General features: G+C 61.4%; 56 protein-coding genes (1 of these 56 only partly in view). 27 read left to right on the top strand and 29 right to left on the bottom strand.

The features are described 5' to 3' along the window. Both pepT and IEX53_RS19235 read right to left on the bottom strand, forming a co-directional pair. On the bottom strand, window positions 1–56 hold the 5' end (the start) of the coding sequence (gene pepT, locus IEX53_RS19240; protein WP_188825802.1) for a peptidase T. It extends 1,177 nt beyond the left edge of the window; 56 of the gene's 1,233 nt are visible here — the first part of the coding sequence; it begins with the start codon at window positions 54–56; the stop codon falls past the left edge of the window. Window positions 57–140: 84 nt separating this feature from the next. Next, entirely contained in the window at window positions 141–1,739 is a 1,599-nt protein-coding gene (locus tag IEX53_RS19235; protein ID WP_188825801.1) for an ABC transporter substrate-binding protein, read from the bottom strand. 388 nt (window positions 1,740–2,127) lie between these two features. Between IEX53_RS19235 and IEX53_RS24010 the strand changes: the two genes are divergently transcribed. Together IEX53_RS24010 and IEX53_RS24005 are read left to right on the top strand one after the other, a co-directional pair. Continuing rightward, window positions 2,128–2,781: an MFS transporter gene (locus IEX53_RS24010; protein WP_236016276.1), complete on the top strand. Its 654-nt coding sequence runs from the start codon at window positions 2,128–2,130 to the stop codon at window positions 2,779–2,781. Next, the gene (locus tag IEX53_RS24005; protein WP_236016275.1) at window positions 2,745–3,113 is read left to right on the top strand and encodes an MFS transporter; all 369 of its coding nucleotides are present in this window, start codon (window positions 2,745–2,747) and stop codon (window positions 3,111–3,113) included. The genes IEX53_RS24010 and IEX53_RS24005 overlap by 37 nt, the downstream gene beginning before the upstream one ends. Before the next feature lie 110 nt (window positions 3,114–3,223). On the opposite strand, the gene IEX53_RS19225 is transcribed toward IEX53_RS24005, so the two are convergent. Further along, entirely contained in the window at window positions 3,224–4,111 is an 888-nt protein-coding gene (locus tag IEX53_RS19225; protein WP_236016274.1) for a LysR family transcriptional regulator, read from the bottom strand. A 124-nt stretch (window positions 4,112–4,235) separates the two neighbouring features. On the opposite strand from IEX53_RS19225, the gene IEX53_RS19220 reads away from it, so the two are divergent. Further along, window positions 4,236–4,589, top strand: coding sequence for an antibiotic biosynthesis monooxygenase (locus IEX53_RS19220; RefSeq protein WP_188825800.1), 354 nt, complete (start codon window positions 4,236–4,238; stop codon window positions 4,587–4,589). Between the two features lie 113 nt (window positions 4,590–4,702). Here the strand turns inward: IEX53_RS19220 and IEX53_RS19215 are convergent, their stop codons facing one another. Together IEX53_RS19215 and IEX53_RS19210 are read right to left on the bottom strand one after the other, a co-directional pair. After that, entirely contained in the window at window positions 4,703–5,302 is a 600-nt protein-coding gene (locus IEX53_RS19215) for a gamma carbonic anhydrase family protein (RefSeq protein WP_188825799.1), read from the bottom strand. 29 nt (window positions 5,303–5,331) lie between these two features. Beyond that, window positions 5,332–5,712: a nuclear transport factor 2 family protein gene (locus IEX53_RS19210; protein ID WP_188825798.1), complete on the bottom strand. Its 381-nt coding sequence runs from the start codon at window positions 5,710–5,712 to the stop codon at window positions 5,332–5,334. A 70-nt stretch (window positions 5,713–5,782) separates the two neighbouring features. Between IEX53_RS19210 and ftrA the strand changes: the two genes are divergently transcribed. After that, on the top strand, window positions 5,783–6,823 hold the full coding sequence (ftrA, locus tag IEX53_RS19205) for a transcriptional regulator FtrA (RefSeq protein WP_373288692.1): 1,041 nt from the start codon (window positions 5,783–5,785) through the stop codon (window positions 6,821–6,823). Between the two features lie 37 nt (window positions 6,824–6,860). Here ftrA and IEX53_RS19200 read toward each other — a convergent pair whose 3' ends face one another. The 17 genes from IEX53_RS19200 to phnG all read right to left on the bottom strand — a co-directional run bounded on the left by IEX53_RS19200 (window position 6,861) and on the right by phnG (window position 23,711). Further along, window positions 6,861–8,123, bottom strand: coding sequence for an MFS transporter (locus IEX53_RS19200; protein ID WP_188825796.1), 1,263 nt, complete (start codon window positions 8,121–8,123; stop codon window positions 6,861–6,863). 389 nt (window positions 8,124–8,512) lie between these two features. Beyond that, complete coding sequence (locus IEX53_RS19195) at window positions 8,513–8,659, bottom strand: DUF3563 family protein (RefSeq protein ID WP_188825795.1); 147 nt, start codon at window positions 8,657–8,659, stop codon at window positions 8,513–8,515. Window positions 8,660–8,889: 230 nt separating this feature from the next. Further along, window positions 8,890–10,854 (bottom strand): MacB family efflux pump subunit, encoded by a 1,965-nt coding sequence (locus IEX53_RS19190; protein WP_188825794.1) that lies wholly within the window; start codon window positions 10,852–10,854, stop codon window positions 8,890–8,892. Between the two features lies 1 nt (window position 10,855). Then, window positions 10,856–12,058 (bottom strand): efflux RND transporter periplasmic adaptor subunit, encoded by a 1,203-nt coding sequence (locus tag IEX53_RS19185; protein WP_188825793.1) that lies wholly within the window; start codon window positions 12,056–12,058, stop codon window positions 10,856–10,858. Next, a complete protein-coding gene (locus IEX53_RS19180) occupies window positions 12,055–13,494 on the bottom strand; it encodes an efflux transporter outer membrane subunit (protein ID WP_236016273.1) in 1,440 nt (479 codons plus the stop codon). Before IEX53_RS19180 ends, IEX53_RS19185 begins: the two co-directional genes overlap by 4 nt. A 279-nt stretch (window positions 13,495–13,773) precedes the next feature. Further along, window positions 13,774–14,340 (bottom strand): phosphonate metabolism protein/1,5-bisphosphokinase (PRPP-forming) PhnN, encoded by a 567-nt coding sequence (gene phnN / locus IEX53_RS19175; RefSeq protein WP_236016272.1) that lies wholly within the window; start codon window positions 14,338–14,340, stop codon window positions 13,774–13,776. Continuing rightward, window positions 14,330–15,466 carry an alpha-D-ribose 1-methylphosphonate 5-triphosphate diphosphatase gene (locus IEX53_RS19170; RefSeq protein WP_188825790.1) on the bottom strand — a complete coding sequence of 379 codons (1,137 nt, stop codon included), beginning with the start codon at window positions 15,464–15,466 and terminating at the stop codon, window positions 14,330–14,332. Before IEX53_RS19170 ends, phnN begins: the two co-directional genes overlap by 11 nt. Window positions 15,467–15,504: 38 nt before the next feature. Beyond that, entirely contained in the window at window positions 15,505–16,314 is an 810-nt protein-coding gene (phnE, locus tag IEX53_RS19165; protein WP_188825789.1) for a phosphonate ABC transporter, permease protein PhnE, read from the bottom strand. A 223-nt stretch (window positions 16,315–16,537) separates the two neighbouring features. Beyond that, entirely contained in the window at window positions 16,538–17,530 is a 993-nt protein-coding gene (phnD, locus tag IEX53_RS19160; RefSeq protein WP_188825788.1) for a phosphonate ABC transporter substrate-binding protein, read from the bottom strand. A 79-nt stretch (window positions 17,531–17,609) separates the two neighbouring features. Further along, a complete protein-coding gene (gene phnC / locus IEX53_RS19155) occupies window positions 17,610–18,449 on the bottom strand; it encodes a phosphonate ABC transporter ATP-binding protein (RefSeq protein WP_188825787.1) in 840 nt (279 codons plus the stop codon). Next, window positions 18,446–19,150, bottom strand: coding sequence for a DapH/DapD/GlmU-related protein (locus IEX53_RS19150; RefSeq protein ID WP_188825819.1), 705 nt, complete (start codon window positions 19,148–19,150; stop codon window positions 18,446–18,448). The genes phnC and IEX53_RS19150 overlap by 4 nt, the downstream gene beginning before the upstream one ends. After that, window positions 19,150–19,893 carry a phosphonate C-P lyase system protein PhnL gene (phnL, locus tag IEX53_RS19145; RefSeq protein WP_373288691.1) on the bottom strand — a complete coding sequence of 248 codons (744 nt, stop codon included), beginning with the start codon at window positions 19,891–19,893 and terminating at the stop codon, window positions 19,150–19,152. The genes IEX53_RS19150 and phnL overlap by 1 nt, the downstream gene beginning before the upstream one ends. A gap of 3 nt (window positions 19,894–19,896) precedes the next feature. Then, window positions 19,897–20,670: a phosphonate C-P lyase system protein PhnK gene (gene phnK / locus IEX53_RS19140; protein WP_188825786.1), complete on the bottom strand. Its 774-nt coding sequence runs from the start codon at window positions 20,668–20,670 to the stop codon at window positions 19,897–19,899. After that, the gene (locus IEX53_RS19135; protein ID WP_188825785.1) at window positions 20,667–21,548 is read right to left on the bottom strand and encodes an alpha-D-ribose 1-methylphosphonate 5-phosphate C-P-lyase PhnJ; all 882 of its coding nucleotides are present in this window, start codon (window positions 21,546–21,548) and stop codon (window positions 20,667–20,669) included. The genes phnK and IEX53_RS19135 overlap by 4 nt, the downstream gene beginning before the upstream one ends. Next, entirely contained in the window at window positions 21,545–22,651 is a 1,107-nt protein-coding gene (locus tag IEX53_RS19130) for a carbon-phosphorus lyase complex subunit (protein WP_188825784.1), read from the bottom strand. Before IEX53_RS19130 ends, IEX53_RS19135 begins: the two co-directional genes overlap by 4 nt. A gap of 2 nt (window positions 22,652–22,653) precedes the next feature. Beyond that, complete coding sequence (phnH, locus tag IEX53_RS19125) at window positions 22,654–23,244, bottom strand: phosphonate C-P lyase system protein PhnH (protein WP_188825783.1); 591 nt, start codon at window positions 23,242–23,244, stop codon at window positions 22,654–22,656. After that, window positions 23,244–23,711: a phosphonate C-P lyase system protein PhnG gene (gene phnG / locus IEX53_RS19120; RefSeq protein ID WP_373288690.1), complete on the bottom strand. Its 468-nt coding sequence runs from the start codon at window positions 23,709–23,711 to the stop codon at window positions 23,244–23,246. Before phnG ends, phnH begins: the two co-directional genes overlap by 1 nt. Before the next feature lie 109 nt (window positions 23,712–23,820). On the opposite strand from phnG, the gene phnF reads away from it, so the two are divergent. From phnF to IEX53_RS19105, 3 genes are all read left to right on the top strand, one after another. After that, a complete protein-coding gene (gene phnF, locus IEX53_RS19115) occupies window positions 23,821–24,540 on the top strand; it encodes a phosphonate metabolism transcriptional regulator PhnF (RefSeq protein WP_188825782.1) in 720 nt (239 codons plus the stop codon). Window positions 24,541–25,173: 633 nt separating this feature from the next. Continuing rightward, complete coding sequence (locus IEX53_RS19110) at window positions 25,174–25,662, top strand: thiol-disulfide oxidoreductase DCC family protein (protein ID WP_188825816.1); 489 nt, start codon at window positions 25,174–25,176, stop codon at window positions 25,660–25,662. Beyond that, window positions 25,659–27,311: a saccharopine dehydrogenase family protein gene (locus IEX53_RS19105; RefSeq protein ID WP_188825781.1), complete on the top strand. Its 1,653-nt coding sequence runs from the start codon at window positions 25,659–25,661 to the stop codon at window positions 27,309–27,311. Before IEX53_RS19110 ends, IEX53_RS19105 begins: the two co-directional genes overlap by 4 nt. A gap of 17 nt (window positions 27,312–27,328) precedes the next feature. Here IEX53_RS19105 and IEX53_RS24300 read toward each other — a convergent pair whose 3' ends face one another. Together IEX53_RS24300 and IEX53_RS19100 are read right to left on the bottom strand one after the other, a co-directional pair. Next, complete coding sequence (locus tag IEX53_RS24300) at window positions 27,329–27,709, bottom strand: hypothetical protein (protein ID WP_308429160.1); 381 nt, start codon at window positions 27,707–27,709, stop codon at window positions 27,329–27,331. Then, window positions 27,595–28,197 carry a diacylglycerol kinase family protein gene (locus IEX53_RS19100; RefSeq protein ID WP_308429159.1) on the bottom strand — a complete coding sequence of 201 codons (603 nt, stop codon included), beginning with the start codon at window positions 28,195–28,197 and terminating at the stop codon, window positions 27,595–27,597. Before IEX53_RS19100 ends, IEX53_RS24300 begins: the two co-directional genes overlap by 115 nt. Before the next feature lie 452 nt (window positions 28,198–28,649). Between IEX53_RS19100 and IEX53_RS19095 the strand changes: the two genes are divergently transcribed. From IEX53_RS19095 to IEX53_RS19060, 8 genes are all read left to right on the top strand, one after another. Beyond that, entirely contained in the window at window positions 28,650–29,333 is a 684-nt protein-coding gene (locus tag IEX53_RS19095; protein WP_188825780.1) for a FadR/GntR family transcriptional regulator, read from the top strand. A 46-nt stretch (window positions 29,334–29,379) separates the two neighbouring features. Beyond that, window positions 29,380–30,906, top strand: a complete 1,527-nt coding sequence (locus IEX53_RS19090; RefSeq protein ID WP_188825779.1) for an ABC transporter substrate-binding protein — start codon at window positions 29,380–29,382, stop codon at window positions 30,904–30,906. A gap of 69 nt (window positions 30,907–30,975) precedes the next feature. Beyond that, entirely contained in the window at window positions 30,976–31,923 is a 948-nt protein-coding gene (locus tag IEX53_RS19085) for an ABC transporter permease (RefSeq protein ID WP_188825778.1), read from the top strand. Continuing rightward, window positions 31,920–32,789 (top strand): ABC transporter permease, encoded by an 870-nt coding sequence (locus IEX53_RS19080; RefSeq protein ID WP_188825777.1) that lies wholly within the window; start codon window positions 31,920–31,922, stop codon window positions 32,787–32,789. Before IEX53_RS19085 ends, IEX53_RS19080 begins: the two co-directional genes overlap by 4 nt. An 18-nt stretch (window positions 32,790–32,807) precedes the next feature. Beyond that, window positions 32,808–34,610, top strand: a complete 1,803-nt coding sequence (locus IEX53_RS19075) for a gamma-glutamyltransferase family protein (protein ID WP_188825776.1) — start codon at window positions 32,808–32,810, stop codon at window positions 34,608–34,610. A gap of 1 nt (window position 34,611) precedes the next feature. After that, window positions 34,612–35,460, top strand: a complete 849-nt coding sequence (locus IEX53_RS19070; RefSeq protein ID WP_188825775.1) for a sulfite exporter TauE/SafE family protein — start codon at window positions 34,612–34,614, stop codon at window positions 35,458–35,460. A 21-nt stretch (window positions 35,461–35,481) separates the two neighbouring features. Then, entirely contained in the window at window positions 35,482–37,317 is a 1,836-nt protein-coding gene (locus tag IEX53_RS19065) for an ABC transporter ATP-binding protein (protein WP_188825774.1), read from the top strand. A gap of 158 nt (window positions 37,318–37,475) precedes the next feature. Further along, window positions 37,476–38,297 (top strand): DeoR/GlpR family DNA-binding transcription regulator, encoded by an 822-nt coding sequence (locus IEX53_RS19060; RefSeq protein WP_188825773.1) that lies wholly within the window; start codon window positions 37,476–37,478, stop codon window positions 38,295–38,297. A gap of 89 nt (window positions 38,298–38,386) precedes the next feature. On the opposite strand, the gene repC is transcribed toward IEX53_RS19060, so the two are convergent. The 4 genes from repC to IEX53_RS19040 all read right to left on the bottom strand — a co-directional run bounded on the left by repC (window position 38,387) and on the right by IEX53_RS19040 (window position 42,865). Continuing rightward, on the bottom strand, window positions 38,387–39,592 hold the full coding sequence (gene repC / locus IEX53_RS19055) for a plasmid replication protein RepC (protein ID WP_188825772.1): 1,206 nt from the start codon (window positions 39,590–39,592) through the stop codon (window positions 38,387–38,389). Between the two features lie 240 nt (window positions 39,593–39,832). After that, window positions 39,833–40,822 carry a plasmid partitioning protein RepB gene (gene repB, locus IEX53_RS19050; protein ID WP_188825771.1) on the bottom strand — a complete coding sequence of 330 codons (990 nt, stop codon included), beginning with the start codon at window positions 40,820–40,822 and terminating at the stop codon, window positions 39,833–39,835. Window positions 40,823–40,892: 70 nt separating this feature from the next. After that, the gene (gene repA, locus IEX53_RS19045; protein WP_188825770.1) at window positions 40,893–42,095 is read right to left on the bottom strand and encodes a plasmid partitioning protein RepA; all 1,203 of its coding nucleotides are present in this window, start codon (window positions 42,093–42,095) and stop codon (window positions 40,893–40,895) included. 302 nt (window positions 42,096–42,397) lie between these two features. Then, window positions 42,398–42,865: an EF-hand domain-containing protein gene (locus IEX53_RS19040; protein ID WP_188825769.1), complete on the bottom strand. Its 468-nt coding sequence runs from the start codon at window positions 42,863–42,865 to the stop codon at window positions 42,398–42,400. Window positions 42,866–43,199: 334 nt separating this feature from the next. Between IEX53_RS19040 and IEX53_RS19035 the strand changes: the two genes are divergently transcribed. The 6 genes from IEX53_RS19035 (at window position 43,200) to IEX53_RS19010 (ending at window position 49,625) form a co-directional block, all read left to right on the top strand. Beyond that, complete coding sequence (locus IEX53_RS19035) at window positions 43,200–43,952, top strand: gluconate 2-dehydrogenase subunit 3 family protein (protein ID WP_188825768.1); 753 nt, start codon at window positions 43,200–43,202, stop codon at window positions 43,950–43,952. A 5-nt stretch (window positions 43,953–43,957) separates the two neighbouring features. After that, window positions 43,958–45,724 (top strand): GMC family oxidoreductase, encoded by a 1,767-nt coding sequence (locus tag IEX53_RS19030; RefSeq protein ID WP_188825767.1) that lies wholly within the window; start codon window positions 43,958–43,960, stop codon window positions 45,722–45,724. Continuing rightward, window positions 45,721–46,971 (top strand): c-type cytochrome, encoded by a 1,251-nt coding sequence (locus IEX53_RS19025; RefSeq protein WP_188825766.1) that lies wholly within the window; start codon window positions 45,721–45,723, stop codon window positions 46,969–46,971. Before IEX53_RS19030 ends, IEX53_RS19025 begins: the two co-directional genes overlap by 4 nt. Before the next feature lie 394 nt (window positions 46,972–47,365). After that, window positions 47,366–48,514 carry a DUF2778 domain-containing protein gene (locus IEX53_RS19020; protein ID WP_188825765.1) on the top strand — a complete coding sequence of 383 codons (1,149 nt, stop codon included), beginning with the start codon at window positions 47,366–47,368 and terminating at the stop codon, window positions 48,512–48,514. Window positions 48,515–48,605: 91 nt separating this feature from the next. Further along, window positions 48,606–48,986, top strand: a complete 381-nt coding sequence (locus tag IEX53_RS19015) for a lysozyme inhibitor LprI family protein (RefSeq protein ID WP_188825764.1) — start codon at window positions 48,606–48,608, stop codon at window positions 48,984–48,986. A gap of 3 nt (window positions 48,987–48,989) precedes the next feature. Beyond that, window positions 48,990–49,625 (top strand): Urease operon accessory protein, encoded by a 636-nt coding sequence (locus tag IEX53_RS19010; protein WP_188825763.1) that lies wholly within the window; start codon window positions 48,990–48,992, stop codon window positions 49,623–49,625. Here the strand turns inward: IEX53_RS19010 and IEX53_RS19005 are convergent. Beyond that, entirely contained in the window at window positions 49,605–50,438 is an 834-nt protein-coding gene (locus IEX53_RS19005; protein WP_188825762.1) for an IclR family transcriptional regulator, read from the bottom strand. The genes IEX53_RS19010 and IEX53_RS19005 overlap by 21 nt on opposite strands. 151 nt (window positions 50,439–50,589) lie before the next feature. Here IEX53_RS19005 and IEX53_RS19000 point away from each other — a divergent pair, with 151 nt between their 5' ends. The 6 genes from IEX53_RS19000 to IEX53_RS18975 form a co-directional block, all read left to right on the top strand. Continuing rightward, window positions 50,590–51,654 (top strand): ABC transporter ATP-binding protein, encoded by a 1,065-nt coding sequence (locus IEX53_RS19000; RefSeq protein WP_188825761.1) that lies wholly within the window; start codon window positions 50,590–50,592, stop codon window positions 51,652–51,654. Beyond that, window positions 51,651–52,502: an ABC transporter permease gene (locus IEX53_RS18995; RefSeq protein ID WP_188825760.1), complete on the top strand. Its 852-nt coding sequence runs from the start codon at window positions 51,651–51,653 to the stop codon at window positions 52,500–52,502. Before IEX53_RS19000 ends, IEX53_RS18995 begins: the two co-directional genes overlap by 4 nt. Window positions 52,503–52,507: 5 nt before the next feature. Continuing rightward, complete coding sequence (locus IEX53_RS18990) at window positions 52,508–53,302, top strand: ABC transporter permease (protein WP_188825759.1); 795 nt, start codon at window positions 52,508–52,510, stop codon at window positions 53,300–53,302. A gap of 1 nt (window position 53,303) precedes the next feature. Continuing rightward, the gene (locus tag IEX53_RS18985; protein WP_188825758.1) at window positions 53,304–53,585 is read left to right on the top strand and encodes a (2Fe-2S)-binding protein; all 282 of its coding nucleotides are present in this window, start codon (window positions 53,304–53,306) and stop codon (window positions 53,583–53,585) included. After that, the gene (locus IEX53_RS18980) at window positions 53,582–54,964 is read left to right on the top strand and encodes an FAD/NAD(P)-dependent oxidoreductase (protein WP_188825757.1); all 1,383 of its coding nucleotides are present in this window, start codon (window positions 53,582–53,584) and stop codon (window positions 54,962–54,964) included. The genes IEX53_RS18985 and IEX53_RS18980 overlap by 4 nt, the downstream gene beginning before the upstream one ends. Next, window positions 54,961–56,211: NAD(P)/FAD-dependent oxidoreductase (locus IEX53_RS18975; RefSeq protein WP_188825756.1), on the top strand; the 1,251-nt coding region annotated here is incomplete at its 3' end. The genes IEX53_RS18980 and IEX53_RS18975, both read left to right, overlap by 4 nt.

Below are 56,211 nucleotides of genomic sequence, written 5' to 3'. Positions count from 1 at the left end.
GGTACGGCGGTGCTGTTGATGCTGACATAGGCGAGGAAGCGTTCTACGATGTCCATGGGTCTTGTTCTTGGCCTCAATCAAAAATGAAGAATAGCGGGCAACGCCGCCCGCTATCCGATGGTGTGGCTTAAGCGAAGGATTTACTCCTCGATATCGACGCCTTCGAAGAGATAGCCGCCGAAGGGATCGATGCGGAAATCCTTGACCTTTTTGCTGACGGGCTGCTCCACGATCTGGTGGGCGATGGTCAGCCACGGGGCCTGCTCCTTGAAGATGACCTGCGCCTGCTCGTAAAGCTTCGTACGCTCTTCCCTGTCGGGCGTCAGCTTGGCCGCCTGGATCAGCTTCTCGAAATCGGGATTGCACCAGTTCGCGCGGTTGGCGCTGCCGATGGCCTGGCAGCCCAGAAGCGCGGCAAGAAAATTGTCCGGGTCGGCGATGCCGCCCGTCCAGCCGAGCATGACTGCGCCGTCACGGTCCTTTTCCAGCGAGCGCTTGAGATATTCGCCCCAATCATAGCTGACGACCTCCACCTTGACGCCGACTTTCGCGAAGTCCGCCTGTATAAGCTCCGCCGCGCGGCGGGCGTTCGGCATATAGGGGCGCTGGACCGGCATGGCCCAGATCTTCATCGTTAAATCCTTGACGCCGGCTTCATCGAGAAGCTTGCGCGCCTTTTCGGGATCGTAAGGATCGTCCTTGACGTCCTTGTTATAACCCCAGACGCTTGGCGGCAGCGGATTGACCGAGGGAATCGCCGCGCCGAGATAAACCGCATCGATGATGGCGGATTTGTTGACCGCCATGTTCAACGCCTTGCGCACGCGCACGTCGTTGAAGGGCTTCTGCAGGGTGTTGTAGGCGAGGTAGGAAAGGTTGAGCCCCTCCTTCTGCAGCATCGTGAGCGCCGGGTCCTTCTTCATCTCGGCGATGTCAGCGGGGTTCGGCGACGCAATAACGTGGCACTCGCCCGACCGCAGCTTCTGCTCGCGCACCGCTGCATCCGGCGTGATGGCGAAGAGGAGATTGTCGATCTTCTGCTTGCCGCCCCAATAATCCGGGTTTGCCTGATAGCGGATGACGCTATCCTTCTGATAGGCGATGAACTGGTATGGCCCGGTTCCGATCGGCTGCTGGCTCAGATTCGAAATCCGGCCTTCGGCAACAAGCTTGTCGGCATATTCCTTCGACTGGATGACGGCGAAGGTCAGCGACAGCGTGGAAATGAAGGTCGCTTCGGGATGGGCCAGAACGAACTTGACCGTGTGGTCGTCGATCTTCTCGATACGGTCGATCAGCGAAGGGAAGGAATAGGCGCCGAATTGCGGCCAGGTGCCTTCACTGTAAAACGGGTTGTTCTTGTCCTTCTGGCGCTCGAACGAGAAAATCACGTCATCGGCGTTGAACTCACGCGTCGGGGTGAAAAAGCTCGTCGTGTGGAACTTGACGCCCTTGCGCAAGTGGAACGTATATTCCTTGCCGTCGGGCGAGACTTCCCAGCTCTCGGCAAGGCCCGGCTCCAGTTCCGTCGAGCCGCGTTTGATCTTGATCAAACCGTTCGATATGTTGCGCGCCGATGCGTCATAGACCGCGCCGGATGTCGTCTGCGCGGCATCGAAGTTTTCAGGCGATGCCTCCGAGCAATAGACGAGGGTCTTGGCGAAGACCTGTTCCGCGGCAGTGCTGTTGAGCGCGGTCGCCACGAGTGCGGCCGACAATATTTTCCCATAGATTTTCACGAAGCTGCATTCCCTTGCATTCGGCATAGTCATTTATTGGGCCAGGCGGATGGACCGGACGCGGACGCGGCGGCTGGCAAGCGGATATCATGTCACCCATAGCCATGGCTCGCAATGTGACAACTCGTCGACTGTGGCAGAATGACGAAGCCTGTTCACTGCCGCTTCCATAGGCTTCAAGCCACATCTGTTCTCTCACCTGCTGGTTTCCATCAAAACCCGCATAAACAGCAGGCCGAGCCATTCGGTGGAGAAATGGCAGGCTGGTCGATATTCGACGCCGGCCATTGACGCTGAAAGGGTGAAGCATCCATACCACGGGTGATTACCGGATTGACTTCGACTTCATTTTAGCGCCGCCCAGTCGGCACTTGCGTGCAGAAGGCCTATGACCCTTTCCATCAGTTTTCGCGAGTGCATCGCTCTCTATGCCCTTCTGACGTCGATCACCTCGATCAGCTTCGACGCGCTTTTGCCTGGGTTACGGCAGATCGGAGCGGATGTCGGCGTGACGCCTCCTCTCTCCACGCGGCATGTCATCTCGCTCTTCATCTTCGGCATGGCGTTTGGCGAATTGTTTCTTGGGCCTCTCTCGGACGCCATCGGACGGAAGAAAGCGCTTGTCCTCGGCCTCGGCGTTTATGCCCTCGGCACAATCATAGCCATGCTGGCCGGGTCGCTCGAGATGGTGATCCTCGGGCGGCTTCTCCAGGGGGCGGGCGTTGCCGGTCCGAAGATCGCGACGCGGGCCATGATCCGGGACCCGTTCGAAGGCGATGCCATGGCGCGTGTCATGTCCTTCATGTTCACGCTTTTCATCCTGGTGCCGACGCTGGCACCCGCCTTGGGGCAAGGCATTATCGCGATTGGCGGGTGGCGCGGTGTTTTTGTGCTCTATCTCGTGATGGCCGGCCTGCTCGGCCTTTGGCTGGTGCTGCGGCAACCCGAGACATTGCCCGTCGACAAACGAATAGCCTTCCGTCCGAAACTGCTTCTGTCGAACGGATGCGCATCCTGTCGAACCGCCGCGTGGCGATGCTGATCGCGACCACCGGTTTGGTATTCGGCGCACAGCTTCTCTATCTCGGCACGGCGGCCGATCTCTTCCTCGATGCCTATGGGATCGCCGAAACCTTCCCCCTCTACTTCGCGGCGCTTGCGGCGGGAATAGGGCTTGCCTCGTTTCTCAATGCGAAACTCGTCCAGCGCTTCGGAATGGACGCCATGGCGCGCGTCGCCTTTCTGGGCCTGACCGTCGCAGGTCTTTTAATACTGCTTGCCGCGACCCTATGGGGCGGACGGCCACCCCTCCCGGTTCTCATGCTGCTCGGCTTCGCCGCCTTTTTCGCCATCGGGATCCTCTTCGCAATCTGAACGCGATGGCCATGCGCTCGCTTGGTGAAGTGGCTGGTTTGGGCGCATCGTTGATCGCCTCGGGGTCGAGCCTCATCGCTACCTTGTTCGCCGTCGCAATGGGCGCGTTCTCATTTGGAGAAAAGATTGGCCGCCATATAGTCCACGAACGCCCTGACTTTTGGAGAAAGATATCGATTGGTCGGCCAGAGAACACAGAAAGTGCCCGTATCGGCGAGATAATCGTCCAGTAACGGCACCAGTTTGCCGTCGGCGATTTCGGAAGCCACGGCAAATGGAGGAAGGCAAGTGATCCCGAATGATCGCTCCGCAAGGAAGATCAAGGGCTCAAGCGTGCTCGCGACCGTCGTAACCGGCAGGTCGATCCTGAGTTCACGACCATCGCGAACGAGCGGCCAAGGCTCGAGCTTTCCGGAATTGGCGAAACGGTGGTGAAGACAGCGGTGCCGGGCCAAATCTTCGGGTACCTCCGGACACCCATGAGCCTCGATATAGCCGGGCGCCGCCACGATCCTGTGCCTGAAAGTGCCGAGTTTGCGGCTCATCAGCCGTGTGTCCTTGACCTCTCCCGTTCGGATGACTGCGTCGAACCCCTCCTCAATGACGTCCACCAGGCGATCGGTAAAATCGAGATCGAGATTGATTTCCGGATAGGCATCCATGAAGCCCGCTATCGTCGGCATCAGGAGCATGCCCGCCAGCGGAAGGCTGACACGAAGTTGCCCGCGCGGAACCATTTGCGATCGGGAAAGCTGCGCCTGGACAGTCTCATATTCAGAGTGGATGCGCCGGCATGCATCGAGGAAGAAACTCCCCTCTTCCGTCATTGCCATGCTGCGGGTCGAGCGATTGAACAATCGCACGCCCAACTCATCCTCCAGGCGCGCAATGGCTTTGCCGACGGCGGATCCGGAGATGCCGAGACGGTGACCGGCCGCTACGAAGCTTCCCGCTTCCGCAACCTGGATGAATATGCCGAGCGTTCCGAGCTTGTCCATGGTTTCCCCATTAAGGAATTTTCTTCCTTTATGTAGGGAATAGCGGCCCATTTATCCCCTATTTTTCCTTCGCTATCCAGATGCTGCCGCGGCTGAAACAGCCCGGCTTCAAATGGAGACACGCATGGAAACGAAACCTCTTGCAGCTTTTGCTGCCTCTCCCGCTCCCACGACCTTCGTGGTCAACGTCATTCACGCCCACCCGGGAAAGCAGGAACAAGCTTTTGCCATCATCCAGGATGTCGTGCATTACGTCGCCGAACGAAAGGAAGGGTTCCTCTGGAGCAGCCTTGCAAAAAGCACGGATGGGCAGACGGTCGTCAACATCGAGGCAATCCAGGGAGCCGGCAATGTCGACGAATTCTTTTCCGATCCTGTATTTGCCGAGAAGTTCCGGAAGCTGGACGAGGTCTCGAAAAGTGAATTCCACATCTACACGGTCGGGGACCTGATTCTCCCCAAGCCTATGACGCGATAACCGCGGCGCGGCAAGTTCTGAAAGAGTGTGGAAAGCTTCGTGCCTTTCCACACTTCAGCCGCGGTTCCGACGGAGCCGGGCACCGCTTCCAATGCCCGCGATACCACCGGCATCTACCGGCTGTTCTCGTCTCGATGAATCCCAAGAGCTTTGGACAGGCCCGATGTTATGGACTTCATCACATCGGGAGAGTTCCTGTCGACGCCATAGACAAAGCCGGGAAAATCCAGTGGCTTCTGGAGGGCCCAGATGGCTTCGTGCTGGTCCGGCGGCAGAATTTGCGCGGGGTCGCCGACAGCGACCCAACCGATCGGCACGGTCGAGCCCGGCTCCAACCGCGTCCGCAGATGCACGGTCCCGTTGATGCGGACCTCCGCCCCGCGCCCGATCTGCGCCCCGTGAAACACGGCTGCCCCGGTGGCGACGAAAACCTCATCGTCGATTTGTGCGCCGGCCACATGGCTGTTAGGACCGAGCAGGCAATGATCACCGATGGAACAGTCATGGCGGCTCGTGGCGCGGATCACGGCATTCTCGAGCACGATGCAATTCCGTCCGATGCGGATGGAGCCGCCGGCTTCCGCCACCAGGCGGGCACCATGCATGATCCTGCTGCCCGCGCCGATGATAACATCGCCACAGACCGTCGCATCCTGCGCGACCCAGGCATCGGGATCGATCGATGGCGACCGTTCTTCATACGACAAAATCAATGTTTCACTCTCCTGTCTCATCCCGAACGCTACGACGATGCCGCCAGACGTTCAAGACGCCAGACCTTGGCGACGATCCGCCAGCCCTCGACGCCTCTCACGAAGCAAAGATGATCGATGAAGATGTTCGCGTGGATCCGCAGCCTGACCTTCACGGTAGCGGCAGCGGGTGAAAGCCAGTCGATCAGGATGATTTCGTCTTCGCGATCCTGCAAGCGGCTTGCCGGAGATTCGCGCCGGGCGATCACCTCGCGATAGTCCGCGATCGGATCGACCGTGATCGCCCCTTCATCCGCGTCGAACAGGCTGCATGCCGGATGAAAAATCTGGTCGAAGAGTGCGAGGTCGCAGGCGTACAGGGCGTCGAAATAGGTCTGTATAGCGTTGAGAAGGTCGTCGTCGCGGCGCATCGTATTATCCCGTGATTGTTTGCCGGGTGCCGGTGTCGCATGGCCGAAGCGCCGGTTGCCAGTGGCAGGATTGCCAGATAAGATTGCATTCATGCCAAAAAATGAGACCGCCCGCTTTCCCGCGAACAGGCATGTCGTCAGCCTGGTTTATGACGGCCTGTGCACCTTCGAGTTCGGGATCACCACCGAAGTCTTCGGCTTGGCCCGCCCCGAAGCCGGGCCGGACTGGTACCGCTTCCAATCGGTTTCGCTGGAGGGCCCGGTTCTTCATGCCTGCGGCGGCCTGACTGTCGCGGCGACGGGCACCGAGGCCGATCTGCACGCGGCGGGAACGATCATCGTACCGGGCTGGCGCGGGCCGGAGGCGCCTGTGCCGGACCAGATCTGCGACGCGCTGGTCCGCGCTCACCGCCGCGGCGCGCGCATCATCTCCATCTGCGGCGGCGCCTTCGTCCTTGCAGCCGCCGGCTTGCTCGACGGCCGCCGCGCCACGACGCATTGGCGCTTTGCCGAAGGTCTCGCCCGGCGCTACCCCACCATCGAGATCGACGCGAACTGCCTCTATATCGATGATGGAGACGTTCTCACCTCGGCGGGCAGCTCAGCGGGGATCGATCTGTGCCTGCATGTCGTCCGCTCGGATTTCGGAGCGGAGCTTGCCAACAATGTGGCCCGGCGCCTGGTGATGTACAGCCATCGCCAGGGTGGACAATCCCAGTTCATCGAGCGCCCCGTGCCCCTGAGGCGGGAGGCGGACCGGCTGTCATCGATCCTGGACCATATTCTGGCCAACCTCCGCCTTCCGCATACGGTCGCCTCCCTCGCCCGCCATGCCGGCATGAGCGAACGCACCTTTCAGCGCCGTTTTCACGCCCTGACCGGCCTGCCGCCGCTCAAATGGATTCTCAGGGAGCGGCTGGAGCAGGCCCGCATCCTGCTGGAGACGGGCTCCGCCACTCCCGATGACATCGCCGGGGCGACCGGACTTGGAAGCGCCGAGAACCTGAGGTTTCAGTTTAGCCGGCTTTACGGGGTCAGCCCGTTGGTCTACCGCAATCGTTTCGCGCAACGGCCGGTGACAGGCCACCGCTTCGCAAGCGGCCCGGTCTGAATTCATAGGACCGCGGACTTCCGCCGCCATCCTCAATTCATGCGGCGAGGCAAGCACCGCGCAAATATGGCCCGGCTGCAGTTTCCGGCGAGCCTGCCGAAGATTGATGTGTCGCCATTTTCGGCGGTGGCATGCGCGTGCCAATGGCGAACAGAATTGCGCTGAGGGCCGCAAATCCGGCAAACAGCAGGAACATCCCAGGTCCGCCAAAAGCGCCGAGCATGGCGCCGCCCAGCGTCGGTCCCACGAAATTGCCGATCGTAGAAAACGAGTGAGCGCCGAAATAACTGCCTCTGTTCCGGTTGTCCGAGATGCCGTCGACGAGCATATATTCGGAAGGCACGACGAGAATCTCGCCAATGGTGAAAACGACCATCGCGGCCGCCAGCCCCCAAAAGCCGGCGGCGCTGAGAAACCCGATTTCACCGAAGAGGAACAGAACACAGCCGACTATCAGGGCATTCAGCGCGCCGGCGCGTTCAATGAATCGGCGCGCGAACGGGTTCCCAATCAGGACGGCCACCCCGTTGATCGAAACGAGATAGGCATAGATTTCCATGCCTCCGGCGACATTCCCCGTAAGGTAGGGGGCGAGCGTCGCCGACCACTGCCCATAAACCGCAATCAGCAATGTGCCGCCGCCGACAAAGAAAGCCAGCCGTGGATCGCGGATCGCAGCCTTCAGGCTTCCCAGCAGCGGCGCCTGTGCTGGAGCTTGCGAAGCATCCGTTCTGTTGTGAACCGGAACCCGCTGCACGTGCAGGACGAGCGCGAACATCGCGTAGACAACGCCTGCAATGATGAAAAGAGCGGTCGACGCAGCACCGGCGGCAATCCCGACCAGCGGTCCGACGGCCCAGCCGGCATTCGTGGCCGTGTAACGCCAGGAAAAGTACTTGAGACGCAGCGGCTCGGGGCAAACGTCACTCATCAGGGCGCGGGAAATCGGCTCATAGATCGCCAGAGCAATAGCCGCCACGACCTGAGCGACGCAAAATGCCACGACGGTTTCGGCCAATCCCATGCCAACCAATGCAAGGGCCATTGAAACCAGGGTGAGCATCATCACGGTCTTGCGTCCCACCCTGTCGGACAGGGTACCTGCGAAGGGAGCCGCAACGGCGCCGACCAGGGGACCGATCCCCAAAAGCGCACCAATCATGGCTGGACCGAGCCCGAATGACTGCTGAAGCTTGATGGCAAGGAACGAGAGCGTCATCGCGCGCGCGGTGCTTACAAGTCCTGATCCCGCGACGAGGAGCAGGACGTAATTCAGCTGTTGTTTCTCGTGTCCCATCATCGCTCCCGCAATTCATAGCGATCAATGAAGGCCGCCGACGCCCTCCTTTATATCATTTCCGACCTGATGCAGCCCCCCTGTCGGAGCATCAGGCCACATATGTTTAGCTTCTCCAAAAATATGTTTGTACGTGCAATTATATCGACATCATCGAGCGGCAGCAGCGTGTAGCGCGGAAGGCACCGATGCCCCCTTTCCCTCAACCGAGAGAACTGTCGGTCCTGGTTGCTTCAAACCAGCCGGGCAGTCCGATATGGGACATGCGCTTCCGCCACTTGGCGACGGTCTTCCAGGCCATCGCGTCGATCACCCGGCATCGCTTCCGGAAAGCGGACCTTGACCGTGTTGCCCGGCGAAGCTGGCATCAGACACCCGAAGGGCTGGCCGCCTCAGCGTCCCAGGATGCCACGATCGATCTGACGTTGCCGATATTCCAGATCGATCAGATCGTGAGCTTCCGAAAGATATGCGAATTCTTTTTCTTCTCGAGAACGGCCCCGGAGAGCTTTTGCTAGGCGTTTGATTGGCTTGATCATGGGAGACCCCTTGTCGAAATTATCTTGTTCATCAAAAATACATTGCTATGGACAGAGGCACTACTACGGAATCGTCCTGGGCAGGGTTGCAATGCATGCATGGCTGGGAATTCCGTATTTTTAACGAGTAGTTAAAACCGACCCGACGAACAAACCGCTGAGCGTTCGCTCTACCGCGATATTGATAACCGGCGCGCGCATCGAGGGGTGAGCGCGAGAACCTTCTCGCGTCAATCCCGCGCCAGCGCCACCACGGGATCGAGCTTCGAGGCGTTGCGGGCGGGAACGAAGCCGAAGCCGATGCCGATGAGGCTCGAGCAGAGGATGGCGATGACGATGGAGGCGGGCGAGTATATTAAGCGAAAATCTGGCACGAACTGCGCGAAAAGCTCGCCCAATCCGGTGGCGATGAGAATGCCGAGCACGCCGCCGATGAGGCAGACCAGAACGGCCTCGATCAGGAATTGCTGCAGGATATCGCTCTGCCGCGCGCCGACGGCCATGCGCACACCGATTTCGTTGATCCGTTCCGAAACCGCCACGAGCATGATGTTCATGACGCCGATCCCGCCGACGAACAGCGATATGGCGGCAATGCTGGAGATAAGAAGGGCGAGCGTCGCGGTCGTCGCCTGCACGGTCTGCTGCAGCGTGCCGGTGTTGAAGATCGAGAAATCCTTCGTGCCATGCCTTTTCGTCAGGAAGGCCGTTATCGTCGCCTCGGCCACCGAGGGATTCATGGTATCGGCGATGCGCACCATGATCATCTGCAAGGACTGCGAGCCCGTCATGCGGGTCTCCACCGTCGTATAGGGCAGGTAGACCGTCAGCCTCTGCCCGGCGCCCGGACCGTTCTCCTCCGCCTTTGAGACGCCGATAATGCGGATAGGCACGTTCTTCAAAAGAACGATCCTGCCGATCACCGACCCCGCCGCATTGGGGAAAAGCGTCTTGCTGGTGGTGTCATCGATGACAGCCACCTGCGACATATCGGTCACGTTGCGCTGGTCGAAGAAGCGGCCTTCCAGCAATTGGGTGTTTCGGGTGGCGAAATATTCAGCTCCCACGCCATTGACGGAAACGCTGACTTCCTTGTCGCCGACCCGGACGGTCGAGCTCGTCGCATTATAGGGCGTCGCGGCGATCACATAGGGAAGCTTCGCGATCTCCTCGGCATCGGCGATGTTAAGCGTGGTGACCTGCGCGGCTCTCAGGTCGCCGAAGCCCTTGCCGGGGTTGATGTAAAGCGTGTTGGTGCCCAGTGCGCTGATCTGGTTCAGGATTTTCGCGCGGGTTCCTTGGCCCAGCGCCACCACGCTGATGACCGACGCCGTGCCGATGATGATGCCGAGCATCGTCAGGAATGTCCGCAGCCGGTGCGCGTTCATCGAGCGCAGCGCCATGGTGAACGCCTCGGAGAAGCGGTCGCGAAAGCTCGAAAGGAAACGCGGCTTTCCGGCTTTGCGATGGTCCAGCCGTTGCGCTTCCGTCCCGTCCCCGCCACCGTCCGTCCGCGTGTCGGAGACGATTTCGCCGTCGCGGATTTCGATGATGCGCTGCGCCCTCGCCGCCACCTGCCGGTCATGCGTGACGATGATGATGGTGTGGCCTTCGCGGTTCAATTCCTGGAGGATGCCCAGCACCTCCTCGCCGCTATGGCTGTCGAGGGCGCCTGTCGGCTCGTCCGCCAGGATGACATCGGCGTCGTTGATGAGGGCGCGGGCGATGGAAACGCGCTGCTGCTGGCCGCCAGACAACTGGCTCGGCCTATGATGGACGCGGTCGCCCATTCCCAGCCGTTCGAGAATGGCTGCGGCCCTCTCGCGCCGCGCTTCCCGGCTTTGCCCCGAATAGATGGCGGGGATTTCGACATTCCCCAGCGCATCCAGCTCACCCAGCAGATGATAGCGCTGAAAGATGAAGCCGAAATGCTCACGCCGCAATTGCGCCAGTTCATCGGGCTCAAGTTCCGATGTCGAGCGGCCCGAAATCAGATATTCTCCTTCCGACGGGCGGTCGAGGCACCCCAGGATGTTCATCAGCGTGGATTTACCGGAGCCGGACGTGCCGATGATCGCCACCATCTCGCCGCGCTCGATGGTGAGGTCGACATGCTTCAGGGCGGTCGTGACCTCATCGCCCGACGGATATAGCCGGGACACGCCCTTGAGCGAAATCAGCGGCCTTTTAGCCATCTCAGAATACCACTCTTCGGCCGTTGCCCGCCGGAGGACTGCCGCTATCCACGACAACCTTGTCACCTTCTTTCAGGCCCGACAGGATCTGCGTGTTGACCTTGTCGGTGATGCCGGTCTCGACGGTCCGCTCCGCGATCCTGTTGCCATCGGTCACGACGCGAACGGTCGCTTTGTTGGGCTCATTGGTCGGCTTCATGGCGGAAACCGGGGCGATCAGCGCATCCTTCGCATTGGCCAGGATAATGTGGACCTCAGCCGTCATATAGGTTCGAAGCAGCCCATCCGGGTTGGGAACACTGAATATCCCCTTGTAATAGATGGCCGAAGCGGTGGGCGAACTGGAGGATGCGGACTGTGTCGACGGGGTGAAGCTCTTGTCGCTGACGATCGAATCGGGCGCTGGCTCGATCTGCTCGAGCTTCGCGTCGTAGCGCTTTGAATTCTGGCTGGATATGGTGAAATAGAGCGGCATGCCGACACGAACCTGCGTTATGTCCGCTTCCGATATATTGGCCTCCACCGTCATGGTGTCGAGCTGGCCGATCACGGCGATCATCGGCGCGCTCTGCTGGGCGTTGACCGTCTGGCCTTCCTGAACGGCGGTGGCGAGCACCGTCCCGTCGATCGGGGCCGTGATACGGGTATAGCCGAGATTGGTCTGGGCGATCTGCACGCCGATTTTGGAAGCCTCGATCGTGGCTTCGGCGTAAGCGACCTGCGCCTGCTTGGCCTTTACATTGCTAACCGCCTTGTCATATTCGGCGCGGGCGACGGCATTCTTGCCGATCATCATCTGGTTGCGGGCGAGATCCTCCTGCGCCAGTTCCAGATCGGCGAGGTTCTGGTCGCGGGTCGCTTCGTTCTGCCGCAGTTGGGCCTCGGCCTTGTTCAACTCGTTTTGAAGATTGGTCGAGTCGATGAGGGCGATGACTTCGCCAGCCTTTACCTTCTGCCCCGACCTCACCTTGAGCGAAAGGACGCGGCCCGTCACCTGCGCGCCAACCGCGACCAGCACCTTGGGCCGCAGCGTTCCCGTGGCGAGCACCGAGCTTTCGATATCGCCGCGCCGGATCGTGGTCGTCGCCGGCAGCGGCGCTTCCTTCGTGACGGTTCGCAGGGCGCAATAGCCCATGAGCAGCAGCGGGATGAGAATCCCCAGCCAGAGCCGCCACCGGAAACGGCGTTTCGAGCGTGGTGTCATAGGCGCCTCTCATCATGTGCCGGCTGGGCGGGCTGGACGAAGCGCGGGCCGGTATAGCCGTCGACGACTTCCGGTTTTTCCACATCGACGACACCGCCCCAGCCGCCGCCCAGCGCTTTCTGCAGGTCGATATAGTTGAGAACCAGGTTGGTTCGCGCCTGGCTCAGATCGGTTTCGGCGGACAGGAGATTGCGCTGCGCCTCCAGCACCTCGACGAAACTCTTGGCCCCGGCCTCATATTGGTCGAGCGTCAGCTCGTTGATTTTGCGGTAATTGCCGGCAATTTTCTGCAATTGTGCCACGCGCAAACGGTTCTGGTTGAGCGCCACGCTGGCGTTTTCCACTTCGCTCAACGCGGTCAAGATCGCCTTGCGATAGGCGATGAAGGACTGGTCCCGCGTGGCTCTGGCCGCTTCGACATTAGCATTAAGCTGCCCGCCGTTGAAGATCGGGATGCTGAGGCTCGGCCCGAAGCTCCAGCTGATCGTCGAGAGCCTGCCTAGGTCACCGATGCGGGAGCCGCCGGTGCTGATATTGCCCGCGAGCGAAACATCCGGGTAAAGCAAAGCCTGCTTTTGGCCGATGCTGGCCGTGGCGCTGGCGTAATCGCGCTCCGCCGCGCGGACATCGGGCCGGCTCAAAAGCAGATCGGCAGGCACCCCGGCGGGAACATTGCGCGGAACAGCCGGGATCGGCCGGCTCTTGTCGAGGAGACCCGCCAGCACGATGGGGGAGCGGCCCGTCAGCACGGAAAGCTGGTTCAGGTATTTGGCATAATTGATCCGCAGATTGGGTATCTGCGCCGCCGTGGATGCCGCCTGCGTTTCGGAATTGAGCAGATCGACCGCCGTGATATCGCCCGCATCCAGCTTGTTGCGCGTCAGCGCCACGGTCTGTCTTTGCGAGGCGGCGTTACGCTGCGCGATGGCGATGCTCGCCTGCGTCCCGCGCAATTGGGCATAATTGGTGGCGATGTCGCCGATAAGCGTGACGAGGGCGGCGCGCAACTGCTCGTTCTGGGATTCCAGATGATAATAGGCCGCCTCGACGCCGCGCTTGTTGCCGCCGAAGAGATCGAGTTCCCACTGGGTCTTGAAGCTCAGGCTCGCCTGCTTCGAGACGGGCATGCCGGCGCTGTCGGAGCGCGTATAGCTCCCGCCGGCGTCAAGTGCCGGATAAAGCACCCCTCCGGCAGCGGTCAGGTTGGCACGGGCCTCCCGCACCTTCGCTTTCGCCGTCGCCACATCTGGGCTGCCGGCGACGCCATCGGCGATCAGCCGGTCGAGGACCGGATCGTTGAGGTTCTTCCACCAATTGCCCAGGCGAGGCGCCCGCGTATCGGCCTTGCTGCTCCAGCCCGCTGGCGTCACCACCACCGGCTGCTGGTAATCCGGCCCGACAGTAACGCACGCAGCCAATAGAAAAGGAAAAGTCAAAACGATCCCGGATCGCAGCTTATAATAGTTCATCCGGCACCTTGGCGGCATTATTATTCGCTTACCTGATAGTAAGTAGATTTCCGGGGCGACCGACAGATTCCGAATGCCAACGAAATCCAGGGAGCGAATCAGAATCAGTTGGAATGTACGCTTCCGCGCCCAGCCTGTCATCCTCGTAAGTATTTCCGCGCGAGCGCCCTGGACGTATCAATGTCTCGATCCGGCTGGACCTTGAGGCTGATGAACCGGAAAACGTCACGGTAGCCGTTCAGCCGGCTAAACGATATCTCGGAGATGTTTCGCAAGCATCCGGGCGGCTTCTTCAAGACCCGCGGAATTATCGATGCGGATGAAGCGGCGCACGGAAAGCGGGATGTCGCATGCCACGTCCCGCGCTATCCGTTCCCGCACGCGGGCCTCTGTCTCGCGGCCACGACGCATCAGGCGTTCGGCGCGGATTTCGGGCCGTGCGGTGATTTCGATCACATCTATCACCGGGAAAACGCGCGTGGCGTCAGGGATCGCGCGGCGGGAGATATTGGCCACGACCGCGCATCCCGCGCTCACGCTATCCTTAAGTGCGCGGGGCAGGCCGTAACGAAGCCCGTGCGCCTGCCAGGACAGGCAGAATACGCCTCGCCTCGCCGCAGCTCGGAAAGCGGCTTCATCCATCGTGTCGTGATCTTCCAACGTCGTGTCGGCTACGCGCGTCACCACGCGGCGGGCGAAGCGGATGTCCGTCCGCCCGGCAAGCAGCGCGCGGGCCTCGCGCATCAGCGTATCCTTGCCCGCGCCACTCGGGCCGACGATGGCGATAAAAATGCCAAGACGGTTAGGCGACACGCTTTCCCTCCCGCCACACACCGGCGACATAAGGCGGGAGGCTGGCTTCGGCCCGCACGCGCACCAGATCGGCGCGGCGACCGGCCTCTATGCGCCCCCGATCTTCAAGTTTCGCCGCGCGGGCCGGATTGTCCGAAATGAGGCGCACCGCCAACGGCAAATCGAGAATGCGCTTGTCCGCCAAGAGAAACACCGCCTGAAGCAGGCTGAACGGCACGTAATCGGAGGACAGAATATCGAGCGCGCCGTTTTCAAGCAGCTCCAACGCCGAAATATTACCGGAATGGGACCCCCCGCGCACGACATTGGGAGCCCCCATCAGCACCTGTAGTCCTCCCTTTCGCGATGCCAGGGCGGCCTCGACAGTCGTGGGGAACTCCGCCAGCGTGACGCCGAGTTCGATGCCCTCTGCCACATGCTCCGCCGTCGCGTCGTCATGCGAGGCGATGGCGATCGACTGGCCGTGGCAGCGCTCGGCGATGAGGTGCCGGTTGCGCGGGGAGTTCGCCTCGCTTTCCGCGATGCGCCTTTCGCTGAAACGGGCGAATTCCTCATCGCTCAGCTTCTTCTTGCCCTGATAATAGATCCGGTAGGCTTCCAGATTGACGAATTGCCGTTGCCCCGGCGCATGGTCCATCAGCGATGCCAGCCGGATGCGGTCATTGGTCTTCATCGTGTCGAAATGATCGACCACATCGGAAACCGAAACCTCGCAGCGCAGATGGATGAAATGCTCCGCGCGCAGCCGCTTGCCCGCATGGGCGGCGGAAATGGTGGCGGCCATGGCCGACATATCGGCGGCCAGAAGCTCGGTGTCGCCATCGAGCCCCACCCGCAAGGCGTCGAAGACTGTGGTGATGCCTGCTGTGGCAACCTGCCCGTCATGCGCCTGCAAGGCCGCGTTCATGTCCCAGCGCACCCTAGGGCGCGGCTGGAAATGCGTCTCCAGATGGTCCGTATGCAGTTCCACGCAGCCGGGAATGAGATAATCGCCTTCGAAATCCGTGCCCGCTGCGGAACTGCCGGCGGAGATGTCGCTGATCAGGCCGTCCCGGATCAGCACGGAGCCGTGCATGACGCGGTCGGGGAAGACGATGTTGCAGTTGGAAAAGACGATTTCATTCATGGTCGGATATCCGGCTGGGAGGGGAAGATTGCGAGAGATCAGATCACCAGCTTGCGCAATTTCTGCGACAAGAGGTCCATAAGGGTGACGGTGAGGACGACGAGGATCAGGATGGCCGCCGCCTGCGAATAGTAGAAGCCGCGGATCGTCTCGAACATCACCTGCCCGATGCCGCCCGCGCCGATGAGGCCGAGAACGGTGGCGGAGCGGATGTTGGATTCGAGCCGGTAAAGCGAGAAGGAAATCCAGAGCGGCAGCACCTGCGGAATGACGCCAAAGATCACCTGCTGCACCCGCGAGGCTCCCGTCGTGCGGATCGCCTCCACCGGGCGCGGGTCGATGGCCTCCACCGCCTCGGAAAAGAGCTTGGCGAGAATGCCCGTCGTGTGGATGAACAGCGCCATCACCCCGGCAAACGGGCCGAGGCCCACCGCCACGACGAACAGCACCGCAAACACCACCTCATGGATGGCGCGGAAGAAATCCATGAGCCGCCGGACGGGATGGCGTATCCACCAGGGCGCCATATTGCTTGCCGAGAGAATGCCGAACGGCACCGACAGGATCACGGCGAGGAAGGTGCCCCAGAGCGCGATCTGGACCGTGACCACGATTTCGCCGAAATAATACCGCCATTCCGAGAAATCGGGTCGGAGGAAACCGCGCGCATATTGCGCCATGTTGCCGGCATCGGTGAAGAGGAAGATCCAGCGGCCCATTTCCGCCGGCCCCCAGCTTAATGCCAGCGCCAGAACCACGCCCGCCAGCAAGAGGAGATTGCGGTAACCGCCACGGTCGTCGGCCACGGATTTTGGCTCCGCGCTTGCCACCGATGTCAAATCGCTCATTGCATTCAGTCCCTTAAGATTAGCCCATGGCGGAACGGCAGGCACCCCCTCTGGCCTGCCGGCCATCTCCCCCACAAGGGGGGAGATTGATGTGACTTCCGCTTTCGCCAATCGTCAGCGTTGCAGAATAAGGCGCCTTGACCGATGCCATCCAATCTCCCCCCTTGTGGGGGAGATGCCCGGCAGGGCAGAGGGGGGTGTCACTCGCGCGGCGAATAAGGATTTACCCATTCGTCAGCTTGGCCAACTCCGCCTCATACCCGGCCTTCTCCTCGGTCAGCTTCTTGATCTTCGCGGCCTTTTCGTCGGCGCTGAGCTTGGTGTCGCCTTCCGTCTGGCCGATGGCCTTGGTCAGTTCCATGACGCGGATAGGGAGGAGCTGGTTATCGTCGGAGGCGCGGAAGGGAGCCCATTTGAGGCCGGCGAGGACTTGCTTTTCCTCCTCGGCATTGCCGGTCGATTTCTCCGTGCCATAGGTCAGGAAGAAATCGCGGATCTTCGCCTTCGCCTCTTCCGGCAGATCCTTGCGCCACACAACGGGGTCGGACGGGATCAGCGGCGAGCGCCAGATTTCCCGGATTTTCGCATAGGCTTCCGGGTTGTTTTCCTTGATCAGCGCCATGTTCTCGGTGTTATTGGCAGCGGCATCGACCTGGCCGTTGGCGACGGCCATGGCGTTGGTTTCGTGATTGGCGTTGGTCAGGTTCTTGAAGCACTTCTTCGGATCGATGCCGTTCTTGGCAAAGATGAAGGTCATCGGCACGAGATAGCCCGAGGTGGAGTTGACGTCGCCCAGGCCGAAATTGAGGCTATGGTCGCATTTGAGCACATCATCGATCGTCTGGAGCTTCGAATCCTTGGGCACGATGACCAGCGACCAATAGCCCGGCTCGCCGCCGACAGGCACGCTCTGGGCGAAGATCTGGCCATCGGCGCGGTCAACCGCCTCCATCGCCGACTTGTTGCCATACCAGGCAAGTTGCACCTTGTTGAAGCGCATGCCTTCGATCACGCCGGCATAATCCGAGGCGAAGAACGGCTTCACGTCGAGGCCGGTTTGCTTCTTCATGTCGTCGAGAAACGGCAGCCATTTCGTCTTCAAATTCTGCTGCGACTCCGTGGAGATGATGCCGAAATTGATCGTCTCGGCCAGAGCCGCAGAATTCATCGTAAAGACGACGGACATCGCCGCCATGCTTTTCAGTATCGCGTTCATCTGTGTTCTCCGGTTTTGAGAGCATGATCCCGAAAAGTTGCAGACTTTTCGGATAAGATCATGCGGCTATAAACAAGGTTCAGGCTGGTATGAGCTCAGCCCGACCTATCCTGGCTGTCGCCTCCATGGCCGCCAGTCTATCCGCCGGACCATCCGGCAGGACGAGTTCTTCCGATGCCGAGCCATAGAGCCGGGCGAGGAAATCGTTGGTAAGGGCCGAGGACGGGCCGTCATAGACGATGGCACCGTCGCGCATGGCGATGGCGCGCGGGCAATAGCGGCGCGCATATTCGACCTGATGCAGCGAAACGAGCACCGTGATGCCGTCCTTGGCGTTGATATCGGCCAGCACGTCCATGACGCGGCGGGCGGCCGACGGGTCGAGCGCGGAAATCGGCTCGTCCGCGATGAGGATTTCGGCCTCCTGCACCAGCGTGCGGGCAATGGCGGCGCGTTGCTGCTGGCCGCCCGACAGGGTCGAGGACCGCTGGGCCGCCACCTGCGGAATGCCGACGCGCTCCAGCGCCGCGCGCGCCTTCGCCTTCTCCGCCTTGTTGAAAAGGCCGAGCGTTCCGCGCCAGCGCGGCATGCGCCCCAGACGCCCGATCAGCACATTGGTCAGCACGGAAAGGCGTCCGACAAGGTTGAATTGCTGGAAGATGACCGCAACCCGCCCGCGCCGGATACCGCGGAGGAAGCGCCCCGCCGATTGCGTCAGCTCGCCAGATATTTCGATCCGCCCCTTGCCGCCATCGCCCGCCTCAAGCCCGGCAATGTGGCGGATGAGCGTGCTTTTGCCCGATCCGGACGCGCCGATCAGCGCGACCATCTCGCCCTTGTCGAGCGTGAGGCTGACATCGTTCAGCGCCCGGGTGCCGCTATAGCTTTTCGAGAGATTGGAAACAGCGATTGCCGTCATGCGCCTTCTCCCTGTTTTTCAAAGTTAAAGCCCGGTTCGGTGATGCCAGCATGATCGTTCGATGACGGATCGATGAAATTTTCCCGGCTGTCGTAAAGAGCGACGAAATCCTCCGCCGGCAGCCTGCGGAAATCCTCGAGCGCCTCGGCCAGCCGCGCATGGGGCCAGTCCCACCAGGCGAGCCGGTCCATGCGCCGCCCCAGTTCCGCGCTGAACCGCTCGCGGATGAGCCGCGCCGGAACGCCGCCGACGATCGTATAGGGGGCGACATCGCGTGAGACGACCGCGCCCGCGCCGATGACAGCGCCATTGCCGACCGTGACACCCGAGAGGATCGTCGCGCCATGGCCGATCCAGACATCGTGGCCGATGACCACACGCCTGCTGCGCCGCCATTCGAAGAAGCTCTCCTCGTCATCAGCGCCGTCGAAATAATCGCCCGCCCGGTAGGTGAAATGATGCAGCGTCGCCCGCCACGTCGGATGGTTCGGCGCATTGATGCGGACGGCCGAGGCGATATTGGCGAATTTGCCGATTTCGGCGCACCAGATCGAGCAATCCTCCATGACATAGGAGTAATCGCCCAGCACCGTCTCGCTCATGCGCGTACGCGCCGCTACTTCGGTGTAGCGCCCGAGCGTCGATTGGCTGACGCGCGCCGTTTCGTCGATATAGGGAACATTTTCCGACAGTTTCGGCATCACGCAGCCCTCCGCGCTGAAAAGCCCGATACGTCGATCATCCGCGTCGCCACCGCGTCGCGCACCGGCTGGTCATGGAAAATGCCGAGAATGGCGACGCCGGCTGCAAGCTTCTCGCGGATCATTTCGATCACCACATCCCTGTTGGCCGCATCCAGCGAGGCGGTCGGCTCGTCCAGAAGAAGGATGGGATGGTCCGTGATGAAGCCCCTTGCGATATTGACCCGCTGCTTCTCTCCGCCTGAGAAAGTGGCGGGCGGCAGGGAGAACAGCGCTTCGGGCAGGTTGAGCCGCTGCAGCAGCTGCGCCGCCTTTTCCCGCGCCTCCGTTCGGTCTACGCCACGGGAGACGAGCGGCTCGGCCACCACATCGAGCGCCGCCACGCGCGGCACTGCCCGCAGGAACTGGCTGACATAGCCAATGGCGCGGTGCCGCAAGGCGAGGATGAGGCGCGGATCGCCGGTCGCAAGATCATGGGGCGCTTCGTCCTGTTCTGCGCGCACCCAGATGTGGCCTCCATCGACGGCGTAGTTGCCGTAGACCATACGCAGGATCGAGGACTTGCCCGCGCCCGATGGCCCGGCCAGCACCACGCATTCACCGGGGAAAAGATCGAAGGCCACATTTTCCACCACCGGCAGCACCAGCCCGTCGCGCAGGTGCATGGTGAAGGACTTCGCCACTCGGGCAAGAGACAGCACCGCTCCGTCCGCCATCGGCTGTTTTTTCGCTTCCAAAATCATGGGTCAGGACTCCGGGATCGAGGCGACGAGAAGCTGGGTATAGGCGTGGCGGGGATCGTCCAGCACTCGGTCGGTAAGGCCCGTCTCGACAATGCGCCCGCTCTTCATCACGATGATGCGCTGCGACAGGAGCCGCGCGACGGCGAGGTCATGGGTGACGATGATGACGGCGAGGTTCATGTCCGTCACCAGCCCGCGCAGCAGGTCGAGCACCCGCGCCTGCACCGACACGTCGAGGCCGCCGGTCGGCTCGTCCATGAAGATAAGCCTGGGATGGGTGACAAGATTGCGCGCGATCTGCAGGCGCTGCCGCATGCCGCCGGAAAAGGCGACCGGCTGGTCGTCTATCCGCTCGGGGGAAATCTCCACCCGGGCGAGCCAATCCGCTGCCGTCCGGCGGATATTGCCATAGTGCCGCTCGCCCACCGCCATCAGCCGCTCGCCGACATTGGCGCCCGCCGAAACGCGCATGCGCAGGCCGTCGGCGGGGCTCTGGTGGACGAAGCCCCAGTCCGTGCGCATCAGGAAGCGGCGCTCCGCCTCCGAAAGCTCGGCGAGGTCGGAAAAGCGATTGTCCCGCATGCGGTAGCGGATCGAGCCGGACGAGCGTGGGAGCCGCCCGGAGACGCAGTTGAGAAGCGTCGTCTTGCCGGACCCGGATTCCCCGACGATGGCCACCACTTCTCCCGGCCAGACGTCGAACGAGACATCCGTGCAGCCGATGAAGGAACCGTAACGCCGTTCCAGATCGCGGACGGAAATGATCGGGTCGCTCATGCTACGTCCTCCTGCTGGATTTGTGGAAGGCCCGGACCGCTATGGCCTTCGGCCCGCCGCGTCTCGCAATGGTCGGTATCCGAGCAGACGAACATCCGTCCGCCGCGATCGTCGGTGACGACCTCATCGAGATAGACGCCGGTAGCGTTGCAGAGCGCGCAAGGCTGGCTGAAGCGCTGGATGGAGAATGGGTGGTCCTCGAAATCGAGGCTCACCACCTGGGTATAGGGCGGTAGCGCGTAGATGCGCTTTTCACGGCCCGCGCCGAAAAGCTGGAGCGCCGGGGAATTGTGCATTTTCGGATTGTCGAATTTCGGGATCGGCGACGGGTCCATTACATAGCGGCCCTCGACCTTGACCGGATAGGCATAGGTGGTGGCGATGTGCCCGTGCCGGGCGATGTCCTCGTAGAGCTTCACCTGGATAAGGCCGTATTCCTCCAGCCCATGCATCACGCGCGTTTCGGTCTCGCGCGGCTCCAGAAAGCGCAGCGGCTCGGGGATGGGGACCTGATAGACGAGGATCTGCCCCTCTTTAAGCGGCATCTCGGGGATGCGGTGCCGCGTCTGGATTACCGTCGCCTCCGCCGTCTTGGTTGTCGTTGCAACGCCGGCTGTCTTGGCGAAGAAAGCGCGGATCGAGACGGCGTTGGTGGTGTCGTCGGCGCCCTGGTCGATCACCTTCAGCACATCGTCGGGGCCGAGGATTGAGGCCGTCACCTGCACGCCGCCCGTGCCCCAGCCATAGGGCATCGGCATTTCGCGCGAGGCGAACGGTACCTGATAGCCGGGAATGGCGATTGCCTTCAAAATCGCGCGGCGGATCATGCGCTTGGTCTGCTCGTCGAGATAAGCGAAATTATAGGCCGGGAGCGTCATTGCGCCGCCTCCTTGATGTCCTGATCATCCTGTTGATGCGCCTGCTCGCTTTCCCGGCGAAGCTGGCGCAGAAGGTCGAGCTCGGCCTGGAAGTCCACGTAATGCGGCAGTTTCAGATGTTCGACGAAGCCGGTCGCCTCGACATTGTCGCAATGCGCCAGCACGAATTCCTCGTCCTGGGCCGGGGCCGTGCGCTGCTCGTCGAATTCATCGGCCCGGAGCGCCCGGTCAACGAGGCTCATCGCCATCGCCTTGCGCTCCGACTGGCCGAAGACGAGGCCATAGCCGCGAGTGAAGCGCGGGCCTGCGTCCTTCGATCCCGTGAATTGCGAGACCATCTGGCACTCGGTGACGCGGATCGCGCCGATGTTGACGGCAAAGCCCAGTTCCGGGCTATCGATCTCCACATCCACAAGGCCGATCCGCACCTCGCCGACGAAGGGATGCGTGCGGCCATAGCCGCGCTGCGTGGAATAGCCGAGCGACAGGAGGAAGCCCTCGTCGCCCCGCGCCAGCGCCTGCAGCCGCAAGTCCCGGCTGGCGGGAAAAGATACGGGATCGCGGGTCAAGTCACCGGGCTCGGAATCGGAAAATGTGTCCGGTTCGATCAATCCCTCGCTATCAAGAATATCCGTGACGCGAGGGACGTCGCTCTCCATGTCCGCCTCCCGCCGCGCGGGTTCTTCGACGGGCAGGTCATCGGCCATCGCCGGATCGATGAGGCGGTGTGTGTAGTCGAAGGTGGGGCCGAGCAATTGCCCGCCCGGAATATCCTTATAGGTGGCGGAAACCCGCCGCTCGATGCGCATGTCAGCCGTGTCGATGGGCCGGGACATGCCGAAGCGCGCCAATGTCGTGCGATAGGCCCGCAGGAGGAAGATCGCCTCGATCAGATCGCCGCGCGCCTGCCGCACCGCCATGGCAGCGAGTTCTGGATCGTAGAGCGACCCCTCGGCCATGACCCGATCCACGGCGAGCGAGAGCTGTTCCACGATCTGCTCCGGCGTCAGCGCCGGGACGGAGCGGTCGCCCCGCCGCCGGTCCGCCAGCAGCTTGTGCGCCTTGTCGATAGCGGCTTCACCGCCTTTTACCGCGACATACATGATTACACCTCGATCCTGACGGTGCGCGGCAGAGCGAGCGCCTGCCCGCCGCAGACGAGAACGACGTCGAAGCCGAGCGGATAGCGGCGCGCATTCTCCTGCATCGTCTCAATGAACCCTCCGGGAAGGCCGCGCGGCACGATGACCGCAATCTTCTCGATCCCCGGTCCGCGCAGGGTGAGCCTCTGGCCGCCGTCGAGCCCCGCGACGGGAAGCAGCAAGGTCGCCGAGCGATCGGGATATTCCGCCGTGCCGAGCGCGAAACGATCCCAACTGTCCAAATTGGACACTTCGCTCAGCATGACGAAGCTCGCAGCCGCCGCATCCGGCGTCGTCACAGCGCCCGTATGGAAAGACAGCCATTGGCTCGCCGCCGTGGAATCGTCCGCCTCGAGCCAGACGGGCGTATCGAAATCGGCGAGCGTCAGCAGGATCGCGGCTGCCGCGGCGGGGATGGGCGCGGGCGCTTGAGCGACATCGCTTAAGTTCGCAATTGTGCCGGGACGCGCGAAGGCATCCATGACGGCGCGGAACACCGCCTGCGAGGTAAAGACGGGATCGGCGAAGCCGCCCTCGAAGATTTCGGTCTGCATCAGTCCTCTCCCCGCACCATGGTGAAGAAATCCACCCGCGTCGCCGCCGTCTCCTCGGCGAGCTTCCGGCGCTCCGTCTCCAGCATTTCGATTGCCGGCGTCACGCAATCGCGCTCGACGACCGGCTCCCATTCCGGCACCTGCCGCAGGGCGTCGAGATGCGCGACGGCCTTCGCCTTCTCCGGATCGCGCCCCAGCACGATCGAATGGCCGACTTCGCCCGTCGCAAGCTTCACCGTCGCGCGGGTCACACTCGCCTCGCCTAGGTTGAACGGCGCGCCGCCTCCACCGACGCGGCCGCGCACCATGACAGCGCCGATCTCTGGTCCTCGCACGGGCAGGGCTTGCGGCGCGCTTGCCCTGATCCTCTCATAGCGCTCCTTCAGCGCCGCCGCCGGCATCGATGCCAGCGCATCGAGCGCCCGCTTGCGCTGGTCTTGCGCCATATTTGCGGATGATTTCATCATGCACTCCAATTTGTCTATTTGTATAGACAACTGATCTTTTTTGACTTATAGCGCGGAATCGATGACGGGTCGATGACAGCGCGAAAATTTTCCGAAAGAGCGTGAAACGATGAATGTGATGGATGATGGCATTTCGCGCTGGCGGCGGGTCGCGGACACCTTACGTGCCGCCATTGCCGAGGGGCGTTACGGCGACCGCCTGCCGCCGGAAATCGAGCTTGCCGGGGAATTCGGCGTCAACCGCCACACGGTCAGGCGGGCGATTTCAGCGCTGTCGGATGAAGGGGTTCTGCGGGCCGAGCGCGGGCGCGGCACCTTCATCAACGAAGTGCAGCCGCGCATTACCTATCCCATCGGCACACGGGCGCGCTTTTCGGAAAACATGATCAAACAGTCACTGGAATCGGCAGGGCGGCTGATCAATTCGCAGCGCGTCGCCGCCGACCGGACATTGGCCTCTCTGCTGGAGCTGAAACCTGGCGCGCCGCTCTTCAAACTGGAAAAGATGACCGTGGTGGACGGCGTGCCGGTCTCGCGCTCGACGGGTTATTTCCCCAGCGAACGGTTCCCCAACATTATCGCCGCCTATGCCGAGACCGGCTCCGTCACACAGTCCCTGAAGCAGCACGGCCTCAACGACTATCGCCGGCGCGAGACCCGGCTGACCGCCGAGAGAGTTTCACCCGCCGATGCCGAAGTGCTGCAGTGCTCCACAGATTCCATCGTCCTCGTCAGCAACGCCATCGATGTCGATCTCAACGACGTGCCCGTCCAATTCATTCGCACCCGCTTCCTGGCCGACAGGATCGAACTGGTGTTCAAGCCGTAAAAGGCGGGGAAATGGGGAAGCCTATGCCCCCGTTGGAATTCGCGGTCGCATGGCGAGCCGTCTTCCGGTTCGACCGAGAAATACACAACCTGTCGTTCGGCTGGATTTGTTATCGCGATATTCATTTTTGCGATGAGACTGGTTTATGCTGCCGGGCTGGTGCGCCGTACGCGCAATCCGGACAATGAACGGCAGGTGGTGGTGGCGTTGAGTTGAGCACCCAGGGGGGCGCCCTGAAGTCCCGGGCCGGCTGCCTTGGAGACGCATTAGTCGCTACGTCCGGGCAAAGTTTAGCGCAATTGAAAGAACTCAATCAGAACATCCGGGCGCTTCGTGACGCGATCTATACTCAGATCGACGGGTGAAGTCCGCCGGTCTGACCGGCCGGATTGGAATAACATCGCACCCCGTTTTGTCGAGGTGTATCTCGTTCCTGGCCCACACACGAAGCCCGCTTTCTCGCTCGGCCGTCTACTGGCTTTCTCTGAAGCTGTCTTTATCCCCCGCCATTCCGGGGGGAACCCTGTTCCATGGAAAGGCGTTGGGGGCGTAAGTATTCTGTTTCCAGCCATGTCTGCGGACAAATCCTGCCGGTTTGACCGGAAACCTCGCGGAGCGCATCGCGTGAAAACCATGCCGAAAGTTGAGCATGATGGGCAGGTTGCCCTCGTAGGAGCCAATCCACCTGTTGGGGGTTTTCACGCACCGGATGGATTAATGGTGTTTGATGGCTTTTGCGCCTTCTGCTCGGCTCAGGTGCAATTCGTTTTGCGAATCGACTGCGCGGGCGCCATTCGCTTCACCACCATACAGTCGCCCTATGGCCGGCTCCTCGCCGCACGCTTCGATATCGATCCCGACGATCCATCAACATTCCTCTTTTTCGACCACGGGCAGGCCCTTCAGGCGAGCGAAGCCGTGATTGCAATGCTTGGCCGTCTGCCTCCACCATTGCGATGGCTGCGGTTCATCCGCGTGGTCCCTCGGCCGATCCGGGATGCCGCCTATCGGTGGATCGCCCGCAACCGGTATCGCTTGTTCGGTAGACGCGCCGCCTGCATGGTGCCACCACCGCATGTGCGGGCCCGCTTCGTTGACGCGATACCGCCAGGCGAGCGATGACGAGGCGCGTTCTTCTGGTCGGCGCGACCGGCACTTTCGGCAGCCGTCTGGCAGCCATGCTATCCCGCCACACGCAGATCGAACTGATCCTGGCAGCGCGCCGCGTCGACGCGCTTCAATCACTGAGGGCATCGCTTCTCAAGAGTGGGGCTGCCGCTCGCATTCTGGTCCAGCCTTTTGACAGGTCGCGCCCGGAAGGACTGATCGAAACGTCGCCCTGGCTGGTTGTCGACGCCGCGGGACCATTTCAGGGTAGCGATTATCGCCTGGCGCTCGCGGCTGTGCGGCAAGGCGCGCATTACATCGATCTGGCGGATGCCCGCGACTACGTGGCCGGCTTTGCCGACGCGCTGGACGAAGCAGCGAGGCGGGCAGGTGTGCTGGCTGTCACCGCCGCCAGCACCATACCCGCCCTGTCTCATGCAGTACTCGCGGAGCTCGTGAAAGATTGGCGGCAGATCGATGACGTCATGGTTGCACTTTCGCCCGGTGCTCGCACGACGCGCGGCCCGTCGATCGTGAAGGCGCTTCTGTCCTATGTGGGGCGGCCCGTGCGTGTTCTGCGCGTCGGCGGCTGGACAACCGTGCCCGGCTGGTCCGGCCTTCGCGCGATCCACATCCCCGGCCTCGGCAAACGGCTCGTCTCGATCTGCGAAACTCCTGATCTCGATCTCCTGCCCATGCGCTTTCCCATTCGCCGCGAAGCACTGTTCATGGCCGGGCATGAGATCATGCCCGTGCATCTCGGCCTGACCCTGCTCAGCCTCCCGGTTCGCTGGGGGATTGTCCGCTCCCTAAGGCGATTTGCTGGGCTGCTGCACACCGCCGCGGACGCGACGGCGGGTTTCGGCTCCGATCGTGGCGGCATGATCGTAGAGGCCTCGGGCCGGGATGACATGGATCGCCCTTTCCGCGCACGTTGGGCATTATGGGCACAGGCCGGTGCGGGCCCCAACGTCCCTGCGGCGCCCGCTGCCGCGCTGGTCCGCTCGCTGCTGCTAGGCAAGGAGACAAGGCGCGGCGCGATGGTCTGTGCCGGCATACTGGAGCGCGGCGATATCCTGCATGAACTCGCCGAATTGCCGATCCACACACGGCTCGATCAGGGCTTACCTGAAAGCACTGTCCTTTTTGAGCGCCTGCTCGGCGAAAAGTGGATGCTGCTGCCCTCCTCCGTCAGGGCGGTGCATGGCGGTGGCCACATCACCGCATCCGGCCATGCGATTGCCCGGATCGGGGAAAACATGGCAGCCAGGTTACTGCGCCTGGTGTTGGGGCTGCCGCGAACCGGCAAGCATGAAGTCGAGGTGGTGCTGGAGCAAGACCACAGGGGTGAGAGATGGACACGCCGTTTTGGCAGCGCGCAATTTTCCTCCAACCTGACTGACGCCGGGGCGCTTGGGCTATTTGAAGAGCGTTTCGGCCTGCTGCGGTTCATTTTCGACCTTGAGCCGGCTTCTGGGGGCGTTGACTGGCAATTCTGTGGCTGGAAATTCGCCGGATTGCCGCTTCCAAAGCGGTTCGGGCCGCATATCAGAGCTGGCGCCTGGGAAGTGGACGGGTGCTACCGGTTCCGGGTCATTGTTGCCCACCCATGGACAGGACTGCTCTTTGCCTACCGCGGCGGTTTACCGGACATCCTGAGCTGAGCTGGTAGCCGGTCTGCTCACTTCACAAACACTGCAATTGCCTTCTCCTGAATGGTGAATCTCACCGGCGTTTGCGTCTTGAGCTCTCCATCCAAGTTGACCGGCATGGGCTTGCGCGTGCTTATGGTGAGTTCGCGCGTGGAAAAGGCGCGGACATCGTCCAATTGGCCGTGGGTTCCCCGGCGAAGGCGGGGAAGCAGCGCCAGTAACTTCCACCAGTGATTCACCTCCAGGCTAAACACATCGAGCATTCCGTCGAAGACGGTAGCGTCAGCGTGGACTTTCATACCGCCGCCGTAAAAGCGCCCATTTCCGACCGAGACTTGAAATGTTCGAAGGCCTTTGGTTTGTCCACCATGTTCGAGAACAGCGGTAAAAAGGTGTGATCCGGCAAGCAATCGTGCCGCAACAACCCGTAGCCCAGCTTCCCCCACCGCTTCTTCGCCTGTTGCGTCAGCGAGGCGGCGAGGTCCGCGCTGAAACCGACGCTCGCGACGTTTAAAAAGGGATGGCCATTGGCGTCGCCAAGATCGACCTGGGCTGTCTTTCCTCCGGCGATGATTTTAACCGCAGCTGGGAGATCGAACGGCAGGCCGACCGTACGCGCAAAATCATTAGCCGTGCCCAAAGGCAGGACGCCCAGCGGCAGCCCGGTGGCCAGCAGTCCTTTTGCAGCGGCATTGAGACTACCGTCACCTCCGCCAACGATGATCCGATCGACCTGTGCCGCCCTCTTTATGATCGCATCGGAGGGGGTCTCGCCGCTATCTTGCGGCAACTCGATGAATTCGACGCCCGCTTGGCGCAGCAAATCGCGCACTTTCGGCAGGCTTTCCCGTCCCTGCCGGGAATTCGGATTTACGAGAAGAAGTGCTGTGCCCGTCATGCATGGCTTCCATAAAGGAAATCGTGATTCGGTTGAATTAAGCCGTTCACAATATACATGGCTGCACCTCGAAAAGATGACGCTAATGCATATCCAGAAGCGTCCAAGAATGGATGGCAACCAGACGCCGCCTAGATATCTGCCAACCGAGAGTTCGCTCAGGCCCGCTGACCGAAGCTTCCACCTATCATCATTCTCATGGCGGCTTTGCGTTGGCGGGGCCGTACCAGTTGAACCATTCGACTATTGGTTCGCCATTATTCCAAAATTCATGCTTGAAACGAAATAAAAAGTGCCGTTTATAATGCCGACGGGAACAAAATGATAAGGCAGGAATGCCGGGGAAATTTCATGCAGCAGGACCATCATCCAGCTGGATCAAGCGCGGACCAATAAATTCAATGGTTCATGTCTTGTCATCCATGGAAGGCAGCGGGGAAATCGACGCTGCCTTGGAAAAATTGCGTTCGATGCTGGAAAGCCCTTCGGACGAGGCAAGCATCCGTCTGCCGCCCGAGCGGCAGCTGGCGGAGTTGCTGGGCGTCGGCCGTCGCACAGTCCGCCAGGCGCTTGACGTGCTCGAGGAAGAGGGATTGATCTGGCGCAAACAGGGCCAGGGCACCTTCGGCGGCCAGCCCGCGCCTCTCGTCGATATGGCGGCGAAGCGCCTTGCGGAACATACCAACCCGCTCGAAATCATGGATGTGCGGGTGGAAATCGAGCCCGCGCTGGCGCGCATGGCTGCCGCGCGCGCCACTCCTGCTCTGATCCAGCAACTGGAGCGCCTGGCGCTGAAAGCGGAGCAGTCGACGGATGCCGCTTCGTGGGAACGCTGGGATTCAGCCTTTCATGCCAGGATTGCCGAGGCCTCCGGCAGCCAGCTTTTCATCGCCATCATGGAAATGATCAATGGCATCCGCCAGAGCCCATCCTGGCGCCAGTTCCGCGCCCGGGTGCGGTCGAACGGACGTAATGCGCTCTCCGTCGAGCAGCACGCCGCCATTCTGGACGCGATCCGCAGGTTTCATCCGCTGGATGCCGAGGCCGCCATGCGCGCCCATGTGACTTCCTTGCGCGATGCGGTCATCGCCGAAATCGGGGGCGTGGCGAAAGCAAGTCCGCCCACGGAGGGGTAACTTTAAAGACAACCGCACTCTTCACAAAAACCAAAAGGGGAAAAAGATGAAGCGGATTTTGAGACATTTTGCCAATACCGGCCTTGCCGCCGCCGTCACGGCACTCTGCGCTGGGGTGACCCTGCCGGCCCTGGCGGCGGATTTACGCATCGGGCTTCAGGATGATGCCGATGTGCTGGATCCTCACCGCGCGCGCACCTTTGTCGGGCGCATCGTGTTCACCTCCCTTTGCGACAAGCTGTTCGACATCAACGAAAAGCTGGAGATCCAGCCGCAGCTTGCCGAAAGCTGGAAATGGTCCGATGACGGGAAAGTCCTGAGCGTCAAGCTGCGCAACAATGGCAAATTCCATGACGGCGCGACAATCACTGCCGCCGACGTGAAGGCCAATCTGGAACGGGCAAAAACCCTTCCCGAATCCCTGCGCAAGAGCGAAGTGGCCTCGATCGACAGCATCAAGGTGGTGGACGACACCAATCTTGAAATCCATCTCTTGAAGCCCGACGCTTCCCTCCTGTCGCAGCTTGCCGACCGGGCCGGCATGATCCTCTCGCCCAAGGCGTTCGCGAATGGTGATTTCGCCCAGAATCCGGTCTGTTCCGGACCTTACAAATTCGTGAGCCGCGTCCAGAACGACCGCATCGTCCTTGAAAAATTCAGCGATTACTGGGACACCGCGAATTACCATTTCGACAAGGTAACGTTCCTGCCGATTCAGGACACCACCGTGCGCCTCGCCAATCTGCAATCCGGCTCGCTCGATCTCATCGAGCGCGTCGCCTCCGCCGATATCGAGGCGGTGAAAAATGACAGCAAGCTCGCCTTCTATCCGGTGACGGGCACGGGCTATCAGGCGCTGACTTTCAACATGACCAAGGGCGATAAGGACAGCTTCCCCATCGGCCACGACAAGCGCGTGCGCCAGGCATTCGAGCTTTCCATCGACCGCAACGCGATCAATGAAGTCGTGGGTCAAGGGGTTTTCCAGCCGGCCCATCAGCCTTTCCCGCCCTCCAGCTTCGCTTATGACAAGAAGTTCGAGACCGTGACGCGCGACGTGGAAAAAGCGAAGGCTCTGCTCAAGGAAGCGGGGCTGGAGCGCGTCAAGTTCGAGATCGCCTATGGCAACAATTCCACCTCGCAGCAGGTCTACGAACTCATCCAAGCCATGGCGAGCGAAGCCGGTTTCGATATCTCGCTGCGCCCGACCGAATTCGCCGCCCTGCAAAGCGCGCTCAAGGAAAAGAGCTATGAAGTCGGACAAAGCGGCTGGTCGGGCCGCGCCGATCCCGATGGCAATATTCACCAGTTCGACACCTGCAAGGGAAATCTCAACGATGCGGGCTATTGCAACGAAAAGGTGGACGCGCTTTTGAATAAGGCCCGAGAGACCACCGATCAGGCGCAGCGCAAGGCGATCTATGACGAGGCGCAGGCGATCCTGCAGGACGAGCTGCCGATCGTCTATCTCTATTACCAGCCCTGGCCGTTCGCCGCGCGCGCGGATTTGAAGGGCTTCGTCGCCTATCCGGATGGAATGGTGCGCCTCAAGGGTGTTTCCATAACCAACTGACCGGCGCGAAGAGCGGAGGCGGCCTCCCCCGCCGCCTCCGACTGTTATCTCCAATAGGATTCCGCCCCCATGCTTGAACTCATCCTACGGCGCTGCGTCGTCGTATTGCCGACGCTGTTTCTGGTTTCGGTGCTGGTCTTCGGCATGCAGAAGCTGCTGCCGGGCGATCCGATCCTGGCGATGGCGGGTGAAGATCGCGACCCGCAGACGATTGCCTATCTTCAAGAGAAATACCGCCTGAACGATGCCGTCCCGGTGCAATATTTCGTGTGGCTGAAGCAGATATTGTCCGGCGATTTCGGCTTGTCTATCCGCACGGAAAAGCCGGTTCTCGATCTCATCGCCCAGAAGCTCCCGGTGACGATCCAGCTCGCTGCCTTCGCCATGGTTGTGGCGCTCTTGATCGGTGTGCCGGCAGGTATCATCTCGGCCGTACGCAAGGGGACGCTCACCGATTACACCATCAATGTCGCAGCGCTCTCCGGGCTTTCCATCCCCAATTTCTGGCTCGGCATCCTCTTCATCCTCGTCGTCTCGGTGGAATGGCAGTTGCTGCCTTCGTCGGGCTACACCTCCCCGCTGGAGGACCCGTGGCAGAATATCCGCACCATGATCATGCCGGCCATCGTGCTGGGCACAGGACTTGCGGGCGTGCTGATGCGCCATACGCGGTCGGCCATGCTCGGCGTGCTCCGGTCCGATTATGTCCGCACCGCCCGCGCCAAGGGCCTCGATGAGCGGACCGTCATCTTGCGGCATGGCTTGCGCAATGCGCTGGTTCCGATCATCACGCTCGCCACGCTCCTCTTCGGAGAACTCCTCGCCGGAGCAGTTCTGACTGAGCAGATATTTACCATCCCCGGCTTCGGAAAACTCATTGTCGATGCGGTTTTCACCCGGGATTATGCGGTCGTGCAAGGTGTAGTGCTGTGCACGGCGATAGGCTTCATCCTCATGAACCTCCTTGCCGACATTCTCTATATTCTGGTCAACCCGCGCTTGAGGGATGCATCATGAGCGACGCCATCAGCATTCCTTCCAAAACCGGATGGCGCGGCAATCGAACCGTTCGCAAATTCCTGCGGAACCGTGCCGCAGTGCTCGGAGCCATTCTGGTCGGCTTCTTTGTGCTTCTGGCGATTTTCGCACCCTTCATCGCCACCGAAGATCCGTTCAAGACCAGCTTCACCGCACTGCGCAAACCGCCCTCGCTACAGCACTGGCTTGGAACCGATGAGCTCGGCCGCGATCTTTTCGCGCGCATGGCCTATGGCGCTCGCACATCGCTCCTTGCGGGCGCGGTTTCGGTGCTCATTGCCATCATTGTCGGGGTCCCATTCGGCATTGTCGCGGGCTATTTCGGCGGCTGGCTCGATAGCTCGATATCGCGTCTGGTCGATGCCGCGCTCGCCATCCCCTTCCTAATCCTCGCCATTGCCCTTGCCGCATTTCTTGGCCCGAGCCTCACCAACGCCATGATCGCCATAGGCCTCTCCGCCGCCCCGATCTTCGCCCGGCTCACGCGCAGCCAAGTCATGACGGTTCGGGCAGAAGAATATGTGGAAGGAGCCAAGGTGGTAGGACTGCGCCATCCGCGCATCATCTGGCGCTACATCCTGCCGAATTCGCTCTCACCGATCATCGTGCAGGCGACGCTGACCATCGCCGCGGCCATTATCGCCGAAGCGAGCCTTTCCTTCCTCGGCCTCGGGCAGCAGCCGCCCAATCCCTCCTGGGGCTCGATGCTGAATACGGCGAAGAACTTCATTTCCCAGGCTCCCTGGATGTCGATCTGGCCGGGCGCCGCCATCTTTCTGGTGGTGCTGGGGTTCAACCTTCTGGGCGATGGCCTGCGCGACGCTATCGATCCGCGCGAGACCTGATCTACAAAGGAACAATCCATGAGCATGTTCACTACTCGCCCGGAAATTCTGGGCACCTTCGGCGTCGTAACATCCACCCATTGGCTCGCCTCTGCCGCCGGCATGGCCATGCTGGAGCGAGGCGGCAATGCCTTCGACGCCGCTGTCGCGGCGGGTTTCGTTTTGCAGGTCGTGGAGCCGCATCTGGTCGGGCCATCGGGTGAAGTGCCGATCATTTTCCATTCCGCACGCACGGGCAAAACCGAAGTGCTTTGCGGTCAGGGCGTGACGCCGGAAGCGGCGACCATCGAGCGCTATAAAAGCGAGGGCCTTGATCTCGTCCCCGGATCCGGCCTGCTGGCGACGGTCGTGCCCGGCGCCTTCGACGCATGGATGCTGATGCTGCGCGACCATGGCACGCTGAGCCTGCGTGACGTGATGGAACCCGCGATCTCCTATGCGCGCCATGGCCACCCGCTGCTGCCGCGCGTCGCCAACACCATCCGCGATCAGGCGGCTTTCTTCGAGAAGGAATGGCCGACATCCTACGCCTTATGGGCGCGCGGAGGCAATCTGCCCGCGGCCCACGAGCTGTTCGTCAACGAGGCGCTTGCCGACACCTATCAGCGGATCGTCGATGAAGCGGAAGCCGAGTCAGGCACGCGCGAAACGAAGATCGACCGCGCGCGCGACGCCTTCTACCGCGGCTTTGTCGCTGACAGTATCGACCGCTTCTGCCGTGAGACCGAGGCGATGGACACGAGCGGCAAGCGGCACAGGGGGCTACTTACCGCCGACGACATGGCGCGCTGGAGCGCCAGCTATGAAGCGCCGCTGACCTATGATTATCACGGCTGGACGGTGGCGAAGACCGGCCCGTGGGGACAGGGACCGGCCTTCCTGCAAACGCTGGCGCTGCTGAAAGACATGGACCTCGCCGCCATGGATACGGTGGGGCCGGATTTCATCCACACCACCATCGAGGCGATGAAGCTCGCCTTCGCAGATCGCGAGGTCTATTACGGCGACCCGAATTTCGTGACTGTGCCGATGGAGCACCTGCTGTCCGAAAGCTACAATATTGAGCGCCGCAAGCTCATCGGCGACGCCGCCTCCCCAATTCTCAATCCGGGGCTGGTTCCCGGCTATGAAGCGCAGCGCGAACGCGCCATCGCCCAGTTCCGCTATACCGGCGCGCATAAGCAGGAGGGCACAGGCGCGGGTGAGCCGACCATGGCGCATCTGCGTACCGAAAAGCGCGGCGACACGGTGCATATCGATGTCATCGACCGTTTCGGCAATATGGTCTCGGCCACGCCCTCCGGCGGCTGGCTGCAATCCTCGCCGATCATCCCGGAACTGGGTTTCTGCCTCAACACGCGGGCGCAGATGTTCTGGCTGGAGGAAGGTTTGCCCTCGAGCCTTGCGCCGCGCAAGCGCCCGCGCACGACGCTGACGCCGTCGCTCGCTCTCCATCACGGCAAGCCGCGCATGGTCTTCGGCACGCCGGGCGGCGACCAGCAGGACCAATGGCAGATGCTTCTGTTCCTGCGCCGTGTGCATCACGGCCTCAATCTGCAGGAAAGCATTGACCTGCCGCTGTTTCATACCATGCATTTCCCCTCGTCCTTCTATCCGCGCGAGGCGATCCTGAAGCGGCTCGTGATCGAGCGGAGTATCGGTATGCCGGTCATCGAAGAATTGAGGAAACGCGGCCATGACGTCGAGGTAGTCGATGAATGGACCGTGGGCCGCCTGACGGCGGCGGAGCGGACGGAGAACGGGCTGCTCAAAGCCGCCGCGACTCCGCGCCTCATGCAAGCCTATGCGGTCGGGCGCTGATATGGGACTCGATCTTTATGAGATGCTCTGGCTGGGTACCGGCCTCCTTGTCGCGGGCGGCGTGACCGGCATTCTGGCGGGGCTTTTCGGCGTCGGCGGCGGGACCGTGATCGTTCCCATCCTCTATGAGCTGTTCCGCTATATGGAGGTACCGGAGGAGGTGCGGATGCCGCTTTGCGTTGGCACGTCGCTCGCCATCATCATTCCTACCTCGATCCGCTCCTATCGCTCGCATCTGGCGCGCGGCGTTGTGGATGTTGGCCTGCTGCGGGTCTGGGCAGTTCCCGTGGTGATCGGCGTCCTCATTGGCAGCGTGATCGCCCGCTTCGCGCCAGAGGAAGTGTTCAAGACCGTCTTTGTAGCAGTGGCAGGCGTTTCCGCCATCCGCCTTCTCTTCGGCAAGGATGGCTGGCGGCTCGGCGATACCCTGCCCGGCAAGGCGGCGGTGCGCATTGTCGGCGTGGTGATCGGCGTGCTGTCGTCTCTCATGGGCATCGGCGGCGGGCAGCTTTCCAACCTGTTCATGACCTTCTACAACCGCCCCATCCATCAGGCCGTGGCGACATCATCCGGCCTGGGCGTCCTCATCTCCATTCCGGGCGCGCTCGGCTATATCTATGCGGGCTGGCCGCGCGCCGCCGAATTTCCCGATGTGGCGGCGCTGCAGCCGCCCATGGCGCTCGGTTACGTATCCCTGCTCGGCCTCATACTCTTCATCCCGACGAGCATAATGGCCGCGCCCTTCGGGGTGAGGCTCGCGCACAGCCTGTCGAAGCGGAAGCTGGAAGTCGCTTTCGGCCTGTTTCTTCTCTTCATCTGCCTGCGCTTTCTCGCCAGTTTCTTCGTGTAACCGGAAGGAAAAGGTCGTTCCATGCAAGACAAGCTGCTCTCCGTCCAGAACCTGCGTGTCTCCTTCCTGAGCGATGGGCGATGGACCACCGTCGTTCACGACATTTCCTTCGATATCGAGGCGGGGACGACCGTTGCGATCGTGGGGGAATCCGGTTCGGGCAAAAGCGTCACCTCCCTGGCCCTCATGCGCCTGCTCTCACCCGGCAGCAGCCGCATCGAGGGCGATATCCGCTTTGCCGGCAAATCGTTGAACGCGCTCGACGATTCCGGCATGAGGCAGATCCGCGGCAATGAGATCGCCATGATCTTCCAGGAGCCGATGACGTCGCTCAATCCGAGCCTCACCATCGGCTTCCAACTGGCGGAAGTGCTGATGACCCATCGCGGCATGGACAGGGGCGCGGCCGAGGCGGAAGCGGTGCGCCTGATGGAGCGCGTCCGCATCCCCTCCGCCGCCACTCGCATCCACGATTATCCGCACCGTCTTTCGGGCGGCATGCGCCAGCGGGTGATGATCGCGATGGCGCTCGCCTGCCGGCCGAAGCTGCTGATCGCAGACGAGCCGACGACCGCACTCGACGTCACCATCCAGGCGCAGATTCTCGACCTCATCCGCGAGTTGCAGCAGGAAGAGGGCATGGCGGTCCTCTTCATCACCCATGATATGGGCGTAGTGGCCGAAATCGCCGACCGGACCATCGTCATGCTGCATGGCCGCATCGTCGAAAGCGGAACGACCGGCGACATCTTCGGTGCGCCCCAACATCCCTATACGCGCGCCCTGCTGGCGGCGGTTCCCAAGCTCGGTTCGATGCAGGGCGAGGCGCAGCCCAGGAAATTCATCGAGATCAATCGCGCCACCGGCTTGCCGGCAAGCGCAAAAGACAATGGAGATATCTCACCTCCCCCTTCGGGCAGCGCGCGGCCGGTGCTCGAGGTGAAGGATCTGCGCAAATATTTCGACATCCGCAAAGGCCTTTTGCGCCGCGTGATCGGGCGAGTCCATGCGGTGGAAAATGTCTCGTTCAGCATCGCCCCCGGCGAAACGCTGGCGCTGGTCGGCGAATCCGGATGCGGAAAATCCACGACCGGGCGGACGATCATGCGCCTCAGCGACCCGACATCGGGCGAAATCCGCCTCAATGGCGAGGATATCCTTTCCTTAAGCTCCTCCGGCTTCCGGGAGCGCCGCCGCGATATTCAGCTTATCTTCCAGGATCCATTCGCAAGCCTCAATCCGAGCATGAAAGTGGGCGAGACGATTGCCGAGCCTGTCATCGCCCACGGCCTCGGCAGCCGGGCGGAAGCGCGGGAGCGGGTTGGCGAATTGCTGCGTCAAGTGGGCCTTGGCCCCGATATTTCAAACCGTTATCCGCATGAGTTTTCCGGCGGCCAGCGCCAGCGCATCTCGATTGCCCGCGCGCTCTCGCTGCGCCCGAAACTAATTGTGGCCGACGAGGCGGTTTCTGCGCTCGACGTGTCGATCAAGGCGCAGGTGGTCAACCTCATGCTCGACCTGCAACGAGAGATGGGCCTGTCCTACCTGTTCATCAGCCATGACATGGCCGTGGTCGAGCGGATCAGCCACCGCGTCGCCGTCATGTATCTGGGCGAGATCGTCGAGATCGGCCCCCGCGCCGCCATTTTCGGCAATCCGCAGCATCCTTATACCAAACGCCTCCTGTCGGCAGTTCCGGTTCCCGACCCCTCCCGCCGCGACCAGCGCCCCGTCCTGAAAGTCAGCGAGCTGAAAAGTCCCATCCATCCCGCGGATTATCAACCCGAAATACGTTCTTATCGGCAGGCCGGAGAGGGGCATATGGTGCAGGAATTGGGAGTTGAGTGGGCGAACTGATACCAAGCCCGTTCTCTCCTTGCTTCTGATCGGTCGGCAGCTTCCATTCCGGCTATAAAAATATCATTTGAAAGCGGCGCAAGCAGACGGCATGTGCTTTATCGCGGTCATGCTGGCCGAATAGTATTCGATGATATTTTGAGGATCGGAAAGACAGCATGCATACTGAGGATCAGCCGGGGGATGAGGACGGCAAGAAGGCGCGCCGGCAGGCCTATCTCGTCCGTTACCTTGCGGAAAATCATTACATATCGCTTGAGGAGATCGCCGCTCGCTTTTCCGTAACCACCCAGACGGCGCGCCGGGATATCATGGCGCTGGAACGGCAGGGCAAGGTTCGCAGGCTGCATGGCGGGGCTGTCGCCTCGACACCGCTCGATCCGGTGATCTACCGGCAGCGGCGCGTGGTCAACGCAGAGCGCAAAGAGGCAATCGGCAAACGCGTGGCCGAGCTTCTTCCGGATAACGCCTCGGTCTTCATCGACACGGGCACGACCTGCGAGGCGGTGGCGCGCGCGCTCACGGTCCGCAAGGAGCTGCGTGTGGTCACCTATAGCCTGCGGGTGGCGACCAGTTTGAGCGAAGCCACGGATTTTACCATCGCGGTGCCCGGCGGCTTTGTGCGGCAGGTGGATGCGGGCGTCTTCAGCCAGAATGCGCCTGAATTCATCCGCGCCTTCAAGTTCGATTATGTCATCATCTCGGTGAGCGGTATCGACGATGATGGGGACATCGGCGACGATGATTACGCGGAAGTGGCCGCCGTTCGCGCGGCGATGCAGCAGGCGGGCCGGGTGATACTCGCAATAGACGGCAGCAAATTCGGACGCCGCGCTCTGGTGCGACTTGGATCGGTCACAGAGGCGGATATGATAGTCACCGACACGGTTCCCACCGGAAATCTCAAGCGGATACTGGACGAAAGCCGCACGGAACTGCATCTTGCCGTCCCTGTGGCGGAAAGCGCCGCGTCCAAATAGCGTTTGATGGGCGCGATCCCGTAGCGGCGGTTTTATCGGTAAACAACCCGAAAATCCGCCGGGCCTGTCGGCAATTTTTAGGCTTTGTTTCATGCCGCCATTCCCGCTGTCGAGCCGTTGGTTTTCAAAGCGGCCATCAGCATCGGTCCAACGGAAAACTCCCCTGCCCTCGCCTTGCGCGTCAGGATACGCAGATAGCCGCCGGGAGAGCTGATCTGTCCAACCCGCTGCAGCATGCAGGCGATGGTCGCGGCAGTGCTTTCTGTTCCGAGCACCTGAACCGCCTCGTGATATACCGGGGCAGAAATGCCGAGATAGTTTTTGACCTGTGCAGCAATGGTCGCCAGATCGCGCCAGTTGGCGATGCCGTGAGGGGCGTAATCGGAAATGTCAGGACACGCACGGAGGACCAGCTCGAGCGAATAGGCTTCCACGGGTCTTCTAGACTGCGTGTTTACCGGATTTTCATTCAAATCCTTTTTTGAAATTAAATCTGATTCAATAAGGATCTTGGTATCTGAATTAGATAGCTGCCGCTCATTCTGGGACTCATTGCCGCTTACATTTTGAGCATTTACATGTAATTCCAACAGCTTGGCGACGTCGGAACGAAGATCGGCGAGTTCAGCGGCAATTTTCTCCAGTTCAATCCGGTCGGCGCGGCGCGGGATAGCATCCACAACGGCTCTGAAACGCTCCCACAGCACGTCCCAATGGCCGGTAATGCGTTCCTCTGCGGCTACTTCGATCAGCTTCTGGATGTCCCGGCGATGGAGCGTGATCTGCTCGCGGGCCAGATGCAAGGCGCGAACTTCCGCCCGGACCTGTTCTGCGCTTTGTTTGAACTCTTCAGCACGGGCCAGCAAAGGCGCCAGCGAGAAACCGAAGGCTTCATCGATCTCCCCTCCCCTCCCCTTGCGGGCGTAACGCTTGCCGTTCGGGCTGTCGCGGCGAATGATCAGGCCGCAATCCACCAGCGCGGCCAGATGACGGCGTAGCGTCGCGTCCGCCATGCCATGCGCGCGCAGGGCAAGCTGGGCGTTCGACGGGAATACGACGAGACCATGCTCCTGGGCGAGCTCATTTTCAGGATAGAACGTCAGCAGCGCATTGAGCACGGCCAGCGAACGGTCGGAAATGCCGATGATGGCCTTTCCTTCGCATAGCCAGCGATAAACCTGCCATTTGTCCACAGCTCTGCATTTCGAAGCTTCCTGCGTGTTGATCTGATTCGTCAACATGGCAAGCGTCATCGACCGCCGCCCGAAGGGCGTCGTTATGTTACCAATCTCCATTTTCCTTCACCTTTTCGAAGGCAAAAGAAATCCGCTCGCCCAAAAGACGCTAAAGACTCTTGACAGTGATTCGTGGAAATGAGATTCTCTGATTGCTACATCTGAGAAGGGCTTCCACGACTGCGTCGCTGGGGGCCTTTTTCTTTTGCGGGTTTAGTCTCCTGTTGGAGCATGATCCCGTAGGATCATGCGGCTAAAACAAATATCCAGAGCCCGATGCTTGCTTCAGCGCATCACGCTCTAGCTGTCCTTTTCCGTTTGCCGGAATTCCGAGTAGAGGCGGTCGAGATTTGCCGCCAGATATTCACCGAACCTGCCAGCGTCCCGCGCTTTCAAAGCCAGGTTAAAGCTTTTTCCGGTATTGCGGATATCGCCTGTTACCCGGTTGTCCGCAGCCGACCAGGCACGCGTTGGGCGCGGCTGGATCGCCTTCTTGACAGGTTTTTTGCTCGCTCCGTTCAGATGATTGAACAGAAGTTCGAAGCGCTGGTCCTGCTCTGCCTCTGCAAACTCCGGGCTGGTCGCAAAAGCCAAGGCAGTCTCGGTGTTTTTAGGGCGCTCGATCAGCTTGCGCAGCTCAAGCCAGCGGTCGCGGCCGACACCCTTCGCAGGGCCGATCGCTTCGATCAGTTCCGCCGGGATCGTCTTCGGAATGGTCAGCATCTTGCTCAGCGTCTGATAGTCGACGGATAGAGCCGACTGGATGGTCTCGCGCCCATAGCCAAGGCGTTCCAGCCGCTCTGCGAACAAAACGCGCTCGATGAAGGTCAGATTGGCGCGGGCGGCGTTTTCCTGCCCCTGCGCGACGATGTGGTCGATATCAGCCAACGCCTTGACCACGGCGCGGACAGGACGCCCCAACTCCCGGGCGACCCGCAGCCGGCGATGGCCGAAAACGATCATATAACGGCCGCTCTTTTCCGGATGCGGGCGAACCAGAACGGGCGTGTCCTGCCCCCTCTCCCGGATAGCGGCGAGCAGTTCGTGATAGGCCTCGTCGTCGGCTTTCATGCGGTCGGTGATGAATGACCCGTCAATGAGATCCGGATCAATTTCGACAATGGTCTCGCCTTCGGTGAGCTTGGAGGCCTGCCGGGCAAGCTCGTCAATCGAGGAGGATATGGATTTCGCGGCGCCGAACTTGAGAAAGCCCGATTCCGGGACATTATCTTCCGCGGAATCGGGCGTCTCCGCCTGCATCAGATTGCCGAAAATATTCTTCCTAGCCATTTGCCCATCTTCGCTTGTGTCTAGCCATCTGTTTTTCCACGAAAAATTTCGCTTTTAGACGGCGGTCTATCTATTTCCGGCCCCATGCCTGGTGAATTAGCTCGCGAATCTCAGAATTGACAGCTTCGAGCGATTCCATCGCGCGTTCATAGGTCGACCGGGTCATTGCGGATTTGTCGACTTCATAGAGTGTCTGCTTGGTGAGGCCCGCATCGGAAATCGCTGTTGATTTCAGCATCGGGTTTTTCAGCATTTGCTTCGCCAGCATGGACTGCATGAAGCCGACCATCTGCGCCTGCGGGACATCCATAGGCTCATATCGTGTGATGAGGTAGCGGAACCAGTCGAGATCGACGGGCGCGCCCGCACGGCGGATTGTTTTGAGGATATCGCCGAGCATCAGCAGGAATTGCGACATGGACATGAGGTCCAGCATCTGGGGATGCACGGTGATCAGCACTGAAGTTGCCGCGGCAAGCGCGGTCAGCGTCAGATAGCCAAGCTGCGGCGGGCAATCGACGACGACGATATCATAGCGGTCATCGACATCGCGGAGGGCGGTTTCGATACGGTTCCAGAAGGTCTTGCCTTCCGTGGAGGTGCGGTCCTGCATCGCCAGCGGCGTGTCATATTCATATTCCTGCAGTTCCAACGACGCCGGAATGATATCGAGCCCCGGAAAGTTGGTGGAACGGATCACCTCGGCGATAGGCTTCCGCTCCTCGTCATAACGGATCGCTTCATAGAGCGACGGATATTTGTCGAGCTCGGGCTGGATGCCGTGCAGGGCCGAAAGCGAGGCTTGGGGATCGAGGTCGACGGCGAGGACGCGGTGGCCGGTCAGGGCGAGATGCTGCGCCAGATGGGCAGCTGTAGTGGTCTTGCCCGACCCGCCCTTGAAATTGACAACGGCGACGACCTGCAGTTTCTCGCCATTGCGGCGGTGCGGGACATATTTCTTCACGTCCGCGCGCCCGTTGCGGTCGAGATAATGGCGCAGCTCCATGATCTGCTCGGCAGTATAAGTGCGCCTGCCGCCGGCATGAACGGTGGGCTCCACGCCCTTTCCTTCCAGATGCAGCTTCTTTAAATTGCTGGTGGATACGCCAAGGAAATAGGCCGCCTCGGCCAGCGAAAACTCCCGCAGGGATTTCGAGGCATTGGGCGGGAACGTCTCGAGGCGTAGCTGGTTGAGGCGCTTGGATATCTCGCGCCCTTGGGACAGAATGACGTCGTCGAACGGCGCTGTTGGCTGCGGAGCGGAGAAATTCATGTCGCGGGGACCTCAAGTAACGGCATTCGAGCAGTTTTTGCTCAAGTACCGTCATTATGTCCGATTCTTGTAGGGCCGCAAGAAGTTTTAGGTTAATAAAGAGTTAATGCCCGCCGGGATGCGGCAGGAATTGTATTTTCGATTCGCCGAATCAGTCAAGTGATTGATCTCAAAGAGAGAATTTAGGAAATAGACGGCGGTCTAATTCCATCCGTGAATTTTCACCCCGGTAAAGTCGGTATTTTAGACGAAAGGCCCGGGATTTGCGCCCCGGGCCATCCGTATTCGACAGACGAGAACTGTTAGTGTGCCTGCTTCTCCGGGCGCTTGCCGTGATGCTCGCCCTTGTGGAAGCGTTTGGCTGCGCGCAACTCCTTGCGATCGAGCTTGCCGTCATTGTTGCGATCGAGCGCGGCGAACTCCTTCGCCCGCTGCTTCTCCACTTCATCCAGTGTGACCTTGCCGTCGCCGTTCATGTCGAGGCGGCGCTGCATCCGGTCGGCGGCGCGTGCGGCTATGCGCTTAGTGGCGAGCGCTTCGAGCTCCTCGCGGGAGAGGACGCCATCGCCATTGCTATCCGCTGCCTTCAGTTCGTCCATCCTGGAGAACTTCGTGAGGTCGACAGGTTCCTTATCCATATGCTTGCGAACGTGATCGGACAGTTCGACCTTTGTGTCCGCCGTCTCGGCCTCATTGCTATCCTGGGCGAGCGCAGGCGAGACGAAGACGATGGATGTGGCGAGGATGATATATGCCGGGAGGGATTTCATGGCAGGTAGACTCCTTGACTTTCAACACGACGCCAGATGGCGCGTGGGTAATAGTCGTCCCCAAAATGTGAACTCATCATGAATGGCGGTATTAAAGATTTGTAATGAATTTTACGGATTGCCGACCCATTGCCATCCGGGGCGGCTGTCGATCGATAAGCAATAACTGGCGTATATCGAGTAATAAAATCTCGTTTTTATGGTAATGTATAGCTTATTTTTGGATAGTAATTTCAATTCACAAAGAACTTCACAGAAATTTATCTATAATCAGTTGTATTTCCTGCCGTTCACGCAGTAACTTCCGTCAGCCACCTTTCAGGTCGGGGAAGCCATGATGAAAATTTCCGATTCCAGCATGAGCCGGCGGCAGTTCCTCGGGAGCACCGCCGTCACCGTTCTCTTCGTCTCGACGCCCGATGCCGTCGCCCGCTCCATTTCGGGGCGCCTGCCTTGGAGCCCTTTTGCGGCAAGTCCGCCGGTTCCGGTAAAGCCGGGCCCCTGGCTCTTCTTCACTTATGATGAGGCCGTCACAGTGGAGGCTATCGTCGATCGTCTCATTCCGGCTGATGAATTGAGCGTCGGCGGTAAGGATGCTGGATGCGCCGTATTCATCGATCGCCAGCTTGCCGGTTTTTTCGGACGCTCGGAGCGGGATTACATGAAGGGGCCTTTCGTCAAGGGAACGCCGCAGCAAGGCCGGCAATCGCCCATCCTGCCGACAGAGCGCTACCGCGCGGGTCTGGCGCTGCTCAACGAATATTGTCGCACCAGTTTCTCGGGCAAAAACTTCGCGGAGCTTGCGCCGGAGGAGCAGGACCAGGTGCTTCAAGGCCTGGAAAAGGGCACCGTCGAACTGGGCGGTACGGATGCCAAGACGTTCTTCGAACTCCTTTTGCAGAACACCATGGAGGGGTTTTTCGCCGACCCGATCTATGGCGGCAACAAGGATATGGCGAGCTGGAAAATGATCGGTTTTCCCGGCGCGCGTTATGATTACCGCGACTTCGTAACCCGGCATAATGAACGCTATCCGCTCCCTCCCGTCAGCATTATGGGCCGCGCCGATTGGGCGGCGAAGGGGTAGGGGGCATGGTCACGAAGCTCCCGCGCAAGGATGTGGTCGTCATCGGGCTCGGCTGGACCGGTTCGATTCTCGCCAACGAACTGACCGATGAAGGGCTCGACGTCGTTGCCATCGAGCGGGGGCCGTGGCGCGACACCGCTGCCGACTTCAATGTCGGCTACATGCAGGATGAGCTGCGCTTCGCTGTCAGGAAGGACCTTTTCCTGAGGCCGGCGCAGAGCACGCTGACTTTCCGCAATAACATCAGCCAGCAGGCGCTACCCATTCGGGAGTTCGGCTCGTTCCTGCCGGGCAATGGCGTCGGCGGTGCGGGCGTGCATTGGAATGGCCAGGCATGGCGCTTCCTGCCCAGCGATTTCCGCTGCCGCAGCCATCTGACGGAGCGCTACGGCGCGAAATTTATCCCGCAGGAACTGGCGATCCAGGATTGGGGCGTCACCTATGACGAATTGGAGCCCTATTACGACAAGTTCGAGTATCTCGCCGGCATCTCCGGCAAGGCTGGCAATATCAATGGAAAAGTGCAGCAAGGCGGCAATCCCTTCGAGGGGCCGCGGTCGCGCGAATATCCGCTGCCGCCGCTCGACATGACCTATGCGCAGGTTCTGTTCGCGGAAGGCGCCCGTGCGGCCGGCTTTCATCCTTTTCCTCAGCCGGCGGCGAATGCCTCGCGCAGCTATACCAACACGCTCGGCGTGGCCATGGGGGCGTGCAGCTATTGCGGTTTCTGCGAGCGCTTCGGCTGCGCGAATTATTCAAAGGCCAGCCCGCAGACGACGGTGCTGCCGGTGCTGATGCGAAAGCCGAATTTCGAGGCGCGGACGGAATGCGAAGTGGTTCGCATCAATCTCGACCGCTCCGGTAAACGCGCCACGGGCGTGACCTATGTCGATGCGCAGGGGCAGGAATGGGAGCAGCCGGGCGATCTGGTGCTGGTCTGCGCCTTCATCCTGTTCAACGTGCATCTCTTGCTCGTCTCAGGGATAGGCGAGCCCTATGATCCCAAGACAGGAACCGGAACGGTCGGGCGCAACTATGCCTACCAGACCGATGCTTCCGTCGAGATGTTCTTCGACAACAAGAACTTCAATCCCTTCATATCGAGCGGCGCCCTCGCGCAGGTCGTCGACGATTTCAACGGCGATAATTTCGACCATTCCCCTCTCGATTTCGTCGGTGGCGCCGGAGTGCTGTGCAATATGACGAATGGCCGCCCCATCACCACGCGCCCGACGCCGCCGGGAACGCCGCGCTGGGGTTCGGCCTGGAAGAAGGCAACCACCGATAATTACCTCTCGACGATGAGCCTCACCATGCAGGGCTCGAGCTACGCGACACGCGGCAATTATCTCGATCTCGATCCAACCTATAAGGATCGGTTCGGCAGGCCTCTGCTGCGCATGACGTTCGACTTCCCGGACAATGATATCCGAATGGTCAATTACGTGGCCCGCAAGACACTGGAAATCGCCAAATCGATGCAGCCGCGCCAGATCGTGCCGCACTTCAAGGAGAGGCCCTATTCGGTCGTGCCTTACCAGAGCACGCACAATACCGGCGGCGCGATCATGGGCAGCGATCCCGCGACGAGCGCCGTCAACAAATATCTGCAAAGCTGGGATGTGCCGAATGTCTTCGTCATCGGCGCATCGGCCTTTCCGCAGAATGCCGGCTACAATCCGACAGGGACGGTCGGCGCACTGGCGTTCAAGGCTGCGGACGCGATTCGCAACCAATATCTCAAATCCGAAGGTCCATTGGTGCCGGCATGAAACGAATCTCTGTTCTTCGTGGCGGGGTCTTGATACTGACCGTCACCCTTGGCGCAATGGTCGAGGCAAAAGGGCAGGGGGCTGTGGACAGCCAGTCCTTCGAACAGATCGACCGGGGCCGTTATCTCGCGACGCTCGGAGATTGCGCGGCCTGCCACACCGCGCCGGGCGGCATGCCCTATGCGGGCGGCCTCGCTCTTGATACCCCGTTCGGCAAGATCGTGTCGCCGAATATCACGCCGGACCGCGCAACGGGCATAGGCGCATGGTCGGATGACCAGTTCGTGCAAGCGTTACAGCAGGGAATCGCACCGCGCGGCCATCTTTATCCGGCCATGCCCTATCCCGCCTATACCAAGGTGAGCCGTGATGATCTCCTCGCCATCCGCGCCTTTCTCAATACGCTTCAGCCGGTGAATAACCCCGTTGAGCCGAACCAGCTTCCGTTCCCGTTTAACATCCGGGAGAATATGGCGGCCTGGAACGCGCTCAATTTCACGCCGGGCGAGTTCCAGCCCGATCCGGATAAATCGGCGCAATGGAATCGCGGCGCCTATCTCGTTCAGGGCCTTGGGCATTGCAGCACCTGCCATACGCCGAAATCGATGCTCGGGGCGGATGAGAACGGCAATTTCCTGCAAGGCTCGACCCTGCAAGACTGGTTTGCGCCTGATATCACGAACACGAAGCGTAAGGGATTGGCGGGCTGGACGCGCACCGATATCGTCCAATATCTTCAGACCGGCGTGAATCGTCACACCGTTGCATCCGGCCCCATGGCGGAGGTCATTACCGACTCCACCTCTAAACTGACCGACCAGGATCTGATGGCGATCGCTACCTATCTGAAGGACTTGCCGACGGACACCACAGCCGCTCCCGTGCCGCTGCCGGTGGATGATAGCCGCATGATTGCGGGCGGGGCGATCTACAAGGACACGTGCAGTGCCTGTCATCAGGATTCGGGGAAGGGGGCCGCGCGTCTCTTCCCGTCTCTGGCTGGAAGCGCCATAGTCCAGTCAGTGGACCCGACAACGCTCATCCGCGTCGTGCTCGCGGGGTCTCGAGGGGCGGCCACCAGCGCCGCGCCCACCGCGCCCGCCATGCCTTCCTTCGCCTGGCGGCTCTCCGATGAACAGGTCGCTTCGCTCCTCACCTATGTGCGCAACAGCTGGGGCAACGCCGCAGCGCCGGTCGACGCGGCGCATGTGAAGACCCTCCGTGCAAGCTTGGCGAACGCGGACTGAAATGCCCTGTTTAGGGGATAAAAATAGGGTCCGAAATCTCCAGACAGGCGCGGCGCTTTAATTGTCAAATGCAATGGAAAAGCGCCGTTGGTGAAATCGACCAATTCGACGGGCCGTTCGTTTCGGGCTGCCTGTCACCTCATGCGGAGACCGCATTAACGGCCCGCTTTCACGCAAGCGACGCGGGCTTCGCTATTTCCTGCCGCCGCAAAGCAAAAATTAACCATATTTCCCCATCCTTTCTCACAACTTCGGTCAAGATGGAGGCAGTTCGGAAATCCCGCAACGGCGGTTCGCCGGTGAGTGTTTCGCGGGATGGATGGGCTTGTGTGTGCGTTTGGTGCGTAAAGTCGTTTGTTCTCAGTCCTTGCGTCGCCTGGCGCGTCCGCTTTTCATGGTCTCCGGCGGCGCCGCTCTGGCGAGCGCCACGCTCTGGTCCGTCACCGCCATGATGGCGGTGAGCAATCCGGTCACCACCGGCTCCAACCATTTCCTTCCCCGGCTGCAGCTTTCCTCGGTGAATAGCACGAAGGCCCGACCGCTCGATGGGGAGGCGAGGAGCGCCCTGGCGAAGAAACTGCTCGCCGAGGCAGAAACGGCTGTCGCGATGATGAGTTCCGTCGTCAGTGATGATAAAAGCGCCCGCGCGTTGAAGCGCGCCGATCCAGTGCTTCTTGCCGCCGCGCCCGCCGCGGAGCGGTTCGGGTCGCGCTCCGCCGGTTCGTCCAGCGCGCAGCAAAGAATGACGGCCTATGCCGCGCCGATCCAGAGCGGAGCGGCCCGCGCAGCCCTGGCTGCCATGCTGCCGCCGGTGAGGGACGGACTCACGATGGACGAGGCGGCTGAGACCGAAACCGCCGAAGCGCCGGACACGGACGACGCCGATCTCCCCGACGATGTGCCGTTGCCGCAGTTTCGCCCGCCGAACGGCGAGGACCGCAAGCCCGCTTCGGAACGCGCCAGGGCGATCGCAAGGCAGGCCGACCCGCGTGTGGACAGGGACAATGACCGCGAGACGCAGAAGCCGCAACTCATGGCCTTCGCGCGTCCGGATAATCCTCAGAAGGGCGGCATTGGGCAGGCGTTCCGCGACATGTTCGGCAGCAGGCCGAAGGCCGGTAACGGCATCGCGGTCTATGATATCAGCGCGGCGAAGGTATACATGCCTGATGGTAGCGTCCTCGAAGCTCATTCCGGTATCGGCAAAATGGCGGACAATCCCCGCTATGTGCATGTGAAGATGAACGGCCCGACCCCGCCGCATACCTATAATTTGAGGATGCGGGAAAGCCGCTTCCATGGCGTCGAGGCGATCCGGATGCTTCCTGTCGACGGGAAGAACAAATATGGCCGCGATGGCTTCCTCACCCACAGCTATCTCCTGCGCGGTGGGCGGGCGGAATCGCATGGCTGCGTCGCCTTTAGGGATTATGACCGCTTCCTCAAGGCGTTCAAGCAGGGCAAGGTCAAGCAGATGATCGTGGTGCCGGGCAATGGGGCGGCGACCGTCCGCATGGTCTCCGGTCGTGGTCGCGGTGCGTAAAAATACCGTGATTATCGCTTCCTTTACGGGGCTTGCCGCATTTTAGCGTGCAGGCTCCGAATTAGGCCGGAATTCTTGGAAAGCCAGACCGATGATACGAATTTCGCTTGCTGCCGTCCTTTTCGTTTTGTTCGCCTTGCCCGCCTTGGCACAGGATCCAAGCATCGATTGCAGCAATGCGATCACGCAGGCGGACATGGACCGATGCGCCTCCCGCCAATATTGGGCGGCGGATGCTGAGCTCAACCAGGTCTACAAGCAGGTCATGGCGGCTATGCAACCGAAGGACCAGGATGCGTTGCGCCAAGCGCAGCGCGCGTGGATCCGCAACCGTGACCAGCAATGCACGGCGAGTAGCAAGCCGGCGGAGGGTGGCTCGATGCAGCCCCTCCTGATCATCAATTGCGTCACGCAATGGACGATCTCACGCACTGCCGAACTGAAAAAGATGATGCCCCCATCCGGGAAGTAATTCATGGCTTCCCGCACCATCATGATCGTCGGCAATGGCAGCGTGCCGCCCGGTGGCGCTGCCTTTATCGATGCGGCGGATATTGTGATCCGTTTCAACGATTGCCGCTCGGTGGGGGCCGGTGGCGGCAAAACCGATATTGTCGCCGTGTGCAATACAGGCCGCCCGGCGCGCGCGATGCTGCATGGCGATGGCTGGAAGACCAACCCGGCGGTACTCCACGCGAGGGAGATATGGAGCGTGCGGTCCGGCGAAAAATTCGCGAGCATGCGGGATGAACTGGTCAAAACCTATCCCGATCTCAGCGATTTCTGCGACGACTATACGGATGAGTTCGCCGCTTTTGCCGCGGCGGCGGGCCTTTCCCATCGCGTCATACCTGCCTCTGTCCACGAACAGCTAGACCGGGACCTTGCCCGCTTTTCCCCCGCGCCCTATGTCGTGCCGTCGAGCGGCATGGTGGCGATTGCGGATGTTCTCTTGGGCTTTGCGAAGCCAGGTGACGACGTCGTGCTCACTGGCTTCGACCATATCGGCTGGGAATTGCATCCCTTCGCCGCGGAAAAGCAATTGGTCGAGAACTGGATCGTCGAGGGACGCTTGCGCCGCCTCCGATCTTCACGGGCGGATATTGCTTAAGCTTCGCAGCGGATAACGCAGGGACACATCGAAGGGATTTAAGCCCGCCGCGAGATTTGCCGCTTCCGTCCTGAGAATCCGCACCACGCCGGGCAATCGCTCGGGTCCAAGCCGCTCGGCGAGCGTGCCGACGCTGAGCGCGGCGACGGGCCGACCTTGCGCATCGATGACCGGTACGCCGACGCCCGCCATGCCGGGGATGAGACCGGTGTTGAGATTGACCCAGCCCTGCTCCTTTGCGGTAGCCAGCGCCGCGCGCAGGCCCGCTTCATCGAGAAAGCCGCGATCGATGAGACGGGGAATGTTGAAGCGGATGACCTCTTCCCGCTCCGCCTCCGGTAGATGGGCGAGGATAGCAAGGCTGCCTTGTCCGAGACCCAAGGGCACCTTGCCGCCGATATCGCCGGTGAAGGACCGGATAGGGAAGGGGCCTTCGACGCGGTCGATGCAGACGGCATCATAGCCATTACGCACCAGCAGGAAGATCGTGTCGCTCAAAGTGGTGGCGAGGCGCAGGAGAACCGGCCTCGCCAGATCGCGGATGCCGCCAACCTGACCGGCGCGCGCGGCAAGCACGAAGAAATCGAGCGAGGGGCGGTAGCGCTTTCCGCCCTCGACCTGCTCGACGAAGCCTTCCGCCATCAGATCCTGCAGCGCCCGATGGGCGGTCGACTGGCTGCAGCCGGCGGCATGGGCGATGTCCTTGAGCCGCGTACCCGAGGGGTCACCATTAGCGACAACCCGCAACAATCCAAGCGCGCGGCGCAGGCTGGAGGGCCCTTTCCCCAGCGGAAGCATGGTTTCCGTATTCATGAAATGAAATCCCCAAACCCTGATTTGCGATCAGAATTCTATATACAGGAATTAAATCAAGAAAAATTCTGTTAAATGGAATTTTAATTTGACTTGGGTCAAAAGCTGCCGCCTCCTTTGAACCGTTTCAAACTGTGCGGTTGGTGGGTGCATGGCTTTTCTGACGCTTGAGCGGATCAACAAGTCCTACGGTGAACTGACTGCCGTCAGCGATGTCGATTTGAGCGTGGGCAAGGGCGAGTTCATCTCGCTGCTCGGTCCCTCGGGCTGCGGCAAGACGACGACGCTGCAGATGATTGCGGGATTGGTCGAGCCGACCAGCGGTCGCATCATGCTCGACGGCCGCGACATCACGCATGAGAAGCCAAACCGCCGCGGGCTCGGCATCGTCTTCCAGAGCTATGCGCTTTTTCCGCATATGACGGTGGCGCAGAATGTCGCCTTCGGCCTGGAGATGCGTAAAGTTCCGCGTACAGAACGGGACAAGCGCGTGGGCGAAATCCTTGAGCTGGTACATTTGGGCGGCATGGCGGAGCGCTATCCGCGCCAGCTTTCAGGAGGGCAGCGCCAGCGCGTCGCCATTGCCCGGGCGCTGGTGATCGAGCCGCCGGTGCTGCTGCTCGACGAGCCGCTATCCAATCTCGACGCCAAGCTGCGCGAGGAGATGCAGTTCGAATTGCGCCGCATCCAGCGCAGCGTCGGCACGACGACCATCATGGTCACCCACGATCAGGCGGAGGCGCTATCCATCAGCGACCGCGTGGTGGTTATGGAGGCGGGGCGCATGACGCAGGTCGACGCGCCCTATCGCCTTTACGAGCGACCGGCGACGGCGTTCATCTCTTCCTTCGTCGGGCGGATGAACCGGCTCGAAGGCATCTGGTGGCCGGACGGAGCGGGCGGCAAGGTGGAAGTGGCGGGCGCTATGCTGGCGGGCGAGGCGGAACCGGATATCCCCGCCGGTGCGCCGGTCGCTGCGTCGATCCGCCCGGAAAAACTCTTTCTCAACAAGGATGAAGGGCGCCTCAACGGCCATGTCGCCAGCCGCTATTTCCTCGGCGGCCACTGGCTGTTCAATGTCGAAACGCCTGCGGGGCTTCTCTCTGTCTCGGCGCCCAATAGCGGCGAGGAACCGGCAGGGGAGGGAGACCGCGTCGGCCTCGACTGGACGCCGTCAAGCCTGCGCGTCGAAGCTTTGGAAGGCGCTGGCGCATGACCCGCCCGTCCGCCACTCCATGGCTGCTGGTTGCGCCCGGCGCGGTGCTGTTTGCCGGACTCGTCATCGTGCCGCTCGTCCTGACGCTGATCCTTTCATTCCTGACCTACAGTTACGAAACCGGCATCGGCACGGGCTATACGTTCGCCCATTACGGGCAGGTGCTGTCGGACAGCTATTATCTCTCCATCTTCTGGCGCACCCTGCGGCTGGCCTTCATCACCACGCTTATCTGTGCGCTCATCGGCGCGCCGGAAGCCTATATCCTCTCACGAATGCGCAGCCCCTGGCGCTCGATCTTCCTTCTGGTCATCCTGGGGCCGCTGCTCGTCTCGGTGGTCGTGCGCGCCTTCGGCTGGAGCATGCTGCTCGGCTCCACGGGCCTCATCAATACAGCGCTCGAAGCGTCAGGCCTTGGCCCGGTGAAACTGCTCTATACAGAGACGGCCATCGTCATCGCGCTCGTCCATATCATGCTGCCCTTCATGGTCATCCCGGTGTGGACGTCCTTGCAGAAGCTCGATCCGCAATTGGAAGCGGCGGCATGGAGCCTCGGCGCTTCACGCCTTACAGCCTTGCGGCGCGTGGTGATGCCGCAGGTTTCGATGGGCCTTCTGTCCGGCAGCCTCATCGTCTTCGGCCTTTCGGCAAGCGCCTTCGCCATTCCCGGCCTTCTGGGCGGGCGGCGGCTGAAAATGGCGGCCACGCTCGTTTATGACGAGTACATGCAGGAGCTGAACTGGCCGATGGGCGCCGCCATCGCCATCATCGTGCTCGTCGCCAATCTCGTGATCATGCTCGCCTATAACCGCGCCGTCGAAGCACGGGCGCGCAAGGCTCTGGGGTGAACGCCATGCAGAAAAACGGCCCCTTCGCGCTTCTTTTCCATGCGCTGGTCATCGCCTTTGTGCTCGCGCCGCTCGTCGTCGTCTGCCTCGTCGCCTTCACCCCCGAGAATACGCTGACGATACCGACGACCGTGTTTTCGCTGCGCTGGTTCCGCGCCATCCTGGATTATCCAGATTTCATCACCGCTTTCGGCAATTCGCTGCGGCTGGCGACGCTTGCAGCGACGATTTCCGTGGCCATCGCCGTCCCGGCGGGCCTAGCGATTGACCGCAATCGCTTTACGGGCCGCGACGCCTTGAACGCGCTCTTCCTCTCGCCGCTGCTCATTCCGCATCTGGTGCTTGGCGTCGCCTTCCTGCGCTTCTTCGCCCTCATCGGCGTCACCGGCAGCTTCGCCTGGCTGGTGCTGTGCCATGTCATCATCGTCACGCCCTATGTGCTGCGGCTGGTGCTTGCCGCGCTTTCCGGCATGGACCGGAGCGCGGAACAGGCGGCGATGACGCTCGGCGCGTCGCGCTGGACCGTCTTCCGCCGCATCACCCTCCCGATGATCCTGCCTGGCGTAACCGGCGGCTGGCTCCTCGCCTTCATCAACAGTTTCGACGAACTGACCATGTCGATCTTCGTGACCTCGCCCTCGACGGTCACCCTGCCGGTGAAGATGTATATGTATGCGACCGATTCCATCGACCCGATGATGGCCGCCGTCTCTGCCCTGATGATCGCGCTCACAGCCGCCGCCATGCTGGTGCTCGACCGCCTCTTCGGGCTGGACCGGGTTTTGGTGGGGGAGAAGTGACGTGCTTTTCCACCGTATTGCCCGCAAAAACCACCCCCCGATCCCCTTTATACTCGATGGAACCCCCTGCGAAGGCCGGGAAGGGGATACTCTGCTCACCGCCATCCTGAACGCAGGGGATGCGGTGCGGATCAGCGAATTCTCGGGCTGCCCGCGCGCCGGTTTCTGCCAGATGGGCGCGTGCCAGGATTGCTGGGTGACTTTCGCAGACGGTTCGCGGGCTCGGGCATGCACCACGCCGCTCGTCGCCGGGATGGAGATTGTCACAGGAGCTGCCGCATGAATGAGCGCCCGCAACCCCTTATCGTCGGGGCGGGACCGGCGGGCGTGCGCGCCGCCGAAGCCCTCGTGGCCGCTGGCCTGCGCCCTCTCATCGTGGATGAAGCGCCGGCCTGTGGGGGCCAGATTTATCGCCAGCGGCTCGTGGATGATGGCCGCAGTACCCGCTCGCTCTACGGCTCGGAAGCGCATAAGGCCGAACGGCTGTACCGGGATTTCGCCGCGCTGCAAGGTCATATCGACTATCGGCCGCAAGCGCTCGTCTGGAATCTCGGCAATGGCAGAGCGCAGATCGCCGTGGACGGGATGAACCGGGAAGTCGCCTATGACGGCCTTATCCTTGCGACCGGAGCGAGCGACAGGGTGCTTCCCGTGGCGGGCTGGACGTTGCCCGGCGTTTTCACCCTCGGCGGGGCGCAAATCGCGCTGAAAACCCAAGGCGCCGCCATCGGCAGAAGGGTGGTTTTTGTCGGGTCAGGGCCGCTCCTCTATCTCGTCGCCTGGCAATATATGAAGGCAGGCGTCGAGGTTGCCGCCGTACTCGACGGTACGCCGCTGCTGGCGAAGCGCCACCTCTTGCGGGGACTCGCGCTTGAGCCGTCCGTCATCCTGCGAGGCTTGCGCTTTGCCGCCGAACTGCGCCTGCACGGCGTCGCCATTCACTACGGCATAACCGGCCTCGCCATCGAAGGCGTAACGCGCGTTACGGCTATCCACTGGCGACAGGGGGGGCGTGAGCGGAGCCTTGCCTGTGACGGGATCGGCTATGCGCTGGGCCTGCGCTCCGAGACCCAGCTTGCTGATCTCGCCGGATGCAAGTTCACCTTCAACGAGCGCGACCGCGCCATGCTGCCCGAGCGCGATATCAGCGGGCGCAGCAGCGTCGAGGACGTTTATCTTGCCGGTGATGGCACGGGTATCGCCGGAGCCGACGCGGCGGAACTCGCGGGTGAGCGCGCGGCGCTGGCCCTGCTCGAGGATCGCGCCCTGCCGTACTCGCGCGTACGGGCGGGAGAGCTGGAGAAGAAACTCACCCGCATCAGCCGTTTCCGTAATGTGCTGGAGGCTGCCTTTCCCTATCCCGCGCATTGGGCGAAGGAAGTTGCCGACGAAACGCTGGTCTGCCGCTGCGAGGAAGTAACCGCCGGTACGCTGCGCCAATCCGTGCGTGATTTCTCTATTCAAGAGATCAATCGCCTGAAGGCGGTGAGCCGCACCGGCATGGGCCGCTGCCAGGGCCGCTTCTGTGGCGCGGCGGCTGCGGAAATCCTCGCTGCGGAGACGGGAAAGCCCATCGATGCCGCCGGGCGTTTGCGTTCGCAGCCGCCGGTGAAACCCCTGCCAATGCTGCTCAGGCCGGAAACGCGGGAGGCCGCGGAATGAGACAGCGTCTCGACGTGGATGTGGCTGTCATCGGCGGCGGCCTTGTCGGCTCGTCCGCAGCGCTGGCCTTGCGCGCAATGGGAATGAGCGTCGCGCTCATCGACAGCAGCTATTGCGGTGCGCAGGCAAGCGGCGTCAATTATGGCGGGGTGCGCCGTCAGGGACGCCCGCCCCAGCAATTGCCGCTGGCGCAGCGCGCCCACAGCATCTGGCCCCGCCTCAAAGAGCGGATCGGCATCGACGGCGAATATATGCCTTCCGGTCATTTGAAGCTTGCCGCCAGCGAGGCCGACATGGCTTCGCTCGAAGCCTATGCGGCAAGGGTGGCGGACTACGGCCTCGACCTCACGCTGATCGGCCATAATGAACTGCGGCGGCGCTTCGCGTTCCTGGGTGACGATGTGGTTGGCGCTTCCTTTTGCCTCGGCGACGGGCATGCCAATCCGCGTCTGGTTTCGACCGGCTTTGCCGCCGCTGCGAGACGCGCCGGAGTACATGTGCTCGAGAACTGTCCGGTAACGGGCGTTACGCGCAATGGCGGCGGTTTCGCGCTGGAAGCGGGGGAGGGGATGGCCATTACTGCGCGCACCGTCATCAACAGCGCGGGCGCGTGGGCCGACCATTTCGCAGCGCTGTTCGGCGAGCCGGTTCCGCTTACCCGCATCTACCCTTCCATGGTGGTGACGGAGCCGCTCGCGCCGGTTTTGACCGTTAATATCGGTATGGAAGGCGGCGGCGTCTATGCCCGGCAGGTCGAGCGCGGCAATTGCATCGTCGGCGGCGAACGCGGCCTGCCGCTTGCAGATCCGGATTTTTCGCGCCCCCGCGGCGACGGCGCGCTCACGATGATGAACCGCGCCGCAAGCCTCTTTCCCGGCCTCAAACATGCCCAGATCATCCGCGCATGGAGCGGCACGGAAGCGCAGATGCCCGATAAAAACCCTGTTATTGGGCCAAGCCGCACGACACCGGGCCTCATCCATGCCTTCGGCTTCTCCGGCGCGGGATTCCAGATCGCGCTTGCTGTCGGCGAGGTGCTGGCCGAGCTTGTCCGCGATGGCCATACGGCGACGCCGATCGAGGCTTTTTCCATCACCCGCTTCGCCGAAGAGGCGGGGGCATCCAACCACACCAAACACGGCTCGGGTGTGAAAAAGGAAATAGAGCCGCAACAAAGGGGAGTATACCCCGTTCACGCGATAACCCGAAAATCGCGTGGCCTGATGACGCGGAAATTGTCGGTGACG

Origin of the sequence: Paramesorhizobium endophyticum, assembly GCF_014640615.1 — a bacterium.
Lineage (GTDB): Bacteria > Pseudomonadota > Alphaproteobacteria > Rhizobiales > Rhizobiaceae > Paramesorhizobium > Paramesorhizobium endophyticum.
The sequence above is the reverse complement of the archived record's forward strand: the minus strand, read 5'-3'. Positions and strand labels throughout refer to the sequence as shown.

Excerpts from the sequence above, each read along its gene's own strand:
- IEX53_RS24010 (WP_236016276.1), top strand. The coding sequence starts at position 2,128 with ATGACCCTTTCCATCAGTTTTCGCGAGTGCATCGCTCTCTATGCCCTT.
- IEX53_RS24005 (WP_236016275.1), top strand. The coding sequence starts at position 2,745 with ATGCGCATCCTGTCGAACCGCCGCGTGGCGATGCTGATCGCGACCACC.
- IEX53_RS19225 (WP_236016274.1), bottom strand. The coding sequence starts at position 4,111 with ATGGACAAGCTCGGAACGCTCGGCATATTCATCCAGGTTGCGGAAGCG.
- IEX53_RS19220 (WP_188825800.1), top strand. The coding sequence starts at position 4,236 with ATGGAAACGAAACCTCTTGCAGCTTTTGCTGCCTCTCCCGCTCCCACG.
- IEX53_RS19210 (WP_188825798.1), bottom strand. The coding sequence starts at position 5,712 with ATGCGCCGCGACGACGACCTTCTCAACGCTATACAGACCTATTTCGAC.
- IEX53_RS19200 (WP_188825796.1), bottom strand. The coding sequence starts at position 8,123 with ATGATGGGACACGAGAAACAACAGCTGAATTACGTCCTGCTCCTCGTC.
- IEX53_RS19195 (WP_188825795.1), bottom strand. The coding sequence starts at position 8,659 with ATGATCAAGCCAATCAAACGCCTAGCAAAAGCTCTCCGGGGCCGTTCT.
- IEX53_RS19190 (WP_188825794.1), bottom strand. The coding sequence starts at position 10,854 with ATGGCTAAAAGGCCGCTGATTTCGCTCAAGGGCGTGTCCCGGCTATAT.
- IEX53_RS19185 (WP_188825793.1), bottom strand. The coding sequence starts at position 12,058 with ATGACACCACGCTCGAAACGCCGTTTCCGGTGGCGGCTCTGGCTGGGG.
- IEX53_RS19170 (WP_188825790.1), bottom strand. The coding sequence starts at position 15,466 with ATGAATGAAATCGTCTTTTCCAACTGCAACATCGTCTTCCCCGACCGC.
- phnE (WP_188825789.1), bottom strand. The coding sequence starts at position 16,314 with ATGAGCGATTTGACATCGGTGGCAAGCGCGGAGCCAAAATCCGTGGCC.
- phnD (WP_188825788.1), bottom strand. The coding sequence starts at position 17,530 with ATGAACGCGATACTGAAAAGCATGGCGGCGATGTCCGTCGTCTTTACG.
- phnC (WP_188825787.1), bottom strand. The coding sequence starts at position 18,449 with ATGACGGCAATCGCTGTTTCCAATCTCTCGAAAAGCTATAGCGGCACC.
- IEX53_RS19150 (WP_188825819.1), bottom strand. The coding sequence starts at position 19,150 with ATGCCGAAACTGTCGGAAAATGTTCCCTATATCGACGAAACGGCGCGC.
- phnL (WP_373288691.1), bottom strand. The coding sequence starts at position 19,893 with ATGATTTTGGAAGCGAAAAAACAGCCGATGGCGGACGGAGCGGTGCTG.
- phnK (WP_188825786.1), bottom strand. The coding sequence starts at position 20,670 with ATGAGCGACCCGATCATTTCCGTCCGCGATCTGGAACGGCGTTACGGT.
- IEX53_RS19135 (WP_188825785.1), bottom strand. The coding sequence starts at position 21,548 with ATGACGCTCCCGGCCTATAATTTCGCTTATCTCGACGAGCAGACCAAG.
- IEX53_RS19130 (WP_188825784.1), bottom strand. The coding sequence starts at position 22,651 with ATGTATGTCGCGGTAAAAGGCGGTGAAGCCGCTATCGACAAGGCGCAC.
- phnH (WP_188825783.1), bottom strand. The coding sequence starts at position 23,244 with ATGCAGACCGAAATCTTCGAGGGCGGCTTCGCCGATCCCGTCTTTACC.
- phnG (WP_373288690.1), bottom strand. The coding sequence starts at position 23,711 with ATGATGAAATCATCCGCAAATATGGCGCAAGACCAGCGCAAGCGGGCG.
- phnF (WP_188825782.1), top strand. The coding sequence starts at position 23,821 with ATGAATGTGATGGATGATGGCATTTCGCGCTGGCGGCGGGTCGCGGAC.
- IEX53_RS19110 (WP_188825816.1), top strand. The coding sequence starts at position 25,174 with ATGCCGAAAGTTGAGCATGATGGGCAGGTTGCCCTCGTAGGAGCCAAT.
- IEX53_RS19105 (WP_188825781.1), top strand. The coding sequence starts at position 25,659 with ATGACGAGGCGCGTTCTTCTGGTCGGCGCGACCGGCACTTTCGGCAGC.
- IEX53_RS19100 (WP_308429159.1), bottom strand. The coding sequence starts at position 28,197 with ATGACGGGCACAGCACTTCTTCTCGTAAATCCGAATTCCCGGCAGGGA.
- IEX53_RS19090 (WP_188825779.1), top strand. The coding sequence starts at position 29,380 with ATGAAGCGGATTTTGAGACATTTTGCCAATACCGGCCTTGCCGCCGCC.
- IEX53_RS19085 (WP_188825778.1), top strand. The coding sequence starts at position 30,976 with ATGCTTGAACTCATCCTACGGCGCTGCGTCGTCGTATTGCCGACGCTG.
- IEX53_RS19080 (WP_188825777.1), top strand. The coding sequence starts at position 31,920 with ATGAGCGACGCCATCAGCATTCCTTCCAAAACCGGATGGCGCGGCAAT.
- IEX53_RS19075 (WP_188825776.1), top strand. The coding sequence starts at position 32,808 with ATGAGCATGTTCACTACTCGCCCGGAAATTCTGGGCACCTTCGGCGTC.
- IEX53_RS19070 (WP_188825775.1), top strand. The coding sequence starts at position 34,612 with ATGGGACTCGATCTTTATGAGATGCTCTGGCTGGGTACCGGCCTCCTT.
- IEX53_RS19065 (WP_188825774.1), top strand. The coding sequence starts at position 35,482 with ATGCAAGACAAGCTGCTCTCCGTCCAGAACCTGCGTGTCTCCTTCCTG.
- IEX53_RS19060 (WP_188825773.1), top strand. The coding sequence starts at position 37,476 with ATGCATACTGAGGATCAGCCGGGGGATGAGGACGGCAAGAAGGCGCGC.
- repC (WP_188825772.1), bottom strand. The coding sequence starts at position 39,592 with ATGGAGATTGGTAACATAACGACGCCCTTCGGGCGGCGGTCGATGACG.
- repB (WP_188825771.1), bottom strand. The coding sequence starts at position 40,822 with ATGGCTAGGAAGAATATTTTCGGCAATCTGATGCAGGCGGAGACGCCC.
- repA (WP_188825770.1), bottom strand. The coding sequence starts at position 42,095 with ATGAATTTCTCCGCTCCGCAGCCAACAGCGCCGTTCGACGACGTCATT.
- IEX53_RS19040 (WP_188825769.1), bottom strand. The coding sequence starts at position 42,865 with ATGAAATCCCTCCCGGCATATATCATCCTCGCCACATCCATCGTCTTC.
- IEX53_RS19035 (WP_188825768.1), top strand. The coding sequence starts at position 43,200 with ATGATGAAAATTTCCGATTCCAGCATGAGCCGGCGGCAGTTCCTCGGG.
- IEX53_RS19030 (WP_188825767.1), top strand. The coding sequence starts at position 43,958 with ATGGTCACGAAGCTCCCGCGCAAGGATGTGGTCGTCATCGGGCTCGGC.
- IEX53_RS19025 (WP_188825766.1), top strand. The coding sequence starts at position 45,721 with ATGAAACGAATCTCTGTTCTTCGTGGCGGGGTCTTGATACTGACCGTC.
- IEX53_RS19020 (WP_188825765.1), top strand. The coding sequence starts at position 47,366 with ATGGTCTCCGGCGGCGCCGCTCTGGCGAGCGCCACGCTCTGGTCCGTC.
- IEX53_RS19015 (WP_188825764.1), top strand. The coding sequence starts at position 48,606 with ATGATACGAATTTCGCTTGCTGCCGTCCTTTTCGTTTTGTTCGCCTTG.
- IEX53_RS19010 (WP_188825763.1), top strand. The coding sequence starts at position 48,990 with ATGGCTTCCCGCACCATCATGATCGTCGGCAATGGCAGCGTGCCGCCC.
- IEX53_RS19005 (WP_188825762.1), bottom strand. The coding sequence starts at position 50,438 with ATGAATACGGAAACCATGCTTCCGCTGGGGAAAGGGCCCTCCAGCCTG.
- IEX53_RS19000 (WP_188825761.1), top strand. The coding sequence starts at position 50,590 with ATGGCTTTTCTGACGCTTGAGCGGATCAACAAGTCCTACGGTGAACTG.
- IEX53_RS18995 (WP_188825760.1), top strand. The coding sequence starts at position 51,651 with ATGACCCGCCCGTCCGCCACTCCATGGCTGCTGGTTGCGCCCGGCGCG.
- IEX53_RS18990 (WP_188825759.1), top strand. The coding sequence starts at position 52,508 with ATGCAGAAAAACGGCCCCTTCGCGCTTCTTTTCCATGCGCTGGTCATC.
- IEX53_RS18980 (WP_188825757.1), top strand. The coding sequence starts at position 53,582 with ATGAATGAGCGCCCGCAACCCCTTATCGTCGGGGCGGGACCGGCGGGC.